Source organism: Caballeronia sp. LZ003 (assembly GCF_031451465.1).
Classification (GTDB): domain Bacteria; phylum Pseudomonadota; class Gammaproteobacteria; order Burkholderiales; family Burkholderiaceae; genus Caballeronia.
Genome location: NZ_JARUXJ010000001.1, coordinates 1,551,143 through 1,608,813, shown reverse-complemented (window position 1 = coordinate 1,608,813; position 57,671 = coordinate 1,551,143). Strand labels below are relative to the sequence as shown.

The 57,671-nt window shown below is 60.1% G+C and carries 51 protein-coding genes (1 of these 51 cut by a window edge); 33 read left to right on the top strand and 18 right to left on the bottom strand.

Features of this window, described 5'->3' with window-relative positions:
* Together QCE79_RS07090 and QCE79_RS07085 are read left to right on the top strand one after the other, a co-directional pair.
* Positions 1-1,158 carry the 3' portion of a porin gene (locus QCE79_RS07090; RefSeq protein WP_244827828.1) on the top strand. The gene continues 78 nt to the left of window position 1, outside the view, so 1,158 of the gene's 1,236 nt are visible here — the last part of the coding sequence; its start codon lies beyond the left edge, outside the window; the stop codon is at positions 1,156-1,158.
* A gap of 226 nt (positions 1,159-1,384) precedes the next feature.
* Positions 1,385-1,747 (top strand): hypothetical protein, encoded by a 363-nt coding sequence (locus tag QCE79_RS07085; RefSeq protein WP_250464590.1) that lies wholly within the window; start codon positions 1,385-1,387, stop codon positions 1,745-1,747.
* Between the two features lie 47 nt (positions 1,748-1,794).
* Here the strand turns inward: QCE79_RS07085 and QCE79_RS07080 are convergent, their stop codons facing one another.
* A complete protein-coding gene (locus QCE79_RS07080; protein WP_309843001.1) occupies positions 1,795-3,408 on the bottom strand; it encodes a hypothetical protein in 1,614 nt (537 codons plus the stop codon).
* Positions 3,409-3,497: 89 nt separating this feature from the next.
* Entirely contained in the window at positions 3,498-4,541 is a 1,044-nt protein-coding gene (locus QCE79_RS07075) for a DUF2235 domain-containing protein (protein ID WP_250525779.1), read from the bottom strand.
* A 274-nt stretch (positions 4,542-4,815) separates the two neighbouring features.
* On the opposite strand from QCE79_RS07075, the gene QCE79_RS07070 reads away from it, so the two are divergent.
* Entirely contained in the window at positions 4,816-5,037 is a 222-nt protein-coding gene (locus QCE79_RS07070) for a hypothetical protein (protein ID WP_250492432.1), read from the top strand.
* Positions 5,038-5,382: 345 nt separating this feature from the next.
* Complete coding sequence (locus QCE79_RS07065; protein WP_309842998.1) at positions 5,383-6,447, top strand: hypothetical protein; 1,065 nt, start codon at positions 5,383-5,385, stop codon at positions 6,445-6,447.
* Positions 6,448-6,679: 232 nt separating this feature from the next.
* On the opposite strand, the gene QCE79_RS07060 is transcribed toward QCE79_RS07065, so the two are convergent.
* A complete protein-coding gene (locus QCE79_RS07060) occupies positions 6,680-7,003 on the bottom strand; it encodes a DUF4148 domain-containing protein (RefSeq protein WP_309842995.1) in 324 nt (107 codons plus the stop codon).
* A 298-nt stretch (positions 7,004-7,301) separates the two neighbouring features.
* Here QCE79_RS07060 and paaA point away from each other — a divergent pair, with 298 nt between their 5' ends.
* The 8 genes from paaA (at position 7,302) to QCE79_RS07020 (ending at position 17,214) form a co-directional block, all read left to right on the top strand.
* Positions 7,302-8,312: a 1,2-phenylacetyl-CoA epoxidase subunit PaaA gene (gene paaA, locus QCE79_RS07055; protein WP_250508967.1), complete on the top strand. Its 1,011-nt coding sequence runs from the start codon at positions 7,302-7,304 to the stop codon at positions 8,310-8,312.
* Positions 8,313-8,323: 11 nt separating this feature from the next.
* The gene (paaB, locus tag QCE79_RS07050) at positions 8,324-8,608 is read left to right on the top strand and encodes a 1,2-phenylacetyl-CoA epoxidase subunit PaaB (protein ID WP_250508968.1); all 285 of its coding nucleotides are present in this window, start codon (positions 8,324-8,326) and stop codon (positions 8,606-8,608) included.
* A gap of 9 nt (positions 8,609-8,617) precedes the next feature.
* On the top strand, positions 8,618-9,430 hold the full coding sequence (gene paaC, locus QCE79_RS07045) for a 1,2-phenylacetyl-CoA epoxidase subunit PaaC (protein ID WP_309842989.1): 813 nt from the start codon (positions 8,618-8,620) through the stop codon (positions 9,428-9,430).
* A gap of 4 nt (positions 9,431-9,434) precedes the next feature.
* A complete protein-coding gene (gene paaD / locus QCE79_RS07040; protein WP_309842987.1) occupies positions 9,435-9,965 on the top strand; it encodes a 1,2-phenylacetyl-CoA epoxidase subunit PaaD in 531 nt (176 codons plus the stop codon).
* A 29-nt stretch (positions 9,966-9,994) separates the two neighbouring features.
* On the top strand, positions 9,995-11,083 hold the full coding sequence (paaE, locus tag QCE79_RS07035; RefSeq protein ID WP_309842984.1) for a 1,2-phenylacetyl-CoA epoxidase subunit PaaE: 1,089 nt from the start codon (positions 9,995-9,997) through the stop codon (positions 11,081-11,083).
* A 197-nt stretch (positions 11,084-11,280) separates the two neighbouring features.
* On the top strand, positions 11,281-14,475 hold the full coding sequence (locus QCE79_RS07030) for an efflux RND transporter permease subunit (protein WP_309842982.1): 3,195 nt from the start codon (positions 11,281-11,283) through the stop codon (positions 14,473-14,475).
* 22 nt (positions 14,476-14,497) lie between these two features.
* On the top strand, positions 14,498-15,697 hold the full coding sequence (locus tag QCE79_RS07025; RefSeq protein WP_250464612.1) for an efflux RND transporter periplasmic adaptor subunit: 1,200 nt from the start codon (positions 14,498-14,500) through the stop codon (positions 15,695-15,697).
* A gap of 23 nt (positions 15,698-15,720) precedes the next feature.
* Positions 15,721-17,214 (top strand): efflux transporter outer membrane subunit, encoded by a 1,494-nt coding sequence (locus QCE79_RS07020; RefSeq protein WP_309842979.1) that lies wholly within the window; start codon positions 15,721-15,723, stop codon positions 17,212-17,214.
* A 122-nt stretch (positions 17,215-17,336) separates the two neighbouring features.
* Here the strand turns inward: QCE79_RS07020 and QCE79_RS07015 are convergent, their stop codons facing one another.
* The 3 genes from QCE79_RS07015 to QCE79_RS07005 all read right to left on the bottom strand — a co-directional run bounded on the left by QCE79_RS07015 (position 17,337) and on the right by QCE79_RS07005 (position 20,245).
* Positions 17,337-18,026 (bottom strand): methyltransferase domain-containing protein, encoded by a 690-nt coding sequence (locus tag QCE79_RS07015; RefSeq protein ID WP_309842976.1) that lies wholly within the window; start codon positions 18,024-18,026, stop codon positions 17,337-17,339.
* A 207-nt stretch (positions 18,027-18,233) separates the two neighbouring features.
* The gene (locus QCE79_RS07010; RefSeq protein ID WP_250492424.1) at positions 18,234-18,854 is read right to left on the bottom strand and encodes a hypothetical protein; all 621 of its coding nucleotides are present in this window, start codon (positions 18,852-18,854) and stop codon (positions 18,234-18,236) included.
* Positions 18,851-20,245: a selenium-binding family protein gene (locus tag QCE79_RS07005; RefSeq protein ID WP_309842973.1), complete on the bottom strand. Its 1,395-nt coding sequence runs from the start codon at positions 20,243-20,245 to the stop codon at positions 18,851-18,853. Before QCE79_RS07005 ends, QCE79_RS07010 begins: the two co-directional genes overlap by 4 nt.
* Before the next feature lie 317 nt (positions 20,246-20,562).
* On the opposite strand from QCE79_RS07005, the gene QCE79_RS07000 reads away from it, so the two are divergent.
* A complete protein-coding gene (locus QCE79_RS07000; RefSeq protein WP_309842970.1) occupies positions 20,563-20,721 on the top strand; it encodes a hypothetical protein in 159 nt (52 codons plus the stop codon).
* 82 nt (positions 20,722-20,803) lie between these two features.
* On the opposite strand, the gene QCE79_RS06995 is transcribed toward QCE79_RS07000, so the two are convergent.
* The gene (locus QCE79_RS06995) at positions 20,804-21,124 is read right to left on the bottom strand and encodes a hypothetical protein (RefSeq protein ID WP_250508975.1); all 321 of its coding nucleotides are present in this window, start codon (positions 21,122-21,124) and stop codon (positions 20,804-20,806) included.
* 122 nt (positions 21,125-21,246) lie between these two features.
* Between QCE79_RS06995 and QCE79_RS06990 the strand changes: the two genes are divergently transcribed.
* Positions 21,247-22,158, top strand: a complete 912-nt coding sequence (locus tag QCE79_RS06990; RefSeq protein ID WP_309842967.1) for a recombination-associated protein RdgC — start codon at positions 21,247-21,249, stop codon at positions 22,156-22,158.
* Here QCE79_RS06990 and QCE79_RS06985 read toward each other — a convergent pair.
* The 5 genes from QCE79_RS06985 to QCE79_RS06965 all read right to left on the bottom strand — a co-directional run bounded on the left by QCE79_RS06985 (position 22,155) and on the right by QCE79_RS06965 (position 26,227).
* Complete coding sequence (locus QCE79_RS06985; protein WP_309842965.1) at positions 22,155-23,315, bottom strand: GGDEF domain-containing protein; 1,161 nt, start codon at positions 23,313-23,315, stop codon at positions 22,155-22,157. The two genes, QCE79_RS06990 and QCE79_RS06985, sit on opposite strands and share 4 nt — an antisense overlap.
* Positions 23,316-23,334: 19 nt before the next feature.
* Entirely contained in the window at positions 23,335-24,045 is a 711-nt protein-coding gene (locus QCE79_RS06980) for a hypothetical protein (protein ID WP_250508978.1), read from the bottom strand.
* A gap of 504 nt (positions 24,046-24,549) precedes the next feature.
* Positions 24,550-25,467, bottom strand: a complete 918-nt coding sequence (locus QCE79_RS06975; protein WP_309842962.1) for a YihY/virulence factor BrkB family protein — start codon at positions 25,465-25,467, stop codon at positions 24,550-24,552.
* Positions 25,468-25,546: 79 nt separating this feature from the next.
* Positions 25,547-25,717 (bottom strand): hypothetical protein, encoded by a 171-nt coding sequence (locus QCE79_RS06970; RefSeq protein ID WP_250464626.1) that lies wholly within the window; start codon positions 25,715-25,717, stop codon positions 25,547-25,549.
* A 171-nt stretch (positions 25,718-25,888) separates the two neighbouring features.
* Entirely contained in the window at positions 25,889-26,227 is a 339-nt protein-coding gene (locus QCE79_RS06965; RefSeq protein WP_309842959.1) for a hypothetical protein, read from the bottom strand.
* Positions 26,228-26,858: 631 nt separating this feature from the next.
* Here QCE79_RS06965 and tehA point away from each other — a divergent pair.
* On the top strand, positions 26,859-27,848 hold the full coding sequence (gene tehA / locus QCE79_RS06960; protein WP_309842957.1) for a dicarboxylate transporter/tellurite-resistance protein TehA: 990 nt from the start codon (positions 26,859-26,861) through the stop codon (positions 27,846-27,848).
* 75 nt (positions 27,849-27,923) lie between these two features.
* Here tehA and QCE79_RS06955 read toward each other — a convergent pair whose 3' ends face one another.
* On the bottom strand, positions 27,924-28,862 hold the full coding sequence (locus tag QCE79_RS06955; RefSeq protein ID WP_250508980.1) for a LysR family transcriptional regulator: 939 nt from the start codon (positions 28,860-28,862) through the stop codon (positions 27,924-27,926).
* Between the two features lie 197 nt (positions 28,863-29,059).
* Here QCE79_RS06955 and QCE79_RS06950 point away from each other — a divergent pair, with 197 nt between their 5' ends.
* The 3 genes from QCE79_RS06950 to QCE79_RS06940 all read left to right on the top strand — a co-directional run bounded on the left by QCE79_RS06950 (position 29,060) and on the right by QCE79_RS06940 (position 30,317).
* The gene (locus QCE79_RS06950; protein WP_250464706.1) at positions 29,060-29,419 is read left to right on the top strand and encodes a hypothetical protein; all 360 of its coding nucleotides are present in this window, start codon (positions 29,060-29,062) and stop codon (positions 29,417-29,419) included.
* Between the two features lie 29 nt (positions 29,420-29,448).
* Entirely contained in the window at positions 29,449-29,694 is a 246-nt protein-coding gene (locus tag QCE79_RS06945) for a hypothetical protein (RefSeq protein ID WP_309842955.1), read from the top strand.
* An 89-nt stretch (positions 29,695-29,783) separates the two neighbouring features.
* Complete coding sequence (locus tag QCE79_RS06940) at positions 29,784-30,317, top strand: cupin domain-containing protein (protein ID WP_309842952.1); 534 nt, start codon at positions 29,784-29,786, stop codon at positions 30,315-30,317.
* An 18-nt stretch (positions 30,318-30,335) separates the two neighbouring features.
* On the opposite strand, the gene QCE79_RS06935 is transcribed toward QCE79_RS06940, so the two are convergent.
* Positions 30,336-31,277, bottom strand: a complete 942-nt coding sequence (locus QCE79_RS06935) for a DMT family transporter (protein ID WP_309845229.1) — start codon at positions 31,275-31,277, stop codon at positions 30,336-30,338.
* Positions 31,278-31,618: 341 nt separating this feature from the next.
* Between QCE79_RS06935 and QCE79_RS06930 the strand changes: the two genes are divergently transcribed.
* Both QCE79_RS06930 and QCE79_RS06925 read left to right on the top strand, forming a co-directional pair.
* Positions 31,619-32,086, top strand: coding sequence for a glycine zipper domain-containing protein (locus QCE79_RS06930; RefSeq protein ID WP_309842950.1), 468 nt, complete (start codon positions 31,619-31,621; stop codon positions 32,084-32,086).
* A gap of 76 nt (positions 32,087-32,162) precedes the next feature.
* The gene (locus QCE79_RS06925; protein ID WP_309842949.1) at positions 32,163-32,627 is read left to right on the top strand and encodes a response regulator; all 465 of its coding nucleotides are present in this window, start codon (positions 32,163-32,165) and stop codon (positions 32,625-32,627) included.
* A gap of 70 nt (positions 32,628-32,697) precedes the next feature.
* Here the strand turns inward: QCE79_RS06925 and QCE79_RS06920 are convergent, their stop codons facing one another.
* Positions 32,698-32,973 carry a DUF1488 domain-containing protein gene (locus tag QCE79_RS06920; RefSeq protein ID WP_309842947.1) on the bottom strand — a complete coding sequence of 92 codons (276 nt, stop codon included), beginning with the start codon at positions 32,971-32,973 and terminating at the stop codon, positions 32,698-32,700.
* A gap of 203 nt (positions 32,974-33,176) precedes the next feature.
* The gene (locus tag QCE79_RS06915) at positions 33,177-33,404 is read right to left on the bottom strand and encodes a zinc ribbon domain-containing protein (protein ID WP_309845228.1); all 228 of its coding nucleotides are present in this window, start codon (positions 33,402-33,404) and stop codon (positions 33,177-33,179) included.
* A gap of 153 nt (positions 33,405-33,557) precedes the next feature.
* On the opposite strand from QCE79_RS06915, the gene QCE79_RS06910 reads away from it, so the two are divergent.
* Positions 33,558-34,094 (top strand): DUF4142 domain-containing protein, encoded by a 537-nt coding sequence (locus QCE79_RS06910; protein ID WP_309842945.1) that lies wholly within the window; start codon positions 33,558-33,560, stop codon positions 34,092-34,094.
* A 51-nt stretch (positions 34,095-34,145) separates the two neighbouring features.
* On the opposite strand, the gene QCE79_RS06905 is transcribed toward QCE79_RS06910, so the two are convergent.
* Complete coding sequence (locus QCE79_RS06905) at positions 34,146-34,844, bottom strand: carbonic anhydrase (protein ID WP_309842943.1); 699 nt, start codon at positions 34,842-34,844, stop codon at positions 34,146-34,148.
* A gap of 225 nt (positions 34,845-35,069) precedes the next feature.
* On the opposite strand from QCE79_RS06905, the gene QCE79_RS06895 reads away from it, so the two are divergent.
* The 3 genes from QCE79_RS06895 to QCE79_RS06885 all read left to right on the top strand — a co-directional run bounded on the left by QCE79_RS06895 (position 35,070) and on the right by QCE79_RS06885 (position 38,661).
* Positions 35,070-37,658: a tetratricopeptide repeat protein gene (locus QCE79_RS06895; protein ID WP_404989151.1), complete on the top strand. Its 2,589-nt coding sequence runs from the start codon at positions 35,070-35,072 to the stop codon at positions 37,656-37,658.
* A 112-nt stretch (positions 37,659-37,770) separates the two neighbouring features.
* Positions 37,771-38,079 (top strand): zf-TFIIB domain-containing protein, encoded by a 309-nt coding sequence (locus QCE79_RS06890; protein ID WP_309842939.1) that lies wholly within the window; start codon positions 37,771-37,773, stop codon positions 38,077-38,079.
* Between the two features lie 63 nt (positions 38,080-38,142).
* Positions 38,143-38,661, top strand: a complete 519-nt coding sequence (locus tag QCE79_RS06885; RefSeq protein WP_309842938.1) for a CBS domain-containing protein — start codon at positions 38,143-38,145, stop codon at positions 38,659-38,661.
* Between the two features lie 8 nt (positions 38,662-38,669).
* Here QCE79_RS06885 and QCE79_RS06880 read toward each other — a convergent pair whose 3' ends face one another.
* The gene (locus QCE79_RS06880; RefSeq protein ID WP_309842936.1) at positions 38,670-40,049 is read right to left on the bottom strand and encodes a hypothetical protein; all 1,380 of its coding nucleotides are present in this window, start codon (positions 40,047-40,049) and stop codon (positions 38,670-38,672) included.
* 292 nt (positions 40,050-40,341) lie between these two features.
* Here QCE79_RS06880 and QCE79_RS06875 point away from each other — a divergent pair, with 292 nt between their 5' ends.
* From QCE79_RS06875 to QCE79_RS06840, 9 genes are all read left to right on the top strand, one after another.
* Positions 40,342-40,638: a hypothetical protein gene (locus tag QCE79_RS06875; protein WP_309842934.1), complete on the top strand. Its 297-nt coding sequence runs from the start codon at positions 40,342-40,344 to the stop codon at positions 40,636-40,638.
* On the top strand, positions 40,569-40,727 hold the full coding sequence (locus QCE79_RS39325) for a bacteriophage T4 gp5 trimerisation domain-containing protein (RefSeq protein ID WP_404989361.1): 159 nt from the start codon (positions 40,569-40,571) through the stop codon (positions 40,725-40,727). Before QCE79_RS06875 ends, QCE79_RS39325 begins: the two co-directional genes overlap by 70 nt.
* Positions 40,724-41,026, top strand: coding sequence for a bacteriophage T4 gp5 trimerisation domain-containing protein (locus QCE79_RS06870; protein ID WP_309842932.1), 303 nt, complete (start codon positions 40,724-40,726; stop codon positions 41,024-41,026). Before QCE79_RS39325 ends, QCE79_RS06870 begins: the two co-directional genes overlap by 4 nt.
* A gap of 675 nt (positions 41,027-41,701) precedes the next feature.
* Positions 41,702-48,004, top strand: a complete 6,303-nt coding sequence (locus QCE79_RS06865; protein WP_309842929.1) for a polyketide synthase — start codon at positions 41,702-41,704, stop codon at positions 48,002-48,004.
* A complete protein-coding gene (locus QCE79_RS06860; RefSeq protein WP_309842926.1) occupies positions 48,001-52,023 on the top strand; it encodes an amino acid adenylation domain-containing protein in 4,023 nt (1,340 codons plus the stop codon). The genes QCE79_RS06865 and QCE79_RS06860 overlap by 4 nt, the downstream gene beginning before the upstream one ends.
* Complete coding sequence (locus tag QCE79_RS06855) at positions 52,020-53,282, top strand: NAD(P)/FAD-dependent oxidoreductase (RefSeq protein WP_309842924.1); 1,263 nt, start codon at positions 52,020-52,022, stop codon at positions 53,280-53,282. The genes QCE79_RS06860 and QCE79_RS06855 overlap by 4 nt, the downstream gene beginning before the upstream one ends.
* 46 nt (positions 53,283-53,328) lie before the next feature.
* Positions 53,329-54,495: an HlyD family secretion protein gene (locus QCE79_RS06850; protein ID WP_309842921.1), complete on the top strand. Its 1,167-nt coding sequence runs from the start codon at positions 53,329-53,331 to the stop codon at positions 54,493-54,495.
* Complete coding sequence (locus tag QCE79_RS06845; RefSeq protein ID WP_250525804.1) at positions 54,492-56,096, top strand: DHA2 family efflux MFS transporter permease subunit; 1,605 nt, start codon at positions 54,492-54,494, stop codon at positions 56,094-56,096. The genes QCE79_RS06850 and QCE79_RS06845 overlap by 4 nt, the downstream gene beginning before the upstream one ends.
* Positions 56,093-57,547, top strand: coding sequence for an efflux transporter outer membrane subunit (locus QCE79_RS06840; RefSeq protein WP_309842918.1), 1,455 nt, complete (start codon positions 56,093-56,095; stop codon positions 57,545-57,547). The genes QCE79_RS06845 and QCE79_RS06840 overlap by 4 nt, the downstream gene beginning before the upstream one ends.
* Positions 57,548-57,671 lie beyond the last annotated feature (124 nt).

Genomic DNA, 57,671 nt, shown 5'->3' with positions numbered 1-57,671 from the left:
AGCAGCGTGACGCTTTACGGTATCGTCGATGACTCGATCGTCTACCAGAGCAGCCAGGGCGCACTTGGCTCCAACAGCGGCGGACGTTCGAACGTCAAGCTGGCATCGGGCATCTGGGCGGGTAGCCGCTTCGGCCTGAAGGGCGCCGAAGATCTCGGCGGCGGCAACAAGGCAATCTTCCAGTTGGAATCGGGCTTCAACATCAACAATGGCGGACAGCAATACGCCAACGCGATGTTCGGTCGCCAGGCTTGGGTCGGTCTCACGAACCCCACCTACGGTACGTTGACTCTCGGTCGCCAATACACGTCGTATTACACGCTGATGGCGCCGTATAGCCCGACGAACTGGCTGACCGGATACTTCGGCGCGCACCCGGGCGATCTGGACGAACTGGATACGATCTACCGCGCGAACAACTCGATCGTCTACACGTCGCCGAAACTCTTCGGCTTCACGGCAAGCGGCTCTTACTCTCTGGCTGGCACGCCGGATAGCGCCTATCGCGGATCGACGTGGTCGGGCGCCTTGCAGTACGCGCAAGGCCCGATCGGCGCGACGGTCGCGTTCACGCGTATCAACAACTCGACGATTGGCGGCGGCGTGTACGGCGCGGATTCGACGACCAACACGGGCGGCCAGTCGGGCATCTCGGCAGTCACGAACGGTTATCAGGGCGCGCAAGCTCAGAACCGCTTCGCGGTTGGCGGCGGCTACACGTTCAACAGCCAGTGGGATATTTCGGCGACGTACACGAACGTTCAATACATCCCGGGTATCAACTCGAAGTTCACCGACACGGCGATCTTCAATACGGCTGGCACCGTGCTGCACTGGAAGGCAACGGCGGCATGGGACTTTGCTGCTGGCTACAGCTACACGTGGGCAAGCAAGGCGAACGGTATCGACGATGCAGCGTCCTACCATCAGTTCAACCTGAGCCAGTACTACTCGCTGTCCAAGCGCACGGGTCTGTATGCACTGGAAGCATTCCAGCGCGCCAACGGCCGCACGCTCGGCACGCCGACGTTCACCGCTGCGGGCGCGACGAATCGCCAGATCAACGCCACGGCTTCGATCGGCGACGGCTTCCAGAGCGCTCCGTCGACCTCGCGCAGCCAGTTCGCGGCAGGCGTGGGTATCATTCACCGCTTCTAAGCTTTCGGGCTGCGGAGCGGGTTGTACAAAGCTGCATGCAGAAAACCGGGCGCTTCGGCGTCCGGTTTTTTCGTTTACGTGGTCGATGCCGGGTTCACGTCGGGTTGCCGGGTTGCCATATTGCCGGGTTGCGGGCTTGCTGGCGCAGCCTTTGCTGCGAATGGTATTTCGCATGCAAACGTCGGCATTGAGTCTCGCTCAAGGGCCCGGTAACGGAGATACGGACATGACCACCAAAGACGAATCACTCGATGAACAGTTGTTTCGCCTCTTCGCCGTCGAACAGCGCGTACTGGCACAGAATGTCGACGGCAAGGTTATCGACATCGGTGCGATCGAATCCAAAGACGGCGAGTATTGCGCGAGTCTCGATGTAGGCGAGATTTCAGTGGAGCCCAAGCGCAGCCCGGAACTGGCGCTCAAGGCTTTGGTGGAAGAGCTGTCGTTCGATTATCTCGATGGACTGTTCACCAGCGAAGGCGAGACGGAAGTGAGCGGGCGGTTGCAGGATTATCCGAACGTGGAATTTGCGCTCGATGAACCGCTGCCGCGTGGTTTGACCGATGGAACGCCACCACAGGTGTTCTGATGAGCATTTGCATGCTGCATTCTTAATGCGGCATGCAGCATGCAAAATCACGCGTGCCCTCGCGGCGATTCACCACCTTCGACAGACCGGGCCGCGGCGCTGCCAGCCGAAATTCTGGTCTTACCGCCAGACAGCGTTCCAGAAGCATGCCCCCGGGCCGGCGGTGCGTCGCGCGGGGGAAACATCGCGCCGACGAGGCGATCGACGAAATAGAAAAACTTGTCCGACGCGTACCCCGCAATGAACGCCAACGCGAGCGGCGATACGTCCTTGCCGCCCTCCAATAGCTTGCTGAAGAGTCCAATGGAAATGCCGACGATGATCGCGCTCGTCACATGTGCGCGATTCGCCACTTTCGAATGCTCGGGATGAAACGTGCTGGCAGACGACTCCGCGCTCAACTGCCGCAAGATCGCGGCGCACGCACCGAGCCATGCATACAGCACGGGCAGCAAGAAGCCGGTCACAGCACCCACAATGGAAAGAATGATGTCGTTTGCATACAGCGCCATCGCGCGGATGTCCTGATAGACGGCGATCTTCTGAAACCCTTGCTCGACAGCGTCGAGATCGGTTGGCGGATGCTCGTCCCCGGTTTGCGCGCGCGGCTTGGCCAGTAGCGGCAGTGTGATTTCGAGCACCTTCCGAGCGACGTCCGGATTGCATTGCCAGTCGCTGTCTACATTGCCGCCGGTGTATCGACGCGAATGCGAAGTGCGGTACGCGCTCTGAAAATTAAGCACGCTCTCTTGATCGTCGCAAGGCCGCTTATAAGGGCTGCGGATGACACCGAGTCCAAGGCCGGTGGTCAACGCACTAATGCGGGACACGTCCGCGAAAAGCTGCCGGTTATTGGTCGCGAAGTTCTGCAGTTCCTCCTTGATCTGCAGAGCGGGCTGCGAGTTCTGCAGCGCGATGAGAGCGGCATCGTCCTTCTTTTTGACAGCCTCGCCGATAGCCACCGCATGCGCCTGCAACTGGTTGTGCAGTGTGAGCGCGGCCGCGTCGTTGCTCTTCACGACGTTGGCGATATCGCTCGAAATCTGATTGCCCACGAAGAGCAGGCACGACAACGACACCACCAGCACGGTGAGCGCAATCGCCGAGCGCGTATAGATGCGGATTGCACGACGCGCGCCTTCGCGTGCTTCGTTGCCGGCAGTCGCGGCGACGACAGGCGTCACCGCATGCGCGATACGGCTCATCGCGGCATAGAAGGCGCTCTCCGTTTCCGCGTTCCACGTGCGATTTTGCTGGGCGGCGCGTGCCCTCGACATGGCTTCGACATCGTGTTCATCGAGCGGTTTGCCGTTTTGTGCGCCATACGAGACCATGTCGCGGCAGTGATCGAGATCGGCGACGATGCTGCTGCCCGGATAATGCGACGCTGCCGCGATACGGCTCATCGCACCATAAAACGCACTGGCGGTAGCGCGGTTCCACACGCCGCGACCGAAGGCGCAGCGCGCGTTACGCACGGCGTCGACGTCGGCGTTGTCGAGGATCGTACCGGTTGCGGCAGCGCGCGAGATGAGTGCTTCGCATTTGGCGAGATCCTCGGCGGCGCGCGGCCCGGGATCGCCGTGCCCGGCTTCCGTATCGCTCGGCTCGATATGTTCGCGCTCGCCTGCGCGGAGTTGCGGTGTAGACGGTACGCTCATTACGGTCTCCCGTCGATCAAACCGAACAGGCGACAGCCCTGACGCTGGGATCGCCAATTGATCGGATTACTGATCGATCGACTGCTTACTCATTGACCAACTGGCAGCCTGCGAAGCTGTGCGCAGAGTTGCGGATAGATGTCCAGAAAGCCGGGCGTATCGAGCCGCTTGGAAAGGCTTGGATCGATCGTCTCGTTGAGCGCCGTACCTGCAACACGTGGTGCCTTTTCGCAAACATCCCTTAGCACGGCGCTTTTGCTAATGAACTCGGCGTATGAATCGATTGGCTCGCACGCGTAAGCGGCTAACGGAATATCGATTGGCTTGTCGAACACGAGGCCATGCGATGCCGCTTTCTCACGCAGCCATTCGGCGGGAATCAGCGGTAGCAGGTCTTCGGGGGTGCGTGGTGGACTCAGGTAGCCGCCGCCGACATTGGCATGCGCGCCCATGAACCAGCGCTGCTCGAGCGGCAAGTTGCCACGATCCTCGGAACCTTGCGTCCACAACGTCGGCGCATAGAGCGAGCGATATTCGTTGGCCGCGATCGCGTGATACGCGGCCTTCGTCGTGTTGGACAGCGTCGTATCGTGGAACTTGTAGTAGCTCGAAAATCCCGGCACCGGCAATGTGCCGACTGGAATGCCCAGCTCGCCGACCGTATCCCAGACGCCAACGAATGCGATATCCACATCGCGCGAGAACTGCTTGCGATACGCGACGACTGCGTCATCCGTGGCGCTCGCATTCTGATCACGATAGATGCCGTATGCCTGATCGATCGAATCTTGTCCCGTGTCGGTGGCGAGCCCGCATTTGCGGATCAGCCCGGCAAGACTGCGCGCCGAATAGGCGCCGCGACTGAAGCCGAGAATGAAGATCGATGCGCCCGGTTTGTAGCGTTCGCAAAGCCACGCATAACCGGCCTTGATGTTTTCCGATAACCCGTCGCCGAACGCGCCGCCGAGGAACTTGCTGGCCAGCGCGAACAACCCGTTACCTTGTGTCCCGACGCCTTGAACGTAGAGCGTTTCCTGCTCGTCCGTCTCGGGTGCGAGCTTGTAGAGCAGATATGCGTTGGTGCGATCGTTGGGTTCGTTCCAGGTGCCGTCGAAAAAGATGGCGAGATTCATGATGAAGGGTCTCCTTACCAAGTCTCGATACGCTCTCATACGTTGTCAGCGGTCTGACAAAAGCGCCTTGAGTAAGGGATAGGAAATCGCGGGGCAAGCTGCAAGCATCGGATACGCGAAAACGGCGCGCGGGCATGGAGCGGCTGTATTTTGGCGGATACGAGGGGGACCCATGCATCTTGCGCACGGACGGATCGACATGAATGTGCCATCCTTGATCCACGGCCGATGCGATAGGGCGTGATCGGGCCGTCGACTATTGCGGGGGTGAATCATGAAGAAAACGTTTCTTGCCATGATCGGTTTTGCATGCGCTGCAACACTCGGTGCACCGGCATTCGCACGCGACGATGGTCCACGCTTCGCGCAGGACCATCTCGATCGGTTGGTCGCGCAGCATGCGGACGCGAATCGGCATATCCGCGGTGGGACGCATGGCGCGGCGGCATCGGGAACGGTGTCATCGCAAAGTTTTGGCAACGACGCTTCCAAGTGATCGCTCGCGGCTTTCGCGACGGCTTGTGTGCCGGCCGGGTGCACTAGGCACCAACGTGTACGGCGCCGGAAAAGAGACGCTTTCGTGCAAGGCGAGAGCGGAGAGGCATTACGCATTGGGTCGACCGCATGCAAAATGCAAATCGTTAGGGCGCGCCTAACAGCAACATGCGACGCTCCGAAGGAAAGCCACGTTCGTGCGACGCGAAGATGGCGCAGGTTTTAGGCATCCGGTCCACCGCATTCGACATGCAATCGGTTGGCAAAGGTATGAAATTTGCGATAACCGCCCGAATGTTCCGCGGCGACATGCCGACGATCCTCCCCGTTAATTTCCCCGAGAGCCATGACACGGAAAGCCCTATCGATAGCTGTACTCTCTGCATCTTTTCTGGCGGCAGGCTGCGCGGGCATCGGCCCGAGCCGTCTAAAAGCCGATCAGGTCGCCTATTCACGCGCACTCGGCGATGCCAAGAAGCGCGAAATTCTTGCCGCGATCGTCGGTTTGCGCTTCGCGGATTCGCCTTCATTCCTCACGGTGAGCAGCATCATTGCCGCCTACACGTTCGATACCACCGCTGGCGCCACGCTCAATGCGGGTTCTGGCAGCGTGCCGAACTACGCGGCAGCCACCGGAAGCGTGTCGTATTCGAACCATCCGACTTTCACCTTCACCCCTACCACGGGCGACGCCTACGCGAGCGCATACATCCGCCCGCTCGCACCCGCGCTCGTGATGCCGCTTGCCGAAAGCGGCATTCCGGTCGATCTGCTCTTGCGCATCACGGCGCAATCCATCGGCGGGTTACAGAACGGCACGGCGCTCGGCGGCCCGAATGGATCAGGCGCGCCTGAATTTTTCATGTTGATTCAAGCGCTGCGCCGTCTGCAACTGGCCGGCGAATTGAATATTGAATCACGTAATGGAAAGGATGGCGGCGTGTTCATCACGCTCGGCGCAACGCGCAGCGGCACTAACAAGCAGACCGTCGGCGATCTCACGCTCGTGCGCAAGCTGCTCAAGTTGTCCCCGAAGATGAAGACGTATGAACTCGTCTACGGCCAGGCGGCGGATCATGATCGTATTCCGATGGTCACGCGTTCCGTGCTTGGGATCCTGACCGATATCGGCGCGCAGATCACCGTGCCGGACGAGCAGGTGGGAACGGGAGCAACCAAGCCGACCATCGGGTTGATCGGCGGAGAGACGCGTCCGACCATCATCGTGCAAGTGGGCGAGAAGCCGCCGCAGGATGCGTATGTCAGCGTGCCCTACGACAAAACGAACTATTGGATCGACAGAAGGGACTTCGATTCGAAGTACGCATTTACCGTCGTGCAGAACCTGATGGCGCTAGCCGAAGTGACGGACACATCGAAAGCGCCGGTCGTGACGATCCCTGCCAACTGAGTTGTCCGCGCGCTCGGCGTTTGCTCGTTACTGTTCTTGTAAGAGGCAGATCGAGTGGCGCCGCCGCTATGGATGTCCTCGTGTCGCAATGTCGCGAAGCGCGAGATGAGATTGCCCGCACGGCTCGGATAGGCCGCTTGAATTTGAATGCAAAGTACCTTGGCTTTGCATTCTGCATCCAATTACGCGCCAAGCAACACAAGCACACGCCAAGCGCAGACAACCCCAGCGCTTACTGCCCGAAAAACGTGCCGAACGCGCGAGGTTGAGTGCTCGCCGTGCGACCAGCTTGCGACGACCCAGCCGTGACCGAACCATAGTCATTCGACCGCGCTGACGCTTGCGCAACGGATTGCGTGCTCACACGCGCTTCGGCTGCCTGAAGATTCGACGGATAGGTAGGATCGGCTGCGACCGGGTTGTAGCCGGCGTTCTCTAGTTGCGCGAGTTCGGCGCGAACCTGCGCGCGAGTAAGCGGCGCATCTGTTTGCGCGTAAGAAAGGGCGGGGACGGCAAAAGCAGCGGCGATGGCGATCGCAGAGAAGAACGGTTTCATGGATGTCGGCTCCGTGGTGGATAGGTCGTGCTCTTCGAATAGCTTTCGGGACAGCGTTTGCACGGAGTGTAGAGAGGGTTGAGTCGCGGATCATCTATCGATCCGTTGAAGGATATTTCTAGGGATGGCAACAATCCATGGATGCGCTTGAATTAAAAATACCACTCACTGGCATACAAAATTAGGGTTTCACCTAACCTATCGGCGTTCAAGACGTTCATCTCAAAATTAATCAACCGGACGGTCGGTTAATCGATATACTCGCTGCATCGCTTCTCAAAATAGAGCGGAGTCTCGCATGTACACGCAATCCCTCGATCTTCCGGGTCAGCCCGCGGTTTCGGACGCTACAGCCGAGGCGTCGTCGCAACAGCAACATTTCGATGCGGTGATGCAGGCGGATGGCAAGATCGAACCGCAAGACTGGATGCCCGAGGCGTATCGCAAGACGTTGGTGCGGCAGATTTCTCAGCACGCGCACTCGGAGATCATCGGCATGCAGCCCGAGGGCAACTGGATCAGTCGTGCGCCTAGCCTGAAGCGCAAGGCGATCCTGCTCGCCAAGGTGCAGGACGAGGGCGGCCACGGCTTGTATCTCTACAGCGCGGCTGAAACGCTCGGCGTCTCGCGCGATCAACTGACCGACGCGCTGCATGCGGGCAAGGCCAAATATTCGAGCATCTTCAACTATCCGACGCCTACATGGGCCGACGTGGGCGTGATCGGCTGGCTCGTGGATGGCGCCGCGATCATGAATCAGATACCGCTGTGCCGCTGTACTTACGGCCCTTACGCGCGCGCGATGATCCGCATTTGCAAGGAAGAGTCGTTCCACCAACGGCAGGGCTTCGATGCCCTGCTCGCAATGATGAAAGGCACGCAAGCGCAGAAAGACCTCGTGCAGCAAGCCGTGAATCGCTGGTGGTGGCCCGTGCTGATGATGTTTGGACCGAGCGACAAGGATTCCATTCATAGCGGCCAGTCGTTCGCGTGGGGCATCAAGCGAATTTCGAACGACGACCTGCGGCAAAAGTTCGTCGATGCCACCGTCGAGCAAGCGAAGATTCTCGGCGTAACGTTGCCCGATCCCGATCTCAAATGGAACGAAGCGCGCGGTGCGCATGACTACGGCGAGATCGACTGGGACGAATTCTGGCGAGTGGTCAATGGTGACGGTCCGTGCAACAAGGAACGGCTTGCGACTCGCGTAAAGGCGAATGACGATGGCGCGTGGGTGCGCGAAGCGGCGCTCGCTTATGCCGACAAACAAGCGCGCAAAGCGCAGGATCAGCAGAAACAGGCCGCATGAAGGAGACGACGATGAGCAAGGAATGGCCGATCTGGGAAGTGTTCGTGCGTAGCAAGCAGGGTCTAGATCACAAGCATTGCGGCAGCCTGCATGCGCCCGACGCGGGCGCTGCGTTGAGAATGGCGCGCGATGTCTATACGCGGCGTCAGGAAGGCGTGAGCATCTGGGTGGTGCCATCATCGGCTATCACGGCATCGGCCCCGGCGGACAAGGGCGAATTGTTCGAACCCGCGATCGACAAGATATATCGGCATCCTACGTTCTTCGTGCTGCCGGACGAAATCAATCACATGTAAAGGCGGGACATGACGACGCTCATTCCGACGCGCGAACATCTCGCTTACGTCCTGCGCCTCGCCGACAACGCGTTGATCCTCGGTCAGCGAAACGCCGAATGGTGCAGCCACGGTCCCGCGCTCGAAGAAGACATCGCGCTCGCTAACATGAGTCTCGATCTCATCGGACAGGCGCGCTTGCTTTATTCGCATGCGGCAACGCTCGAAGCCGAGATGACCGGCACGCAGAAAACCGAAGACGACTACGCGTACTTTCGTGGCGAGCGTGAGTTCGCCAACTATACGATTGCCGAGCTGCCGCACTATGGACCGTTCGCGGGCACGGTGCGAACCGAGCGCGATTATGCAGTGACCATCGTGCGCAACTTCCTCTATTCGGCGTTGATGGCTGAACTATGGACGGCCTTGCAGGCATCGGCCGATGCGCAGCTTGCCGCCATTGCCGCAAAGTCGATCAAGGAAGTCCGTTACCACTTGCATCATGCACGCGACTGGCTCGTGCGCTTCGGCGACGGCACGGAGGAATCGCATCGACGCGCACAGGCAGCACTCGACTATTTGATGCCTTACACACGCGAGTTTTTTGTGATCGATGCAATCGAGCGTGCCGTTGCACAAGCAGGCATCGCGCCGCTTGCGAGCGATTCCGAAGCGGCATGGCGCGCACAGCTCGACGACGCTTTAAACGAAGCTACACTCACCGCGCCCGCCGATGTAAAGCATGTCAGCACAGGCAAACTCGGCGAACACTCCGAGCATATGGGTTATCTGCTCGCGGAGATGCAAAGCCTCGCACGTCAGCACCCGGGCGCAAGCTGGTGAACACGTGCACGCCGATACTGTCTTGCAATACGTATGGTCCGTGCTCGAAGCCGTGCCGGACCCGGAGATCCCCGTCGTATCCATACGCGAACTGGGCATCTTGCGCGACGTGCGTCATGGCGCGGACGGCGTGCTCGAGGTCGTAATTACGCCGACTTACTCGGGATGTCCCGCCATGTCGCAGATCGCCGAGGACATCGCGTATGCAATCCATAACGCGAAGCTCGGGGCGCATCGCATTGAGACGGTGCTCGCGCCGGCATGGACCACCGACTGGATCACCGATGAAGCGCGCGACAAGCTACGACGTTATGGCATCGCGCCGCCGACGGGGCAATGTGGAACTGCTGCGCCGAATCAGGAGCAACCGCTGCGTTTCGTGCCATATAAGTCTATGAAGCAGGAGCCGGTCGCGTGTCCTCGTTGCGGTTCGACGCATACGGAAAAGCTCGCGCAATTCGGCTCGACGGCGTGCAAGGCGCTGTACCGATGCGTCGATTGCCGCGAGCCGTTCGATTACTTCAAGCCGTACTGATCCGTTTCTTTTTTATCGATTCGACGCTCATGGCCACTCCGCAATTCCATCCGCTGCGCATTCGCGAGGTTCGTCCTGAAACGGCCGACGCGGTCACCGTCTCGTTCGATGTACCGCCACTGCTGCGCGACGCGTTCCGCTTCACGCAAGGGCAGTTCGTGACCTTGAAGGCGCATATCGACGGCGAAGAGACGCGCCGGTCCTATTCCATCTGCGTGGGTGTCACGGACTACGATCGCGATGGAGAATTGCGTATCGGCATCAAGCGCGTGCGCGGCGGGCGTTTTTCGAACTTCGCATTCGACACGCTGAAGCCCGGCCACGAGATCGAAGTCATGACGCCCGATGGCCGTTTTTTTACGCATTTGAACGCGGACCACGCCAAGCATTACGTGGCGTTTTCAGGTGGCTCGGGCATCACGCCAGTGCTCGCCATCGTCAAGACCACGCTCGATATGGAACCCACGAGCCGCTTCACGCTTGTGTACGGCAATCGCAGCGTGGATGCGATCATGTTTGCCGAAGAGCTCGAAGATCTCAAGAACCGTTATATGAGCCGCTTTTCGCTCTATCACGTGCTCTCGGACGACTTGCAGGATGTCGAACTCTTCAACGGCGTGCTGGACGAAGCAAAGTGCCGTGCGTTCCTGCAAACGCTGGTGCCTCCGCAAGAAATCGATGAAGCCTTCATTTGCGGTCCTGGGCCGATGATGGATGCGGCTGAAGCCGCGCTCAAGAGTTCGGGCGTCGCACAGAAACAGATCCATGTGGAGCGTTTCGGTACACCCTTGCCGCAAGCGGGCGTTCCGACCGTCGAAATTACCGAGAACACGCCTGCGGCCGACCTTGAACTCGTCATCGACGGAAAAAGGCGCAAACTGCGTTTGCCCTATGAAGGTGTGAGTGTGCTCGACATCGGACTCAAAGCGGGTTTGGCGCTGCCTTATGCGTGCAAAGGCGGCGTGTGCTGCACGTGCCGCGCAAAAGTGCTTGAGGGAGAGGTAAAGATGGACCGGAATTTCACGCTCGAACAACACGAGATCGATGACGGTTTCGTGCTGACGTGCCAGTGTCATCCGGTTAGCGAACGCATAGTCGTGAGCTTCGACGAACGCTAGACACAGCTTAGCGTGGCTTTAGAAAAACAATTCAGAAAATATCGGAAGAATTCTTTACGCATAAACCCTCGCAAGCGTTTGCACAAATTGTTTTGTAAGCTTTGTTTGTGTCATCGTACGGATGCTTTCAGCGCTTAGTTGGCGCTTAGCGAAAAGTGTTCGAATAGCGAACATCAAACGGGGCAAGCGAAACTTCGATGTGGATCGTCAGACTCGCGCTTAAGCGCCCGTACACGTTCATTGTCCTGTCGCTGCTGCTGCTTATCATCGGCCCGCTCGTGATCATGCGCACGCCGACAGATATCTTTCCGAACATCGACATTCCGGTCGTTAGCGTAATCTGGTCGTACACGGGCTTGCCTCCCGATCAAATGGAGCGCCGCATCACGCTCAATTACGAGCGTGGGCTTTCGGTGGCGGTCAACGATATCGAACATATCGAATCGGAATCGCTCCCAGGCATTGCGGTCATCCGCATATTTTTTCAGCCGAACGCAAACGTGGATGAAGCGATCGCGGAAATTACCGCGCTTTCGCAGACGCAGCTTCGTCAGTTGCCACAGGGCATCACGCCGCCGAACATCTTGCGCTTCAATGCGTCGACCGTGCCGATCTTGCGGCTTGCGTTGTCATCGTCGGAACTCACCGAGCAGCAGCTCTACGACTTCGGCAATAGCTTTCTCAAGACGCAGCTTGCGACAGTGCAGGGTGCATCCGTGCCGTTGCCCTATGGCGGCAAGCAGCGGCAGATCATGGTCGACATCGACTCGCGCAGGCTGCAGGCAAAGAATCTTGCCCCCACCGATGTCGTGAATGCCATCAGCGCGCAAAACCTGATCTTGCCGACGGGCACGACCAAGATCGGACCGACCGAATATCAAGTGGGACTCAATGCGAGCCCGGATACGATCGAAGGTCTCAACGACATTCCGATCCGAACAGGGCCTGGCGGCACCATCTATATTCGCGACGTGGCGCACGTGCGCGATGGCTTTCAGCCGCAAACGAATATCGTGCGACTCGATGGCACGCGTGCGGCGCTTCTGACGATCAACAAGAGCGGCAATGCATCGACGCTCGATATCGTGTCGCGCGTGAAGAACCTGTTGCCGACGCTGCGTGGCATGGTGCCCGAATCTTTGAAGATAGAGCCGGTCGCCGACCAATCGCTGTTCGTGCGCGCATCGGTAGAGGGTGTGTTGCGCGAGGCCGTGATCGCGGCGGGTCTGACCGCGCTCATGGTGCTGCTGTTTTTAGGTAGCTGGCGCGCGACGCTTATCATCGCCATCTCCATTCCGTTGTCGATGCTCACGTCGATCGTCGCACTCTCGGCGATCGGGCAGACCATCAACATCATGACGCTCGGCGGACTGGCGCTCGCAGTCGGTATTCTCGTGGACGATGCGACCGTCGCTATCGAAAACATCAGCCAGAATCTCGAAGAAGGCAAGGAACTGGAGCAAGCGATTCTCGATGGCGCGCAACAAATTGCCGTGCCAACGCTCGTTTCCACGCTTTCCATCTGCATCGTTTTCATTCCGATGTTCCTGCTTACCGGCGTTGCGCACTACCTCTTCGTGCCGCTGGCCGAAGCAGTCGTTTTCGCCATGATTGCGTCGTACTTCTTCTCGCGCACGCTCGTTCCGACGCTTGCGAAGTATCTGCTGCGCAACCACGAACACATGGGTGGCGATGTCGAATCGATGAAGGGTTCGCGCAACCCCTTCGTGCGTATTCATCTCGGTTTCGAGAGGCGCTTCGAAGCGGTGCGCGGACGCTACCGCGCCTTTCTCGAAGCTCGGCTCGCGCATCCCGCGCGCTTCGCTTCGTTGTTCCTCGTCTGCTGTCTGCTCTCGCTCGCCCTCGCACCGTTTCTTGGCCGTGACTTCTTTCCTTCCGTCGATTCGGGCGTGATCGCACTGCACTTGCGCACGAAAACCGGCACACGTATCGAGGAAACAGCGGCATTGACCGATCGTGTCGACAAGCGCATTCGCCAACTCATCCCGTCGCGCGAGGTGCATTCGATCATCGACAACATGGGCTTGCCGGTATCGGGCATCAATCTTTCGTATAGCAACACCGGCACCATCAGTTCCGCCGATGCCGACGTGCTTATCACGCTCAACGAAGATCACGCGCCGACCGACGACTATATCCGCCAACTCCGCAAGCGCTTGCCGCAGGAGTTCCCCGGCGTGGCGTTCTCGTTCCTACCTGCGGATATCGTGAGTCAGATTCTCAACTTCGGTGTCCCGGCGCCGCTCGATATCGCCATCACGGGCCGCGATGTGCGTGGCAATCGCGCCTTCGCCAATCACTTGCTCGAGAAGATTCGTCGCGTGCCGGGTCTCGTCGATGCGCGCATTCAGCAGCCCTCCGATCTTCCATTCGTCAACGTCGAAGTAGATCGTACGAAGGCGCTTCAGGCAGGCTTTACGCAACGCGATGTCGCAAGCAATCTGCTCATCACGCTGTCGGGAAGTCAGCAGACGACGCCTACGTTCTGGCTCAATCCCGCGAATGGCGTGAGCTACAACGTCATTACGTCCGCGCCGCAATACGATATGAACTCGTTGCAATCAGTCGCGAATATTCCAGTGACATCGGCTAGCGGCAAGACGAATATTCTTGGCGCGCTTGCTTCATTGTCTCGCGGGTCGCGCGATGCCGTCGTGTATCACTACAACGCGCAGACCACCATCAATCTTTATGCAAGCACCGAGCGGCGCGATCTGGGCGCGGTGTCGGATGACGTTCAACGCATCATCGACGAAGCGCGCGGCCAATTGCCCAAAGGCTCGTCAATCGACATGCGTGGACAAGTCGAAACGATGAACGGTTCTTTCTCGGGCCTGGCGTTTGGATTGATTCTCGCCGTCGTGCTGGTGTATCTGCTTATCGTGGTGAATTTTCAGTCGTGGCTCGATCCGTTCATCATCATCACCGCGCTGCCGGGTGCGTTAGCGGGCATTGTCTGGATGCTCTTCCTCACGCGTACGACGCTGTCCATTCCCGCATTGACCGGCGCGATCATGTGTATCGGTATCGCGACGGCCAACAGCATTCTCGTCGTGAGCTTTGCGCGTTCTGCATTGCAGGAACACGGCGATGCCATGCGCTCGGCGCTCGAAGCCGGCTACTCGCGTTTCAGGCCCGTGCTGATGACCGCACTCGCGATGATGATCGGCATGGTGCCCATGGCCATCGGTCTCGGCGAGGGCGGCGAACAGAATGCGCCGCTCGGCCGCGCGGTGATCGGCGGCCTGATGGTCGGCACCATCGCCACGCTCTTCTTCGTGCCCGTGGTGTTCTCGATGATCTATAAGCGTATCGAAGCGAAGCGCGGCGGCGCAAAGCACCTGGATGGCGAGCCGCAAGGCCAGTCGTGATGCCGATATATACGGAGTTCGAATGAACGAGCAGTCAAACGAACGATCGACACGCAAGCGCGGGCGCATGTGGCTCGTGATCGCGCTTGTGGTCGTCGTGTTGCTGGTGGCGCAGGGTATCTGGTCACGCCATTCCGCGCACGCGGAACTGGAACGCGATGCTGGCGAGCACAGCGTCCAGACCGTCGAAATCATCAAGCCGACGCGCATGAAGCCGACACAGGACCTCGTCCTCGCGGGCGATATCCGTGCCTTCTCCGATGCCCCGATTTTTGCGCGCACCAATGGCTATCTGAAACGCTGGACCGCGGATATCGGCACCAAGGTGCGCAAAGGACAGCTGCTTGCGGAGATCGATGCACCCGAGATCAATGATCAGCTGCGCCAGGCTCGCGCCGATGCGCAGACGGCGCGCGCCAATTATTTGTTGGCGAAGACCACCGCCGATCGTTGGGTGCAGATGGCGAAGAACAACTCGGTCTCGCGGCAGGAGACAGATGAAAAGACCGGCGACATGCTCGCCAAGGAAGCTGCGTTCAACGCCTCGCAGGCGAACGTGTCGCGACTGGAGCAGATGGTTTCGTTCCAGAAGATATATGCACCGTTCGATGGCGTCGTGACGGCCCGCAACACCGATGTCGGCCAGTTGATCGATGCGGGCAGCGCGGGGATCGGCCGCGAGCTCTTCCATATACAAGATGCCACTACGCTGCGCGTGTTCGTCGATGTGCCGCAAGCCTATGCGCGGCTCGTGACCCCCGGCTTGCCAGCGGAACTGATCCTCAACGAAGAGCGCAATCGCAAGTTCGAGGGCGTCACGGTGCGAACGGCGGGAGCGGTCGATCCGGTTGCACGCACCATGCGTGTCGAAGTCGGCGTGAAGAATCCAAGCGGGGAATTGCTGGCAGGCGCCTATGCGCAAGTGCGCTTTCACCTCACCAACGCGAGCGCGTCGTACACGCTACCCGGCAATGCGCTGCTGTTTCGTCCGGATGGCGTGCATGCGGCGAGCGTCGATGCGAACAATCGCGTGAAGCTGCTGCCGATCACGCTTGGAACCGATTACGGCACGCGCGTTTCGATCGCAGCCGGATTGTCCGGCGATGAGCGTGTGATCGTGAATCCCCCGGATTCGATCATTGATGGAGCGGCGGTGCGCATCGGACGAGCGAACGCCACGCCTGGTGCGAGTCAACCGAAGCAGGGCGGCGAAGCATCATGAGCATGCTGCATGCAAAATGCCGAATGCCAAGTTTGGCGGCGGTGCTGGCGCTAATGTTAAGCGGATGCGCGGTCGGGCCGGATTACAGCAAGCCCGACGTGGCGATGCCCGTTGCATACAAAACGGCAGAACCCGCCGATGCGCCCGTTCATGCGGACACACTGCCGCAAAACTGGAAAGCCGCGCAGCCCGCCGATGCCAGGCAACGCGCTCCCTGGTGGGAAATCTACGGCGACCCGCAATTGAACGCTCTGGAGGAACGCGTCGCGAGCGCGAACCAAACGGTGGCGGCGGCATCCGCGCGTTTTCGCGGCGCGCGAGCGGCCGTCGCGCAGGCGCGTTCGGCATACTTTCCGACTGTCACGGCGAATGCTGCATTCAATCAGTCGCGGGCGTCGTCGAACATACTGTACAAGTCGAGCGCGGGCGTGACAGTGCCGGACTATCTGGTCGATGCGCAAATCTCGTGGGAGCCCGACTTGTGGGGCCGCATTTCCCGCGCGGTCGAAGGCGGACGTGCGGGAGCGCAGGCAAGCGCAGCCGACTTGCAAAGTGCGATCCTGTCGATGCAGGCCGAGCTTGCAAGTAACTACTTCGAGTTGCGCGGCACGGTGGAGGAAGAGCGGCTTTTAAAGGAGACGCTGCAAGCCTACGACAAGGCGCTCGCGTTGACGCGTGACCGGTTTGCAGGCGGCATCGCGGCCGAGTCCGATGTTGCGCAGGCGGAGGAGCAGTTGCGCTCGACGCAGGCGCAGTTGATCGATCTCGAAACCGCGCGCGCGAGCCTCGTGAATGCAATCGCGATTCTCGTTGGCGAGCCGCCGTCGAGTTTCACGCTCGATGTCGAGCCGCTCGATGAAGGGCATGCGCCGCGCCCATCGGCGGCACTCGCTGCGCTGCCGCTTTCCGTGCCTTCCGCGTTGCTGGAGCGACGGCCCGATATCGCGGCGGCCGAGCGCCGCGTCGCTGAGGCCAACGCACGCGTCGGCGTGGCGACGGCCGCGTTCTTTCCGAATCTGCTGCTTGCCGCGACGGGTGGCCTCGAAGCCACCAATTTCAGCTCCTGGTTGATGGCGCCAAGCCGCTTCTGGTCGCTCGGGCCGCAACTCGCTTTCACCGCACTGGACTTCGGTGGCCGTGCCGCGGCACGCGATGCGGCGCGCGCGACTTACGACGAGAGCGTCGCTGATTATCGTCAAACGGTGCTCACGGCTTTCGGGCAAGTGGAGGACAACCTCAACGCGCTGGAGGTTTTGCGCCGTGAGAGCGAAGCGCAACGCGACGCGGTCGATGCGGCGAAGCGCGCGTTATCGAAGGTTGGCAATCGCTACGAGAACGGCGCGATCACGTATCTGAACGTAGTGGTGACGCAGGCTATCGTGTTATCGGATCAACGCACTGAGGTGCGTATCGAGCGGCGGCGCATGGCGGCCAGCGTCGCGCTGATCAAGGCGCTCGGCGGCGGATGGACGACCGCCGCGTTACCAGATGCGGAAGAAGTATCGCGGCAAGAGTGAGAGCGCATTTTGCATTCAGTCTTTTGCATGCCGAATGCAATTGCCTGGCAGAAGCGCTCGCCATGTGAAACGCCGGGCCGCATTCGTCGCGTTCCCGGCGTATCGCCCAGCAGTCAAATACCTCAACCTTGCGCTTTCGGCCTGCAGATCATGAAGTATTGCGAACTCAACCACCAAGGCATATGCGGCACCGGGCTCATATGCACGGCATCGATATCGAAGCCCACGCTTACGAGATCGCGCAACTCACGGAAGTCGAAACCCTTATGCGTGATGCGCGGATTGATCGGCCGGCTTACGGACATGCCGACCATCGACTTGAGCACTTCGGAAGGCGTGTATTCCGACTTGAAGGAACGACTGCGGAGCATCCAGTTCGATACCTTCGGCGCGATCGCGAGGCCGTACATGATCGGCACCGAGATCACGAGCGCGCCGCTCGGCTTGAGGATGCGCGCGGCGTCATCGAGCAGCATGGCCAGTTCGTTGTCGTAGAGATGCTCGCAGACTTCGAAGGCGGTCAGCACGTCGACGCTTTGCGGCGTTACGTTGTTCAGCGACTCCGCGTATTTGACTTCGGGAAAGGTGGGCGCCATGTATGGATCGTGACCGACGAGCGTCACGTCCGGGCGCGCTTCGCCGAGCGTGTGCAAAAAGAGTCCAGGGCCCGCACCGAAATCGACCACCGTGCCGCGTTTCGCACATAGTCCGGTCACCAAATCGACCGCCATGTTCATGCGCGTTCGATGTGCATAACGCGCTAGCGGATTGCCGGATTTGACGGTTTGTTCTTCGTATGAAATTTCGCGCATCGGTGTGCTCCCCCTCGTTCGACTAGGCCATTTGTTCCTGGAATTTTCTGCGCCGCGTTCTTTTATTTTTATCGTTATGTCGGTTGATATTGCCGGGACTGACTGAGTCACGCAATCGACGACAGTAGGCCTTTAGCGCCTAACTTCTGCCGGCGTCCGCCACGTGCATCGGCCCTTGAGGCCTGTCTTGCAGCAGCGGAATCCAGACTACACGAAGAGCCACGCGCCGCATGCGATGAGGGCCACACTCCAGAGCCAATCGACGTTGACCCACCCCGTGCGTAGAAACCCGAGCCCCACACGCTCATGCACCGTCACGGCCAGCATGGAGATGACGGCAATGACGGCAAGCATCGACGCCGTGTGGATGGCGAGCGCGAGGGCGCCCGCTTCGAGCGCGCCGCCGGCAAGCTTGCCCGAGCACAGGGGCAAGAGCGCCGGCACGAGCATGAGGCCCGCGCCGTGTGCGCTCGACATCACGAACGACCACAACGCGAGGCCCGCGAGGCCCGTGCGCATGCCAACCGAAGGCCGTCCACGATGACCGCGCCACAGCCGCCATATGCCCCAGCCGATCAGCACCAGGCCTGCACCACGCGCGAGCATCTCATGTCCAAGCATGGTCCCGAGCGTAAGCGCGCCAACCAGCACGAGCCCTACCGATAACGCATGACCGAGCGCAATCGGCACGAGCGAGATCAGAACGACGCGCCTGCTATGCGCATAGAGTCCGAGCGCGACGGCAAAGAGCCAGCCCATTGCGGGATTGAGTCCATGAAAGGCGCCCAATCCCGCAGCCGTGAGCCATAACGCCGACGAGGAGGTCACGGGTAGCAGAACGAATCCGACGAGCAATCGCCGCCTTGCAGCCTGATCTGATGCGGCCTGTGCCCCTTCGGCCAGTCGATGAAGAAGTTCTTGTCGGTGCTAAGGCCGCCGTTCGGATCGGCGTCGAGCTTCACCATCCAGCCGTCGATGCCTTCGGGATAAAACTGCGCGTCCACCGCGCCATAAAGCGAGTTGGTGAAGTAGACGCGCCGACCATCGCGACTGACTTCGACCATTTGCGGTCCGCCATTCAGTGCACCGTTTTTAGCGCCGGGATGAGTGGCGCGCGACACGATCCCACCGATGCGGACCTTACCCGTGAGCTTGGGCGAGAAGGGATCGGAGACGTCATACTGAAGCATGTCGCCTGTGCCCCAGCAGGACACGTAGAGGAAGCGATCATCCATCGAGAGATCGATGTCGGAGACGAGCGGCGGCACCGCGCCGAAGCCTTGAAGAAGCGGCGGCAGAACCGAGGCATCGGCAGGTTCCGCGGGAATGTCGATGATCTTCTTGACGGCCCACTTGTCCTTGTCGCGATACCAAGTCCATATCGACGAGGACAGATCCTTCAAGCTGATGACGCAATTCACGAAGCCGTATGCCTTAGTCGGATCGTGCGCGGGGCGCAGTTCGAACACGAGTTGATACTCGTCGCCAAAGTCGATTTCCTGAATATGCTTGCGCTTGGTGAAGTCCCAGAAATGCAGTTTTCTGCCGTATTTCGCGCCTAAAAGAAGTTCGGGTACGAGGCCGCTCTCGAAGGTATCGGGCGTGCCCCATTCGCTCGTCACCATCGTGTCGTAACCGAGATGCCACCAGCCATCGTAGGCAAGCTGTTGCGGGCCGCGGTCCACTTCCCATCGGCCTAGTGGATCGAAGCTCTGTTGATCGAGCATCAGCACGCCACCAGGCGCTTTGCCTTCTGCATTGCCCAATGCCGTGATGTAGATGCCTCCCGGTCCGCAATGCACGGTATGCGGACGCGTATAGCCCGTTTTCTCGGCGAGTTCATCGGGCTCGATCGTACGCACGATCTTGAGTTGCTTTGGATCGGGCTTCGTATCGACGATATGAATGCGCGACGAGCGCAGCCCCGGCACCACGAGATAACGCCTTTCCATATGCGGGTGCGGCGCATTGGGGCAAAGACACGAAGAGCAGGCGTTCCAGCCGAAGTGATGCAGTTCGTCGCCGGTATCGGGCATGGCGAGTTCGCTGACGATCTTCGTATAGTTCGGCGAATCGGGATCGACATCGACGACCGCCAGCTTGTCGGGCGTCTTGCGCTCGGGGTCGAATGTCGCGACATAGGCGAGTGTTTCTCGCGGAGCCTTGGCTGCAAGGCGAGGCGAAGGATAGAAGCTCGGGTCGGGTTTCCATGTTGCCATGTTGCACGTCTCCGGTTAGCGGTCCTTGAGCGGCTCTTCTAAAGCGTTCTTGCGACTCTCTTACGTCTCTTCAAGTCTCTTCATCATAGGACAAGCGTGCGCGACTCGTTCTGTCAAGCTTCGAAGTATTTGCGCAATACAAAGCAACGTGCGCTTAAGGATCGCTCGGTCGCTCCAAGCTTTGCCTCAGGCTGGCTTGAAAAATTCCATCGGCATGCACTGCGCCGTGAAGTTCGTTTAAGCGCATGATGCCTGGAAGCGCCGCACGCTCTCAAGCAGTGCAAGCGTCGCCCCTTGTTCCGCTAAGGAGGTTGCTTATGACCGAACCGATGATCAGCCTGATGGTGGGCATTGTCGTGCTGCTATGCGCCGCGGTGATTCTCGTGATACATCATCGTCATCCGCATATCAACGTCCCCAAGGCACGATGGCTCGATACACATCCGCCGCGCGACTGGATGCGTCACAGACATTAAAGCTCACAGTGTTTTAAGCACATGCGGCGCCGGCTGATTACCGGCGCTTTTTATTGCCTTGGCCTGGCCGCTATGAATCGCTTTAGCGTCTTGGCCCTTTCATCACTTCGGCTTCCATGGCGGCGTGCCATTCCTCGTTGTGCTCTATCGGGTCCATGTCTTCGTCGATGAACGCCGATGCACGCTCGGCCACGGAGCGCGTTTCCTCTTCATCGTCGATGTCGGCGGTATTGTCGTCATCGCCAGGAGGGTCGAGCATGTCCTTGATCATTGCGTTGAGTTCGGGCGTATCCCACGGCTCGTTCCGCTGCTTTTTCTTCTTGATGTAATGCCGCACTTCGGCGTCCTGCTCGGTGGTCAACGGCAGCCCGCGGAAGGTGCCTTGCGCGTCCAGGTCATCCATGATCGGTGCTCCTATTGCTGAGGCATTCAAGCGTTTTTGAGCCGTTCTAGTGTAACGCGCTTCGACCTCGTGCCACGTCGTATAAAATGGCGCGCTTTTCCCGAACGCATCGATACCTCGCCATGTGGTTCAAAAACCTCCAGCTTCACCGTCTGCCCGCACCGTGGAACATCTCCCCTGAAAAGCTGCAGCAGTGGCTCGCGCCACTTGGCTTCAGTGCTGCATCGAGCGTCGAGAACGAACGGCGCGGCTGGGTTTCGCCGCGCGGCGACGACTCGCTCGTCTATGCCGTCAACCGACAGATGCTCATTACGTATCGCGCCGAGAAGAAGCTCTTGCCTGCTTCGGTCGTGACGCAGTTCACGAAGGAACGCGCGCTCGAAGTGGAAGAACAGCAGGGCTTCAAACCCGGCCGCAAGCAGATGCGCGAGCTCAAGGAGCAGATCACCGACGAACTCTTGCCGCGCGCGTTCAGCATCCGGCGCGATACGCGCGTGTGGATCGACCCTGTAAATGGCTGGCTTGCGATCGACGCTGCGTCGGCGACGCTATGCGACGACATCATCGGTCTGCTCGTCAAGTCGGTGACCGATCTTCCGTTGATGAGCGTGCGCGTGGCACGGTCGCCCGTTTCCGCGATGACCGAGTGGCTCCTCACAGGCGAAGCGCCCGCGGGCTTTACGCTTGATCGCGATACGGAGCTGCGTTCTGCTGGCGAGGGCAATGCAACGGTCCGCTACGTGGGTCAGGCGCTGGAAGCGGAAGACATGCGCCGTCATATCGAAGCGGGCAAGCAGTGCATGCGGCTTGCCATGACGTGGAACGACCGCGTTTCTTACGTCTTGACGCCATCGCTTACGTTGAAGCGGGTCAGCGCGCTCGACGTCATCAAGGAAGCCGCCGATCCCACCGCGACCAACGACGATGAACGCTTCGAATCCGACTTCACGCTGATGACAGGCGAACTCGCGCGCATGCTCGCCGACCTGACCGATGCGCTCGGTGGCGAGGAAGACCTTCGTGCAGCGGCCTAGATAGAAGCGGAAGCAGATGCAGCGGGTGCGAGAGAGGCGAAGGCATAGTTGTTCTTGCCGTTACGCTTGACTGTGTACATGGTGTCGTCGGCGACCGCGACGAGGCGCCAATAGTCGCTCACCCGGTCCGGGTAGCTCGCGATGCCGATACTTGCTCGCACCAGCGAAAGACGCATCTGCATGTCGGTTTCGGTCACGCAATCGATAATCCGTTGCGCGATCGCGGCCAGCTCCTTGTCCCCGGAAAACTCGCGCACGAGCACGGCGAACTCGTCGCCGCCGATACGCGCGACGACGTCGCCACTACGCACGGTCTGGCGAAAGCGTCGCGATACCGCAATCAGGAACTCGTCGCCGATACGGTGACCGTGCGTATCGTTGACGCGCTTGAAGCCGTCGAGGTCGATATACAACACGGCGATGCGTGCCGGTTCGGCGCCGTTCGCAAGGCGCGCGGCCGACTCCTCCAGCGACGCGAACAGCTTGCGTCGATTGGGCAGGCCCGTCATCGCGTCGTGCAGTGAAGCGTGTTCGAACTCATGCGACATGCCGACCAATTGTCGATTGCGTTTTGCATACATTCCGATCGCCGTGATCAACACGCCGAACACGATCGCCGATAACGCGATGAGCGTATGCGACACGCTCACGATGCGCTCGCGCAGATCGGCGCTGGCGCGGTCGCGCTCGGTGCGCCAGTAGGCATAGACGGAATCGAGCGCGCTGCTGGCCGCGCGAAAATCGGCAGCAGGCGAGAGGACGTCAGCGGGCATTGGCGGCGCGGGCACCGGGCTCGAACCGATGAGCGCGTGCAGGCTTCCGAGCCGCGCGGCAAACTCGATGCGCGCCTGGCGGTACGCAATGTGGTGCTGTGCATCGCTCGCCGGCGTGCCCAGCAGCACCACCGAGGCGCTACGCGCGGCATCGGCACGCTCGACTGCTTCGAGCACGAGCCCGATGTATTCCTGATGCAATTGCACCGAAAAGATGGTGCGAACCTGAACCGCAAGAAAAAGCAGGCCGATGAGCAGCAGCGACAATGCCACGGCTGCAAGCGGAGCTGGCCCGCGAATGCCCGCACGCCGGGCGAGCGCCTGAACGGTATTCAAAATGCGATGCGGCAGCGGCCGATCCACGGCGTCTTCATCCGCGGGCATCGGTGGCGCTGCCGATGCTTCACGGACGGGAATATTCCTCTCGCTGACCGGCTGTTGCATTGCGTCGATAACTCACTCGATGGAAGAACGCGCCCACGCGCGCGAAGAGGCCGGTGTCCGTTCTGGCGCGCGCCGCGCGACGGCGTGCAGCCTGAGTCTGCCCGGCGCTCGCTTGGGCCGAAGCCGCACGGTTTCCGCGCGCCGAGGCAGTTTGCGACTGAGGTCGCGTTGCGGCCACCGCGCTCGGACGTTGCACGGTCGGCGCCGCTTGCGTTGGAGCGGCGGCGATAGCGGCGGCATCCACTGTGTCCGCGCCATAGACGGCGGGTGCAGTCGTGCTCACGGACGCATCGCGAACGGAGACGGGCGCCGCTTCCACTGTGCCAACGGCTTGCGTCTGCGTTTGCACCTGTGCAGGCACCTGAGCCGCGACAAAAGTCGGTTGATCGACACCTAACGTCTGGCGTGCGCTGGACATCGCTTCAGCATAGACGCGTTGATCGTGCGAGAACCACATGCTGTAGGCGATGGTTCCCAGCACGCCGACGGCCAACGCGCCCGCCGACGCGCTCCACAAGGCGAGACGCCCAAAGCGCAATGGTGTGCGCTGCGCCACGGGCTCATCCTCCAAATCGAGCGGCGGTGTTTCCATGGCAATGACAGTGGGATCATTCGCGGGTCGTGCGTGACCCGCGATGCTCTCCTGGGGTAGTTCAGCGTGGTGAGGCATGACAGCGCTCTCCGGAACGTGATCGTCGGGCGGTGTCCAACTAGCGTTACACAACACGCTCGACACCGCCGTATAACAGTGGAATGGCGCGCGTGCGATATGAAGGCCCGCGTGGCGCACCCATTCAAACGAATGGCCCACTGGATGATGAGTACAGCCTTGAAGATCGATGGCTATGCAGCGACAGCCGACTGATCCTTCTCGCCGCAACAAAGCATGCCGAACGCCTCCGTTACCCGGCGCTCAACAATGGATGCAATTCAGTTTGCTTTGCACGATGCCCGCGTAAGGAGGGCTGGCGCCGCATTTTATAGGCGAAGTGCTTGGAGCGGCACCATGCCATCGACATTTACAGGACGTGTCGCTCGCATTTTGAATACTACCGTAGCAGAGTTCACGCCCGCGCATCGAAATGGGGAATCTAGCGCTATTTGTCGGACGAGAAAGTCAAACTTATGTGCGATAGCGCACATAAAATGCAATCGGACAATCAGGCGGATAGGTTCAGCCCGTGCCAGTGTGGAACCGTTGCGGCTCGGTGGCCTGAGGCAGGCCGAAACGCTCGAACTCGGAGATTACTTGCGCACCGAAGAGCAACAACGTGGCGAGTGCCTCCAGACTAAACAGCACGACAATCGACGTCGTCAGCGATCCGTACACCACGCTTACCTGCGAAAGCGTCGCGAAGTACCAGACAAGCACGTGGCGCGTGATTTCCCAAAGAATGGCAGCGGTCACGCTGCCTATCAACGCGAGCCGCAGTGACGGACGTCCCACCGGCATCACGAGATAGATCGATGTCAGCACGAAAACCTCGCCCGCGAAGCCGAGCAAATACAGCAAAAGGCGCGACACGCCCTTGAGCGATATTTCGATGCCGAGGAAATAGAGGCTGTTCGTGCCCATCGCCTGAAGCCCGTTCGAGACGAAAGTCACGATCAGCATGCCGACGCCCAAGAACAGGATGTAGCAGTACGGCAGCAAGGCGGACAGGAGAAAGTGCCGACGGCGGATCGCCACGCGATGCACGAAGATCACCGACATCGCGTTCTCGAGCACGGTGAAGGCGAGCGAACTGAAGAAGATCATCGTGATGAGAAGAAGCCAACCGATGACCGCCCGATGCGTCAAAAAATTCGCGAGTTCACGCACGACTGCGCGTGCCTGTCCCGGCACGAGCCATTCGAGTAAATGGGAGAGCGTGTCGAGTAGTTCCTTCTGTCCGATGAATTTCGACAGCACGATCACGATGAGGATCAGAAGCGGCACGATCGACAAAAGCGCGTAATAGGCCACCGCGCCCGCGAGCAGCATGCCCTGGTTGGCGCGAAATGCCTTGATCGTGCGCATGACGAAGCCGAACGGATGACGTGCGACGTTCGCTACGTGCGGGCCCAGTATCGGACCGAGTATCTTCGACATGGAGCCTCCGCGGCGCGTGGCCCACGGCGCCATGTCGTTCTGAAAAGCAAGTAATGCTCCCGTCCGTGAATACTCTTGCTCAGCCGGGACGGCGCGCCTCGCTACGGGCGGCCGCTTGCTGCGCGGCTTCTTCGAAGGCGAGGTCGAGCAGTGTATCCACGTCCTGGGCGGGCAAGTCGGCGGCATCCACGTTGCGCAGACGGCAAAAAAGGGCAAGCGCCTCGGCGGCTGCGGCGAAGGCGTTGTTCATATCGCGGGAGTGTAGGCGTTTCTTTCTCATGCACCGCATAACGGCATGCGGATCACCCGACTTTAGCGTGTGGTAAGCGTGTCGTTGCTTGTCGGTGCAATGATGCGCGCGGCGTTAGGCGACACGGGCGTGGTGGACATCGACCTCGCGCCGCCGATGAATCTACTCGGCTCAACGCAGCCACTTGCGCACGTCCTGCTCCCAGTCGGGCTGTCCGCAGTTCGGCGGGTTTTCCGGGCCTAGAACGGTGATGTAGCCTTTGCTCTTCATACAGGATTCGTAAGCGCGCACCTGTGTGCAGCGGTCCGCGCCTGCCTGTCGCGACTGCGTCTTGCAGGCGTTCATCGAGTTGTCCATGCCGCTGAAGTCGGCGGGACCGTCCTTGTCGGAAGCGGGTGGGTTGGCGCTCGCGGAGAATTCGACCGGGCCGGTCTGTGCGCAAGCCGAAAGGAATAGGGCGGTCGCGATTGAAAGCGCTCGGAACGGCAGACCCAGCGGGAAAGTTCTCATCTTCTCGATTCTCCAGGCGTTATCGATGTTTTGCGTGGTTGTTGTCGTGCACGTTCGAGGTGACATGGCCCGGTGCGCTGGCGTGCTTGATGGCTGTGGCGCAAAACGGGCAAAGTTGCCGGCGACGCTGGGCATTTTGTGTTTTGCATGCGGTGCACCTAATGCCAAGGGTGCTATTCGCAGTGCCGTTTGGGATGATGCCGTCGTGTCTATTATCCGCGCGGAGGTTACTGCGTGTCCCGGATCGTGACGTGATGGCTTTCTGCGTTTGACACGCGGCGGACTTGGCGCCCGCGCCTGTTTTGCCGCAGTCCCTCCCTGGTGGGATGACGTCGGATGCATTGTTCCTGTGTGTAGAGCGAATCGTGCTTTGCGCTTGGCATTTTGCATGTGGTGCTTTGCATGCCATCCGCATCATTCACCATTCGCCATCCCTGCGCCAGGCACTGTATGCAAATCCCCGGTCCAGAGAAAGCCCATTTTCGCCGATACCTCTCGTCTTTGAGACGATCGAGTAGTCAATCGAGACGCTACGACATTCGCGTAACGGCCTGACGGACCTAAGCTTTCTCCATCGACGGACACAAGAGCGCAGCACGCGTTCTTACCCGCGCATTCACGGAGAAGGGCAATGGACACCAATGATCGTATGAACAAGCGTCAACCGATGCCGGTCGCTTTTTTCGGCATCGCGGTGGGCCTTCTGGCCTTGGCGGGCGCATGGCGAGCGGCGGCGCATGTCTGGGCGATTCCGGCCGTCGTGCCGCCGCTCTTGACCGCGAGCGCGCTGTCGGTTTGGCTCGCTTTGATGATCGCGTATGCACGCAAGTGGCTTGTCGAGCGCGACGCGGCCATCGCCGAGATGGCGCATCCCGTGCAGTCGTCGTTCGCCGCGCTCGCGCCTGTATCGACGTTGCTCGCGGCGCAAGCGGTGCAGAACTATTCGCGGGAGTTGGCGATCGCGTTGTTCGTCGCGGGTGTGGTGAGTCAGCTCGGCCTAGGCGCTTATCTTCACGGACGCTTCTGGCAAGGCGGCCGGAAGCCCGAACTGACGACGCCGGCCATCTATCTGCCGACCGTCGCGCCGAGTTTCGTCGCGGGAACGGCGGCAGCGAGTCTGGGTTGGACGCAGATCGGCGCGTTGTTCTTCGGGGCGGGTGTGTTCTCGTGGCTCGCGATCGAATCGATCGTGATGCATCGCGCGGCTGTACACGATCCGCTGCCCGACGCGCTGCGTCCCACGCTCGGCATCCAGCTCGCGCCGCCGGTGGTGGGAGGCGTGTCGTATCTTGCGATTACGCATGGCGTGCCGGATCTCTTCGCTTACATGCTGCTCGGCTACGGTCTGTATCAGGCAATGATGCTCACGCGGCTCCTGCCGTGGATTCGTCAGCAATCGTTTACGCCTTCGTACTGGGCGTTCAGCTTCGGCGTGGCAGCGTTGCCGACGATGGCAATCCGCATGCTGGAACGCGGCGCAGCAGGCCCGCTGCTTTGGCTGGCTCCGGCATCTTTCATCGTGGCGAACGTGGTATTTGCGAGTCTCGTCGTCGGGACCGTGCTGGCCCTGTTCAAGGGTAAGCTTTTTCCGATAGTGGCGACGCACGTCAAGACAGTTTGAGACGACGAGCCTGCGAGGTGCAGGCTCGTTCAGCACCAACATGCAACTAATGGTCGGCTTTTTGAACATCCACATTCAACTGTCGACGTCGTACCGTTCTCCAAAGCTAGCTTCAAGTTTGGTCTCGACGTAATCACGCAGAAACGCTACCCAAGTCTTGATCTTCGCATCGAGGTATTGGCGCGAAGCGTACATTGCATACACCGTCATCTTTTGCAGTTCCCAGTCCGGCAGCACGCGCACCAGCGCGCCATTCGAAAGCGAGGGCAGGGCAGACAACATCGGCAAAGGCGCGATACCCAGACCATTGGCCACCGCGACGGCGAGTGCATCGGCGGAATTCACGCGAAGGCGGCCAGGCGGAAGTTCGACATCGACTTTTCCTTGCGCGCCTTCGAACGTCCATCGATCCACCGGAAAGAATGTCGTGACGAGTTGAAGGCACGCGTGCTTCGAAAGATCTTCCACGGTCATCGGCATGCCGGCCCGCCGCAAATAGTTCGGCGATGCGCACAGCACGCTCGGCATCGTGCAAATACGCGTGGAGACGAGCGCGGAGTCGGGCAGCGTCGAACTCGTGACCTGCAGGAAGACGTCGTAGCCTTCGTCGAGCATGTCCGGAACCTGCTGCGACAAGGTCAACTCGACGCGCACGAGCGGATGCTCTTCCAAATACTGAGAAAGCGCCGGCACGACATAGTGATGACCGAAGGTGATCGGCGCGTGCATGCGCAACACGCCGCTTGGCGACACTTGCGCGTCGCTGGCTTCCGCTTCAGAGAGGTCGACCAGCGAGATCACTTCCTTGCAGCGCGCCAGATAGCGATTCCCAGCATCGGTCAATGCGACGCGGCGCGTCGTGCGATTCAAAAGACGCGTGCGCAGATGCGACTCGAGTTCGGTGATCGCGCGCGACGCTTGCGCGGTCGTAATGTCCATGTGCTGCGCGGCGACGGTAAAGCTTGCCGCCTCGGCTACCCGGACAAAGATTCGCATGCTGCGCAAGAGGTCCATTGGCCGGCATCCTTTTTATCGAGCCGGAAATATCCCATGCACGATACGAGCGCGCAACCCGCTGACGGGTTCAACAGGGCACTGCAAGCTTCATTTCAGTGTTCACATCTGTTACAGCGCTTGTAACTCAAGCCTGCGAAGGCGTCGCTAACATGGATTCATGGCTGCGATGCGCGGTCGCTTCGGACGAGGAAAACATGAACGTGAAGAGTCTCATCGGACTGGGTATCGCGTCTTGTGCGGGGCTTGCTTGTGGATCGGCGCTGGCGGGTGTGAGCGTCGGCGTCAATCTGGGTGTACCGGTGCCGGTCTATGCGCCGCCTCCGCCCGTATATGTGGCGCCCGCCGCGCCGGTTTATGCCGCGCCGCCTCCGCCGCCTCCGGTCGTGTATCAATCGCCGCCCGTGGTCGCTTATCAACCGGCGCCCGTCGTGGTCGCGCCTGGCCCTGCTGTCATCGTCGGATGGCATGGCGACCGGTATTGGGACGGCTATCGGTACTGGAACCGGCGTGACTGGTACGCGCATCACGGTGGATATGGATATCGCCGCTGGTAGGCGGGGACGAACGGGGAGTCGCATCGATCATGAAAAACATTAATCGACAACAGGGTAAGCGAGGTGCGGTTCGAACGCTCGCGACTGCAACTGCGATAGTCATCGCGGCGGGGCTTGGCGGCTGCATCTATGCGCCGCCTTACGGCTATGCGCCTGCGCCCGCTTACGGCTATGCACCGGCGTATGGCTATGCCTACGGCCCCGGTTATTACGCGGCGCCGGCGGTTTCAGTGGGGATCGGCGTGGGCGGTTATGGGCATTGGCACGGGCATTGATGCGTGATGGTTGTGAGGGCGGCAGGAGACGCCGTGACTTCGTTGGAACACACGTTGCTCCTCCGTCGTCAGACCCGGAGGATCACGTCATGTCCCATGAAACCAAAACCTCACTTTCCGCCAACGCGCGCTGCGAATCTTTCATGCTGGCGCCAAACGGCTGGGTACCGAATAACACGCGCTTGCCGGTTCTCGTCTGGCGTAATGCAATCGACTCGCGCGAGTTCGACATCGCCGGCCGTTTCGAATCTCTGTTTCAGCAAAACGGCTGGCCGCCGCAATGGCGCGACGGGGTCTTCGACTATCACCACTTTCACTCGACCGCGCACGAAGCGCTCGGCGTGATCTCGGGCGAGGCGGAATTGATCATCGGCGGGCCGAAAGGCCGAGTCATCGCGATCCGCGCGGGCGATGCCATCGTTCTTCCCGCCGGCACCGGGCACTGTCTTTTGACGAGTGGTCGGCGCTTTCAAGTGGTGGGCGCCTATCCGCCGGGACAGCAGTGGGACATCCGCCGCGAAGGCATCAGCGAGGCGGAACGACAAGCGATGGAAGCGTTGCCGTTTCCCCATGACGATCCCGTGGCCGGCGAAGATGGCCCGCTCGTCCATCTCTGGCGGTAAAGCCACGCGCTCCTGGCGTCACTGCTTCGCCGCGGCTGCGCGTCGTGCGCGCGGCCACGCAACGCGCTTGACCACGCCCGTTGCAAGCCCTGTCCCGATCAGCACGATTCCGCACGCCACCGCCATCCCGACCGATACACGTTCGGCGAGAAATAGCGCGCCCCACAGAATTCCGAAGATTGGAATGACGAAGGTCACGGTAATCGCGCGAGCGGGCCCAGCCACGGCGATCAAATGGAAGAACAGCATGTAAGCGACGCCTGTGCATGCCACGCCCAATCCGAGCACCGCGCCCCACGCGTGCGTCGACACGCTCGCTGTCGGCCACCAGAACAGCGCAAACGGCAGCAGGACGAGCGTCGCGGCGCTCATGGTGCCTGTCGCGACGATCAACGAATCGACACCCATGAGATGCCGCTTGGTGTAACTGGCGGCGATCCCATAGAACAATGTCGCGCCCAGTGCGGCCAGGGCGGCGAGCGCAGTGGCGAGCGGTGCAACGGGCGCGGCGCCGGCATCGTGGACGAACATCTGATCCCAAACCAGCGCGAGCACGCCCGCAAAGCCGATGGCGAGTCCCGCGATGCGTAGCTTGCTCAGGCGATCGTCGAGCCAGATGTAGGCGACGAGCGCGCCCCACAGCGGCGTGGTCGCGTTGATGACGGAAGTGACGCCAGCCGACAGCGTCAACTCCGCATAGGCGAAAAGGCAAAACGGCGCGGCCGAGTTGAGAATGCCGACCATCAGAAGCGGCCATGCGCGCTCGCGCATCGTGGTGAGTGCCTGACGCATGCGGCCGCGAAGCATGAGCACCGCAAACAAAAACACTGCGCCGATGCCGACGCGCAAGGCCATCAACGGCGCCACGCCGAAATCCGTTACGCCGATACGAATGAAAAGGAACGAACCGCCCCACAGCGCGGCAAGGATGAACAACTGGACCAGATTGACGGGATTCATGGCGGGCTTCGCAAGAGGAGGGAAGAGCGAAGCCATGGTATCGGCGCTTGTTGGGCGGATGCTTCCGCGCGGCGTGAAACGAATCATGCAGCATCAAGCCCGCATTACCGATAAACGCTTCGTTCTTGTTCGCCGAATCGTAGGCTGGCCGTGTGGGCGTCGCAAACGAGCAATTCTCACGGATATGTGAGCCAGATTGCGATTGATTCGATATCGCGTGGCGCCATATCGTCAGGAGCGAGTTGCCGCGGCGCCCATTCGGTGCGACTCTTGCGTAAGGGTGACATGGGCGTCATGACAGGCTTGATGACTTGGTGGGACGACGTAAAAAGGAGAGCGCCATGGACAATGCAAACGGCAACAAGAAGGGAGTTGCGGCATCGGGCGAATCGCTGCCGCTTCGGCAAAGGCGCGTGCAGGGCGCACTCGGGTCCGCGCTCACGCCCGGTCTCGAACAGCATCAGGGCGTGATTCCACTCTCGCCCGGCGCGCCGCACAAACCGGCGCACGCGGCGCATCCGTCGCATCCGTCGCGGCACGTGCATGGCAGCGTGCTGGAAGGCGGCGACAGTCCGGCCGTGCTCGCGCAGCCCGCAGCAGTCACGGCGCAGCATCTAGGTAGCCGGTTTCATCCGCAGGCGGCCAAGAACAAGTTCATCGAGCATGGGCGGCGCGCCAAGGACGTCGTTGCGATGCGCTATCGCGATGTCACCGAAGGCGCCGACGATTACGTGCACTACAACCCGTGGAAGTCGATAGCACTTGCGGCAATTGGTGGACTGATCGTCGGCTTGCTGGCCGCCCGCTGAACTTTTGTCGAAGTGCGGGCCTCGTCCTTGCTAAATCACGCAAATGGCGCGGTGCTTATCATTGCGTCATTCCCACATGAACCGACGACCCTTCAACACGCGCCCCGGGCGCAGCGAAATATGGAATCAGCGTACCGCCGTGGAAAGCGATCCACGACGCGTAATGTTCGTGCATTCCGAGTCCGATGTCGGCGAATCTTTCGCGATGATGCTCGCCATGCGTGGCTTCGATGCCGTGCAGATCGCGGATGCGCAAAGCGCGCTTCATTTCGCTCACATGTGGCGGCCGCAGGTATTGTTCATCGATACACGCGTGAACGAGGCGCACGAGGTGCTGGCAAAGCACGACCATGCACTTGTACGCGCGTTGCGCGAATGTGGCAGGGAGGCATCGCTGGATCAGATGTTGATTGCGTTCGCGGCCGAGGAGAGCAGCGACCCACGCGACGTTTTGTTGAGCGCCGGCTATGACGGATTCTTCAGAATGCCGTGCCCCGTGTGGCGTCTTTTCGATGCAGTGACGCGTTTTTACGTGCACTGATAAGTGCATCGAGCGTCGATTCGTTCACCGAGGCGGCGGCGCCGCCCCGATGCAACGCGTACGCGTTTTGCTATTGCTTCGTGCTGTTCCTGAAGTCGCCGGTTTCGAGTTCCACGGACTGGCCGTGATTGCGTTCGAGCGCTCGCCGCGCTGAATCTTCGATTTCAACGCGTCCGCCTTCGAACGCGCTGAGGATGGCATGGGAAGAGGTGCCGGTATCGCCGAAGTGATCGTTGAGCGCATCGAGAGAGACGCTGCACCAGACTTCACGTCCATCTACATTGGCTTCGAACGCAACTCGCGCTGCCGCCACGACGTGACGCCGCCCACTGAACTCTATCGTCATCCTTATTACCTCCGGTTGTTCGTTTGAGGCACGTGGACCGCAATGCTCGTGATCCACGCTTCAGGTCGCGCAACGGCAATGACGCTGGTACTCGACTCAAGCTGCACAACTACGCGCCTGTCCCGTGCATCATACGCCGCCCGCCACGGGTTCGTGCTTTTGCAATGGCCGTGCCCGAACGCATGTGGACACGCGTGCATCGATCAGCCACAACACGCACAACCGCCGCGATGGCGCATGCCGTAGCTCCCCGAATCTTCGCTCACGTTGGCGCCGCCGTTACCGCCGCGTCCAAGCGATGGCGCGCCGATGGTGACGCGCGCGCTGGTTTCACCGCAGCGTGGACAGGCTGCGGGTTCATCGCGTTCGGCGATACGGCGATTTGCTTCGAAAGTGCCGCAGTCGGCGCATTCGTAATCGTAGACAGGCATGGCTTCTATCGGGCAGAAGATGGAATGAACGACCAGTTTATCAAGTTCGAGCAAGCGACATTCCGCTTCGCGCATTCTCGAATCTGCCAGAAAAACATTGAGTGGCACCTGCATTGCTGACAACAGGTAGCACCAATCGCCACAGGAGGCCACATGAAACGCAATATCGTTATGATCGTCACCGCGCTTGCAGCAGCCGCGCCAATCGCGAGCTTTGCACAGACCGAAGCTGCCAGCACCACGCTTGCCAACGACCTTACGCAACCGGACAAGGATTTCGTGCAGGGCGCGTCGTCTTCGGGATCGACGGAAATCGATGCCGCCAAGCTTGCTCAGACGCGCTCGCAGGACAAAGACGTGAAGAGCTTCGCGCGTCATATGATCGTCGACCATACCAAGCTGACCGTGCAGCTAAAAATGGCGGCGCCCAAAGGCGTGACCGTGCCCAAGGACAATTCGGATACTTCCGCGATCGATTCGCTCAAGGCATTGCACGGCAAGGCATTCGATACCGCATATATCCAGAAGGTTGGCGTGCAGGGCCACCAGGAGGCAGTGGCGCTATTCCAGAAGGAAGCAGACGGCGGCCAGAACGCGAAGCTGAAGGAAGCGGCGCAAAAGGCGTTGCCGACGATCCAGGATCACTTGAAGATGGCTCAGGATCTCGCGTCGAAGAAGGGCGTGCAGTAATCGTTCGTTGCGGCGTCAGCCCTATATTGACGCCGCCATTCTCATGTATTTTCAACGCGCCTGTTCGCGTAACAGGCGCAAGCGCGCTTCGGCAATCGACTGGAAGCCGCCCCCGTGTTCGTCGAAGATCGATACCTTTCCCTGCCCGATGTCGTATACCCAACCCTGCACTTGAAGCTGGCCAAGCGCGAGCCGTCCCGCGACTGCCGGATGCGTACGCAAATGCGTAAGTTGAAGGCGGATGTTTTCTTCGACCATCGCCTGAACCATGCGCTCGTGTTCCAGCTTTCGCGCCCGTACCACACTGCGCGCCGCTTCTGCGTTGCGTAACCACGCGTGCACCGTAGCCATTTCATCGGCGATGGTTGCGCCCGAGGCGAGGCCCTTCATCGCGCCGCAGTCGGAATGGCCGCAGATCACGATCTGCCGCACGTTCAATGCGAGCACCGCGTATTCGACTACCGCCGACACGCCGCCGAGCATCTCCCCATAAGCCGGCACGATATTGCCGATGTTGCGGCACACGAAGAGCTCGCCGGGCCGCGTCTGCGTGATCATCTCGGGCGACACACGCGAGTCCGCGCACGTGATGAAAAGCGTGTGCGGTGCTTGCCGTCGCGCAAGACTCTTGAAAAGCGCTTCGCTATCGGGGAAGACGAAGTGGCTGAAATCGTCCGCGCCTTGAAGCAGATAGAGGAGGTCGGGCGTGTCGGAGCCGTTGCGTTCTTCACTCATCGATTTATCGGACATGGGCGCCTCGGGTTCTGGACAATGCGCGGCGTTGGTTCGCGCTCAGGCGAGAGCTTGCGGGGTTTTGAGATGGATCGCAAGTCGAAGGAGCGAGGGGCGGCGCACCAGGAGGGGGCGTGAGTAGGGGAATCGCTTTGCAGGCGAGGACGTTTCTTTATAGTTATTGACGAATTCGGACCGGTGGTTTGTTATCTTTGGGTCCATTTTCTTTTGCGTGCCCGAATCATGTCCGCCAAATCCGATTCATACGGCGCAGCAGCGGCGTTTTACTCCAGCGAGCGGTTCGTTGAAGCGCTTGAAGCGCTGGAATATCAAATAAATCAGCCGTACGCGGATATCGAAGCGCTGAATCTCGCCGCGGTGTGTTGCTATCGGCTGAATCGACTCGACGAGGCCGAGTCGCATTGGCGTCGTGCGGTAGCGCAAGACCCTCAATACGCCGGCGGATATGCCAACCTCGGTAATTTGCTGATGCTGCGAGGAAGATTGGAAGATGCGGAAACTGTCTATCGCGAGGCGATTGCCATTCGTCCTGATTTCGCGGAGGCTCATTACAATCTCGGTAATCTGCTTGTCAAAAAGGGACGTCTTGTGGAGGCAGAGGCCGCGCTTCGTCAGGCGTGCGCCGCGCGCGCCGATTTTGCGGACGCACATTTCAATCTCGCGAATCTTTTGAAGATTCAAAGTCGATTGGCTGAGGCTGAAATTGCCTTTCAACGCGCAATTGCTGCTAGAGGAAATTACGCGGACGCATTCAACAATCTGGGTAATTTATTGCGTGAATCAGGACGCCTCGTGGAAGCGGAGGCGGCTTTGCGGCAAGCCGTGGCGTGTCGCCCTGATTTTGCTGAAGCAAATTTTAATCTCGCTCAGGTTTTGAACGATCTGAAAGACTTTGCGCAAGCTGAGGCGTTTTACCGGCGCGCCGTCGAACTCCGACGAGACTACTCGGAGGCACACGTCGGTCTCGGCGCGGTTTTACATAAGCTGCAACGCGTGCAAGAAGCGCAAGCGGTATTTCTCGCGGCATTGTCGATTTGTCCAGACGACGCGAATGCGCTTATGGGGCTGGCCAATGCCTACCACACACTCGATTCGTTGGAGGATGCGGAACGCATATATCGTCGAGTTCTCATTCTGGAGCCGGATAACATACAGGCAAGAACCACACTCGGTTATACGCTTCAAAAGCTGGAGCGCCTTTGCGATGCCGAGACTGAATATCGCAAGGCGTTGATTCTGGCGCCCGATGCTGCCGATATCCACTACAACCTCGGCATACTTTACGGTCATCAAGATCGCCTAATCGACGCTGAACGGACATATCGCCGGGCAATAGAATGCTGTTCGGATCACGTCGAAGCGCATAACAACCTTGGCCGCATTTTGCAAAGCCTCGGTCGCCTTGAAGAGGCTGAATCAATCCTGCGCCGGTCGATTGCAATCCGAGACGATATTCCCGAGGCTCATAATAACCTCGCCGGCGTACTCAAGGATATGGGCGCAATGGAAGAGGCAATCCAAAGCTTCCGTCGCGCCGTCTATTGCGGACCGAACGATGAATGTGTGCATCGAAATCTCAACTACGCGCTGACCTATCACGCGGAAACGCCACGCGAAATTTTCGAAGAATGTTTGCGCTTCGCCGCGCGACACGAAGCGCCGCTGCTTCGCCATGACATCGTCCATACCAACAATCGCGATTCTGAGCGACGGCTCAAAATTGGCTACGTCGCGCCAGACTTCGACGGACACTGCCAGGCCATGTTCACCGCGCCGGTCTTCGCGCAACACGATCACGCGGCGTACCACATCTTTTGTTATTCCAGCGTTAAAACGCCCGACGCGATAACACACCTGATCCGTCCGATGGCCGATACCTGGCGAGACGTTCACGCGCTCGACGACGAGCAATTGGCGCAACTCGTTCGCGACGATGGCATCGACGTATTGGTCGATCTGACGATGCACATGTCGCGCGGCCGGCCATTATTGTTCGCACGCCGACCGGCGCCTGCGCAAGTGCAATGGCTCGCGTATCCGGGCACGACGGGCAGCAGCGCCATCCGCTATCGCCTGACCGACCCGTGGATCGATCCGCGCGACACGGCCGATCTCGCGGATCGTTATAGCGAAGAGACCGTGTGGTTGCCCGAGACGTTCTGGTGTTTCGATCCGCGCGTCACGTCGCCGAATGCACCGGACGTGAATGCATTGCCAGCGTGGCGCAACGGTCACGTTACATTCGGATGCCTGAATAATCCGTGCAAGGCGTCCGAGCGCACGTTGCGCATGTGGGCGGCAATACTCGCCGCCGTGCCCAATGCGCGCTTCATTCTGCTAGCCGGTCCGGGCCCGCGCGAACGTTTCAGTGAGCGTCTCGGCGCGTTGGGCGTCGATCTGTCGCGCGTTCTGTACGTGGGATATCAGTCGCGCGTCGATTATCTGCGGACCTATCAATCAATCGATATCGGCCTCGACACCTATCCGTACAACGGCCACACGACTAGCCTCGACGCCCTGTGGATGGGCGTGCCCGTGCCATCGCGCGCGGGCGACACGTCGGTCAGCCGCGCGGGTCTGAGCCTGCTGATGAATCTCGGCATCGGCGAGCTCGTGGTTCATGACGACGCGGCGTACGTCGATGTCGTGACTCGCCTCGCCAACGATCTGCCGCGTTTGACCGAGTTGCGCTCGACGCTGCGCGCAAGGCTCGAACGCTCACCGATGATGGATGCACCGCGCTTCACGCGTAATCTGGAAGCGGCGTATCGGCAGATGTGGCGCGCGTGGTGCGCTTCGCCAGGCGCTTGAAAAAGAGCGTCACTTCGGTTTTTACGAACCGACACCTCTGGAAAGTTACGTTTTTCAATGTCGAATGCTGCGATAGGCTTGGGTCATCGTAAGCAAAAAGAAAGGATTCGACATGAAATGCCCCGTGTGTCCCGCGGCGGATCTCCTGATGACCTCGCGCGAGAGCATTGAAATCGATTATTGCCCGTCCTGTCGGGGCGTGTGGCTCGATCGCGGCGAGCTCGACCGGCTCATTCAGCGCGACGAACAGGTCTCGCCGCAGCAAACGGCAGGGCGCAAAGCGTGGCGCGACAAGGACGACGATCGCGACCATCGCGTGCGACCGCGCTATGACGACCATCGCTATGGCGACTCGCACTCGAACTATGGACATTCACGCAAGAAGAAGTCGTTTCTTGGCGATCTGTTCGACTTCGGCTGAACCCGTCGTTCCAACTTTTCAGGCAATCCGACCCAACCGCGCGCTGCGCGAAGGAGATCAAGCATGGCAACGGTAAAGCAAGTACTCAAGGCCAAGAGCGATGACATGGTGCATACCATCGACGTCGAAGCGAGCGTGTTCGATGCGGTCGTGCTGATGTCGAAGGCCGGCGTTGGTGCCGTCGTGGTCACGGTGGGAGGGCGCGCGGACGGCACGGTGTGCGGGATCGTCACCGAGCGCGACTACGCGCGCAAAGTCATCTTGCAGGACAAGGCATCACGCAATACGACCGTGTGCGAAATCATGAGCGCGCCCGTGTTGTCGGTGAGCCTGCGCACGAGCACCGACGAATGCATGGCGCTCATGACCACGCGCCATGTCCGTCATTTGCCGGTGATCGAATGCGGCCGGCTGATGGGGATTGTTTCCATCGGCGACATGGTGCGGCAGTTGATCGATGAACAGCAGTTCGCGATCGAGCAGCTGGAAACGTACGTTCGCGGAACCAGCGAAGAAATGCCCGCTTGCGCGCTTACCCGGCGCAGTCCCGTGCCGCAGACGTTGGCGCTGCGCTTCGCTTGATGCGCAAATCAGCGCGCATCCGCATTCAACAGACGTCCCAGGTTATCCGCCAAGCCACGCCATCCCCCCAACTCGTTGGCGCGTACGAGCCGCGTGGCCGGATACCACTTCGTTACCGCCGGATCGCTCTCGTACCGCCATTCAGCGACCTGATTGAGCAGCAAGTAATTGCGTTTGCCGAGCGCGCCCGCAATGTGCGCCAGGCTGCCATCGTTGCCGGCGAACGCATCGAGCCGGTCGAGCAGGGCGATGGATTGCGCGAAAGCCGTGTTGGAATCGAGCGTCGTGAAACGGTTGAGATTGCGTGAACGCGGGTCCTCCAGCCAACGCTTGCGCTCGAAGCCGCGCTGCATGATCACCCAGTAGATGTCGCCGGAGTGGTCGAACAGCGCGTCGAGATCGGGCAAACATAGGCTCCGATGACCAAAATTGTCCGGCGATTCGGACGACGACCAGAAGATGCCGACGCAGCGCCTGCCGCGCGCGCGATGCCAGATCGTGTCGAGAATGGCGTCGGCCGCATCCGGCTCTGCGGGCTCGATATAGCGCCCGAACGGCATATGGCCGAGCGCCGGGAAGAGGGACGTGAAGAGCGCGAAGGGATCGGTCCACATGTCGCCTTCCGTCGATGCGCGTGTGAAGCCGGCCGCGCGCATCGCGGCAGCAAGCGCCTCGTGTTCGGATTCGGGTATGACGAGCCTGAACCGGCTGTCTTCATACTCGACTTTCACTCCCATGACTTCCAGCGCGCCTAGATAGCGCACCCATTGAATGAGATCCCCGTAACCGGATGCAATCGACTTGACGGTAATACGCGCGGGCAATTCACGCTGGCCGCTCCAGTATCCGTCGAGATTCACATGTGGAAAGAGCGCGCGCCGCGCTTCTGGCGACGACCACCATCGATGCATCGCCGCAACGCCGTGCTCAATGCCTTGCAGCCGCATCTGGCTGCGTGCCTGGTGATGACCGAGCACGTAGACTGAATGCTCGTCGACGCCATCCGCGCTCAAATCGAGCACGCGTTGATCCTCGCCGAGATAGTGCCAGCCGTAGACGCGCCACAAAAACGCGCCGATGGCCGGCGTCGTCGGCTTTTTCCCGAAATAGTCGATTGCGGTGAGCGCCGTTTCCTTGAGCCCCAAATGGGAGCAGGCATCGGCGAGACAGTGAATCTGGTAGCCGAAGACATCCGACTCGCGCGTCAGGTAAAAGCAAATGTCGAGCGCCTTGTCGAATTGCTGCGCGCGCAAGTACGTTACCGCGCGCCAATGCCAATAATCGGCGCTATTGCTGTCGGCGGCGCGGCGTGCATCGAGAAACTCGAAGCATTCGTCGATGTCGCCGGCATAGAGTTTCGGCGGAAGGTCCTGGTAGTTCTCGATCATGCGATGACTCTGTCGTTTGACGCGGACGCGCTCAATTGGCGTAACCGGGTAGTCTGACACTTCGATGTCACTGTGTTTCGAAATTTCGATTAATCTTTGAGAAAGATGACAATTTTTGAATTAATCGGTGACGAACGGCTATTAAGTATAGGTGGATGTTGCATGCAAAAACACGGCATCTCCTTATAGTTTTGCCGTTGAATGGTGCTACTTCTAAGTCTTGCAAAGTAATTGGCAACGGATTCGGTGTTGGCGCATTGCGTGATCATGGCCGCGAAGGGAGACTCGATGGATGGCCAGGAAGGACGACGCTGCCCGCCAGCGGGTGCGAGCCGCCCCGTATGTTGTCGGGCTTGACGCCATCCGCGTAGCGCCTAAAAAACACGCAGAATCTCATCGCGCTACGAAATCGACTTGTCAGACTGCGACCTTCAACAGCGCACAACAGAATGGCTGCGAATGCGGATTCTGCGTCATCAACGCCAAGCAGCCCTTCACTCCGGGCCGCGTGGCGCGTAAATCTTTTGTGCAAGGTCCGAAAATCAACTCCGCTTCGACGACACGAAAGGCGGCGAGCATGTACTTCTAAATGCGGAGCGCAATCGGGATATTGCAGTCGAGACTCACTGGGACGGGCACGACACGAAGTTCATCGGAACAATGAAACCACCGTCGTGAAGCACGACCGGACCGAGTCGGTTGGCCATGACGAAACGATCACCATCGGTATTGATCGTAGCGAGCGGGGGAACAACAACGAGAAGATTCCCATCGGCGCGAACCGGACCGATACCGTAGGCGAGAAGAAGCCATCACCGTTGACGCCAAGCGCACAATCCTCGCCAAGCCCTGGAGACCGCGACCGTGCTCTTGCAACGCACGCGGTGGGCATCGATGAAACCGTTTCGGTGGCGCGATGCGGAGAGGTGACCATCGGCGCGTTTCAGGCGGTGCCGATGGTGCTTACGAAAGCGTGAAAGTCGGCGCGAAACAGACGATCGAACTGCAAGGAGATATTAACTGCGACCAAGTTATTTTCATTTCTAGCAGTAATCTATCTTTTGAAAATGCCCTATGGCAATTACGTAATTCAGCTTTTCCCGTATTTTGATCGAGTGCAAAGGACGTGAAATTACAGCTTCAATACTTCACCTCACGTGATAGGCTGCCAATCATTGATCTTTCCGCTTGTAACGGAGCAGGTAAAGTTTAGCGCGATTGGTTTTCCAACGACGAAAGAGATCATTTCCGAGATATCCATGTCCGGCGCCTTTAGGCCGCACCGCCAAGTACGCGACACGCGCCAGCAATCGACACCGTTGCTTTAGCAGTCTTAGCTTACTTTTTCTTCGGATAATCAGACATATTCGGCAGTGCTCGAAAATCACAACTAGAAATGTCCTAATCAACATCTATCGCTTCCCCCTATTAAAACCCTGTCCGTGCCGAATAAGAATTAAGCCGTCGAATTCAAATAAACGTGATTCGAGAGCAGGCGCGACTCGCCGACAACAGTGTAAGAACTGTAGTCCTCGCAAGTGACGCGATGGATTCCAGACGCTAAACAAAACGCGCATGGAAGGTCAATTTTTCTGAGCGCGCACGAGTCCATTTATCCGAACAGATCGCCGCTTAGCACGCGAGCATCCCAAATGAATCGACGTGCGCAACTAGAATCAGTCAAAGAGGAACAAGAAGAGATGAATTCCGGCTCGTTATTCGAAGTCTTCGTCCGCAATACAAACCGTGGAGTAGCAGCCTCTTACACCAGTCTACGGGACGGAGAAACCGTCGAACGCACATTGACTCACGTCGAACTACTCCAGCGTGCCAGAGCGTTGGCAGGGTGGATGAAGCAGAAGGGCTTCTCGGGTAAGCGCGCCATCATGGTGTTCCCAGTTGGCTTGGAGTTCGTGGAAGCGTTTCTGGCGTGTCTCATGGCGAATGTTATAGCGGTGCCGGTTGCACCGGTGCCGCTCACGGGCGACTCCAACAAGGTTCGGCGAATGCTCGCGATCATGGAGGATTGCCAGCCATCGCTAGTGCTGGGTGTCAGCAAGAGTATCGGCAATTCGGCGCTCTTCGTGGGACGGTATCCCCAATATGGAAACCTGACGTGGCTGGAAGTCGATCGATTCGACGAATGGGATTCGTTGTCCGACTTAAGCTTCGACATGCCGTCTCCCGAAGCAATTGCATTGCTGCAATACACGTCTGGCTCCACGGGCATGCCCAAGGGAGTCATGCTGTCGCACCGAAACATCCTCAGTAATTTGCAGCAATGGGATCAGGGACTGGGGCATGACGACGACAGCAAGCTCGTCTGCTGGGTGCCGCATTACCATGATCTCGGCTTGCTGTACGGCATTCTGTTCCCGATGTATCGATGCATCTCGGCCTATCTGTTGCCGGGCGTTGCGGTCGCGCAGAAGCCATCGCGCTGGCTGCGCGCGATTTCGGATTTCAAAGGCACGCACAGCATGGGGCCCAACTTCATCTACGGGCATTGCTGTGAGCGCATGACAGAGCAGGAATGCGAAGGTCTCGATCTGTCTTCCTGGCGCATGGCGCTCAACGCCGCAGAGCCGATCCGCGCGGAAACCGTGGAGCGATTCACCCGAAAGTTCCGGCCGTTCGGCTTCGATCCTCTCGCCATGACGGCGGCCTACGGTCTGGCCGAAGCGACATGCATCGTCACAGGCCAGAACTGGGATTCGCCATGTCGCATTCTGCGCTTGTCCGACAAGGAACTGCAGCGCAACAAGGTCCGGTTGGCGGGACCGGACGAGACGGTTGCGTCCCTGGTGGCCTGCGGTCAGCCGCTATCGGACACCATCGTGAAGATCGTCGATCCCGCAGGCTTGACCGAATGCGCGCCGGACGAGGCCGGGGAAATCTGGGTATCCGGCGACAACGTGGCGAGCGGCTACTGGATGCGGCCCGACGAATCGGCGGCGACGTTCGGCGCCACCCTGCCCAGCGTTCCCGGCAAGGTTTTTCTGCGCACGGGTGACCTCGGTTTCATTCACGAGGGCGAAGTCTTTACGACCGGGCGCATCAAGGATCTCATCATCGTGCGGGGGGCAAACTATTATCCGCAGGATGCTGAAAGCCTCCTCGAGCGCGCCCATCCTGGTTTCGTGCATGGCTCCTGCGCTGTTTTTTCGGTGCTAAAAGAGGGCGAGGAGCGCGTGGTCGTGGTCCAGGAACTCACGCGCGGACATCGCAACGGCCCTTATGAGGAGATGTTCGATGCGATCCGGCGCGCGGTGGGGGCGGCGTTCGATCTCCCGGTGGAATCCATCGCCCTGATACAGCCAGGCACCACGGCCAAGACCTCGAGCGGCAAGATTCAGCGCCGCCAGTCCAGGCAGGCTTTTCTCGACGGTAGTCTGCGGCTCGTCGCAACGTGGAGTCGCGAACGTAACGCGGATGTGCCTGCCGTCGGGACCGCCGCGCCAGCCCAGGCCAACTCGGAGAAAATGGAACACTTTCTGATCCGGCGTATCGCGGATATTTCGCGGCTTTCGCCAGAAAGCATCCGTGTGGATCGCCCGTTCTCGGAGTACGGACTAGGGTCGCTTGATTCGACGCGCATCGCGGAAGAACTGGCGGTCCACTTCAAGATCGCCGTCTCTCCCGCAATGTTTTATGACCATCCGGATGTCCAGCGGCTGGCGGCGCATCTGGGCAGCCTGGTGCGGACGCCCGCGCCCGCGTCCGGGCAGCCGCGCGTGGCCACGGCATCGCCCGATGCCGACACTCTCGTCGTGGTCGGCATGGCATGCCGGTTTCCGGGTGCGAGTCATCTGGCGGCCTACTGGGAATTGCTGTCGGAAGGACGAAGCGGGGTCGGCACGCGCCGCGAAGCGGATGGCGCGACGCGTCATGGCGGTTTCGTGGACGACGTGGGGCAATTCGACAACGCATTCTTCATGATCACCAATCGCGAAGCGGCGTGTATCGACCCTCAGCAGCGCATGGCGATGCAAGTGGCCTGGAATGCGCTCGAAGATGCCGGCATCATTCCGTCCACGCTAGCCGGAACGGAAACCGGTGTGTTTTTTGGCGCTTCCGCATTCGACTACGGATCGCTTCAGTTGGCGCACAGTGAACTGGACGCTTACAGCAATCAGGGATCGGTGCTGGCGGTCATTGCGAACCGGATTGCCTATCATCTGGATCTGCGCGGCCCGTCGTTCGTCGTCGATACGGCTTGTTCGTCGGCACTGACGGCGGTGCATCTCGCTTGCCGCAGCTTGCGCGAGCGCGAATGCCGTACGGCTCTTGTTGGTGCGGTGAACGTTCTGCTTGCCAAGGACTGGGATATTGGACTGACCAAGGCCGGTATGCTCGCGCCCGACGGTCAGTGCAAGACCTTCGACGCAGCGGCCGACGGCTACGTGCGCAGCGAAGGCTGCGGCGTGCCGGTCGTCAAACGATACGAGGACGCGCTGGCCGACGGTGACCGAATCTATGGCGCCATCCTTGGTACGGCGATCAATCAGGACGGACGCAGCAACGGCCTGACCGCACCCAACGGCAGTGCGCAGGAAGCGCTCGTGTTGCGCGCGCTTGCGGATGCGAAAGTCGACCCGTCCGATCTTCAGTATGTCGAAGCGCACGGCACTGGCACGGCGCTAGGCGATTCCATCGAATGCCGGGCCTTGTCACGCGTTCTGGCGCAGGGCGCCCACGCGGAAGGAAAGCCATGCTATCTGGGGTCGGCCAAGGCAAACGTCGGTCATCTCGAAGCCGCTGCCGGCATGGCCGGAATCATCAAGACCTTGCTGATGCTGCATCACGGGTCCATTCCGATGCAGCGCAATCTGTCGCGGCTCAACCCGCTGCTCGATCTTGGCGCGCGCCTGCGGATTTCCCGCACTCGCGTCGATTGGCCTTCGTCGACCGAGGCTAGGCGCTACGCATCGGTGAGCGCCTTCGGCTTTTCCGGTGCAAACGCCTGCGTGGTGGTTGGGGACGCGAGCGATGCAGCTGGGGCGCAGCCCGCGCCGGTACCCTCTTCAGACGTTCTGCCCTTCGTCATGAGCGCTCGCGACAGGGCGGCGCTAGATCGCCTGGCCGTCAGTTATGTCGAGATGCTTTCGACCTTGCCCGCGCAGGATTGGCCCGACTTCACCTACACCAGCAGTTGCCGCCGAACGCCGCAAGATGTCCGTTTCGCAGTTACGGCCGACGGTCCGGCGGCGCTCGCGGCGAAATTGCAGGCTCTGGTCCAGGGTAGCGATGAATACGTATCCAGGCGGGCCGCGCCGAAGATCGCTTTCGTCTACACAGGACAAGGCATGCCGCTGAAGAACGCTGCGCGTGAGTTTCGTCGGATGCCCGTCTTTCAGGATACCTTGAAGCGTTGCAACGAGGTATTGCAGCCGGTGCTCGGCATGACGCTCGACGCGTGGCTCTACGAGGACGCTACCGGCCCGCTCACGAGACGGCCCGCCTTGGCGCAACCGGTCCATTTCGCCCTGCAATACGCCATCAGCCAGGTCGTGCTGTCGTTCGGCATCCGTGCCGATCTCGCGTTGGGTCACAGCCTCGGCGAGTATGCGGCGCTAGTAACCTGCGGGGCCATGACCCTGGAAGACGCGCTCCGGTTGGTCCTCGTACGCGGCGACCTGTGCGAGAACCGGGTCGCTTCGGGCAGCATGGCAACGGTCTTTTCCGATGAAGATACAGTCCGGCGCGCAATACTGCTCGCAAATGGTCAGGTTGAACTGGCCGCGGTCAATGGCCCGCAACATTGCGTGGTGTCCGGGACCACCGATGCCGTGTCGCAGTTCTGCGCTCGCCTCAAGGAGCAGCGCGGAATAGACTCGCGCAAGTTGCAGGTCGAGCGTCCTTACCATTCGGCTCTTTTGGAGCCGGCTCTACCCGCGCTGATGAACGCCGCCGAGGCGCTGGAACTGCACGCGCCCGAGATTGGCTTCGTTTCCACCGTGACGGGTAGCCTTTGGAGTCCGGGAAAGAAGCTTAACGGCCACTACTTTGCGCGTCAGTTGCGTGAACCCGTGCGCTTTGCTGATTCGCTGCAAACGCTGGCACGCGCTGGTATCGACCTGGCAATCGAAATCGGCTCCCGGCCGGTTCTGTGCGCCCTTGGCAAGGCGTGCCTGGGAGATGCTGGCCCTCGCTGGCTGCCGCTGCTGAGGCAAGACGACCGCGACCACGAGAATGTGATCGAAAGCCTGCTGGACGCGATGGGCGCGGGCGCGGACATCGATTGGCGGCCGTTCTTCGACGCATCGTCACGCAAGATTCTGTCCTTGCCGGTGTACGAGTTCGAGAAAGTACAGCACTGGTTCCAGTCGCGTTCTCCGGAGCTGCCTTCGCCCGATGTTCCCGCCGCAACGACGCAATTGCCTACACGATCAGATCCATCGATTCCATTCGTCGGACTGCCGGCTTGGGATGCCGTTGTCCGCCGCGGCGAACAGGCCCTTGACGGCTTCCGCGCTGCCGAGCGCCCGGCGTTGGCGCGCTTTGAGGACATTTGGCAACGTCTAGAAGAGGCCTGCCCGCTGGTCATGGCTGCCTCACTGGCCGAACTGGGGCAGTTCCGCCAGCCTGGAGAAACGGCGTCCGCGCAATCTATCTGCAAACGGTTCGGACTCAAAGCCAATCGGCTTGCGCCGCTCGGACAATGGCTAATGACGCTCGAGCAGACCGGCTTCGTCAAGGCGGCCGGAAGTGACGGCCTCTTTCGCAACCTCGTTGCGTTCGATGCGGTGAAGCTGCGCAGCCAGGTCGCCACGCTGTTCGCCACGATCCAGGCGGACGACGACGTTCGACCGTTCGTGGACTATGTAAGGGCGTGCGCCTTCAGTCAGGTCGGGCTGCTCAAGGGCCTGACGAATCCGCTCGACTTGTTGTTCCCTGACGGCCAAACCAGTGTCGCCGACTCGCTTTATCAACTCAATCCTGTATCCAGAATGCAGAACCGTATCGCGGCGGAAGTGCTAGGGGCGCTCGTGGCCCGGCACACCGCTTCGCGCCGGACTCCCATGCGCATCCTGGAACTGGGCGCGGGGACCGGCGGCACGACGGCGGCGCTGCTGAAGGCGCTGCCGCAGTCAGGCGTCGTCTATCGCTTCACGGATGTCTCGCACTTCTTCACAGACCGCGCCCGGGCGCACTTCGCCGCTGTGCCGTTCATTGAGTATGGCCTCTTCGATCTCGACAAGGGCTTCGCCGAACAAGGCTATCAAGCGGCTTCTTTCGACCTGATTCTGGCCGCGAATGCTGTGCACGCCGCGAAATACATCGACCGGACGTTGCTGGACCTGCGCCGGCTTCTCGCGCCGGGCGGCGTAACCATGCTGATAGAGGGCACGGTTAATACGCCAATTCAGATGCTGACGCTCGCGCACATCGAGAGCTTTGGCCACTATCAGGACCACCGCAAGGTCAGCAACCTGCCGTTCATGGCGATCGATCAATGGCGCGAGTGTGTGCTGAAGGCTGGTTTCGAGCACTTCAGCGCCATTCCGGGCACGGGCGTTTCGTCCACGGCGTGGCCGCAGAACGTGCTGCTGGCCTTCGCTTCGGAAACCAACGCTGCGTTGCCTCCGGCGGCCGCGTATGGCGCGCCCGCGATTCATCCGCCGGCCGCGGTGGCTAAGAAAGCGCCTAGTTCGGACGCACGGACCGAACCAGGCGTAAACACCATGGACTCGCTGAAGAGTCTGCTAGCAAAGCTCATCCACGTCGATGCGGCGAGCATCGATCCTCACGCCACCTACATGGAGCTTGGCGTCGATTCCATCGTGCTGATGGAATTCACGCGCGTCGTCAGTCGGCAGCGTGGCATGAAGCTGACGGTGCCCCAGCTCTTCGAGCACTACCCGAGCCTGGATGCGCTGTCGCGCTTCCTCGATGCGAGGGAGACCAGTCAGGCGCGCTTGCAGGATATCGACGCCGCACAGGAGATCTCATGAGCGGAAGAATTGCGACCTTGCCTGTCCCGAACGACAGCGTCCGCGGGGCCTACCCGTTGACTCCGATGCAGCAGGCTTACTGGATCGGCGAAAAAAACGGCTATCGACTGAACACCGCGGCCAGCCTGTATCGCGGCTTCCGGACGACGGAACTCGATGTGCAGCGGCTGGAGCAGGCACTGCTCGTCCTCATGGTCAACCACCCGGCGCTGCGAACCCGCGTTCATGCGGACAGCACGCAGTCCATCGCCGCTATGCCCGAACGCTACGAGGTGCGCATTCGTGACTTGCGGCATCACGAAGTGGCATTCCAGGAAAGCGTCGCGGGTGGCCGGAAGGACGCGGCGAGCGAGCATCTGCCCGGCATCGACAGCGGCTGCCAGTTCGCCTGCTTCGTCGATCGTGTTCACGACGGCTATCGTGTTCATTTCCTGTTTCGTCTGCTGATCCTGGATGGTTACTCGCTCGCGTTGTTTTTCAACGACCTGACGCACGCGTATAGCGGAAGGGCGATAAACGCGCCGACGGCCGCGTTTCGCGAGTATGCCGAACGGCTGTCTGTGGAAAGGTCCGAGCCGGAGTATCAGCTGTCCCTCGATTACTGGAACGACAAGCTCAAGACACTGCCTTCCGCACCGGATCTGCCCATTCGGGATCTGGATGAAATTCCTGGGAAGTCGGTCTTCCGTCGCCTCCAGATCTGCCTTGAACCGGCCGATGTTCAGCAACTCGGCTCGCAGGCAAGAAAGCTCGGCGTCACGCTCAACGCTCTGCTATGCACGCTGTTCGCGGATGTCCTGCGCATGTGGTCGCGTCATCCGGCCTTCACGTTGAATCTGCTGATTTCCAATCGTCCCGCAGACGATGCGCGCTTCGATCGCACCATTGGCAATTTCAGCAACACCCTGCTGTTGGAAGTGCCCGTAGTCGAAGGCGATTTTCAAGGGCGCGCGCGCGCCTTGCAAAGGCAACTCTTTCGCGAGATCGAATACCGCAAGGTGTCCGGCGTGGACGTGATCCGGATGATGAGCCGTCCGGCGCCCGTGCTGCCGGCCATGCCGGTGGTGTTTGCCAGCACCTTGGGACTCGAGAATGGCTCGATGACCGCACCGGCCGAACTGGGCTGGCGCACCGACGGCGGCGGCATGAACACGCCTCAGGTATGGCTCGACCATCAGGTCTACATGGATGAAGGCCGTCTAATTCTGAACTGGGATTACGTCGACGGCGTGTTCATGGTCGGCGTGATCGAGGAAATGTTCGAGACGTACGGCAACGCCCTGCGTCAACTTCTGGCGCTGGAGGACTCTTCTTCGCTCGTTCCGAGTCTGCCCGAGACCGCGCTTGCCGCCCGCCGCCTCGCGAATCAGACCGCACGGGTGCTGCCTCAGGGACTGTTGCATGACTTCTTCCACGCGGCGTGTGGCGCTTATCCCGAGCAAACCGCGCTGATCGCGTCCCGCGTCGAGATCAGCTACCGCGAGTTGTTTCACAGAACCACGCATTTGGCGGCGACATTGCGGCGCCTGGGCGTATGCGCCAATGACCTCGTTGCCATCGTGGCACGGCGGAGCTGGCGTCAGGTGGCCGCGGTCATTGCCACGGTGCAGTCTGGCGGCGCGTACCTTCCTGTCGCCCATGACCTTCCCCAGGCACGAAAGCAGTGGTTGATCCAGCAGCCGGGCGTCAAGGTCGTTTTAGGCGAGCGGGAGTGCGTTGCTAGTCTGAGCGTCCCGGCAGACGTGATAGTGCTGGCGCTCGAGGACGTGCTGCCGGACGAAGCGCCCACCGAGGCCGTCGCACTGGCCAACGTTCAGCATCCGCACGATCTGGCCTATGTGATATTCACCTCCGGATCGACGGGCCAGCCAAAGGGCGTTGCCATTGATCATCGCGGGGCTGTCAACACGCTCCAGGACGTCATCGCGCGGTTTGGCCTAGACACGCACGATCGCGTCATAGGTCTCTCGGCCTTCAATTTCGATCTCTCTGTCTACGATATCTTCGCCACTCTGGGCCGGGGCGCAACGCTGGTGCTGCCGCCTTACGGCGACGGCCCGTCTCCCGCCGATTGGGCCAAATGTCTTCAGGAGCATGGCGTCACCGTCTGGAACAGCGTGCCCGCGCTATTGGAAATGCTGCTCGAAGTATCGGCAGGTCAGGCGGCCGCGGTTTTTGTGAGTTTGCGGCTGATCATGCTGAGCGGCGATTGGATTCCGGTATCCCTGCCGGGGCGCATGGCCGCCGTCGCGCCGAACGCGACGTTTGTCAGCATGGGCGGAGCCACCGAAGCCTCGATCTGGTCGAACTATTTCATCATCGATACGGTGAACCCGGCGTGGCGGAGTATTCCATACGGATGGCCGCTTTCGAACCAAAGTTTCCACGTGCTCGACGACGCCTTGCAGGCCCGGCCCGCGTGCGCTGTCGGCGAGCTGTATATCGGCGGCATCGGTTTGGCGCAGGGCTACTACCGGGACCCAGAACGGACTAGTCAGAGCTTCATCACGCAGCCTCAGACCGGTGAACGTCTCTACAAGACGTCGGACCTCGGCCGCTACCGTTCGGACGGCTGCCTGGAGTTTCTTGGGCGCAACGACACCCAAGTCAAGATTCATGGGCATCGCATGGAATTGGGCGAGATCGACGCTGTGCTCGAACGATGCCCCGGCGTGCGTAGCGCCGCGTCGCTAGTCAAGACTGTCGGTGAACAGCACGGGCTGCAACTGCTGGCATTCTACGTTCGCGATCGCGCTGTTTCAGAGCGCGCTGTAGCAATCGAGACATCGATACGACAGCACTTGAGCGATTTGCTGCCCCAGTACATGGTGCCCAGTTTGCTCGTTGAAATCGATCATATGCCCGTGACGGCCAACGGAAAGATCGACCGCGCCGCATTGGGTCAAAAAGCAGCCGTGCTACAGATAACAAGTACGGAAAGAATCTTGCCTCGCAACGACACCGAGTGTGCCTTGTCGAGCCTTTGGGAAGGCTTGCTGGGTATCGAAAGTCCCGGCGTTCACGACGACTTCTTCGCGCTGGGCGGCAGTTCGCTGCTAGCGGTGCGCCTGCTCAACGCTATCGCGGTCGAGTTCGGGCAAAGCTTGTCGCTGGCCTCGCTGCTGCGTCACGGCACGATCGCGGCTCAAGCCGGATTGATCCGCGAAAGCGCCCCGCAAGATCATGCCCGGAGAGCCGGTTCAAATCTTCCACGAAAAGCGGTGGTGTGCATTCGGGACGCGGCTCCCGAGTCTGATTCGCGGGATGTGCTGGTCGCTGTTCATCCAGTAGGCGGCAACATCTTGTGCTACCGGGAACTGCTGGACTACGTTCCCGCGGACATGACTGTCATCGGCATCCAGTCGCGCGGCGACGGCGTTGCAAGGACGGTGACGGGTATGGCCGCCAGTTATTCCGAGGAATTGGCTAGCCACATTTCTTCCAATGCCCGGATCTCGCTGTGGGGATGGTCCATGGGCGGCGCCATAGCGCAAGAAATGGCACGTTTGCTGGAGAACGCCGGCGCGACGGTCGCGAACCTGATCATGATCGACAGTTGGGTCGGGAATCCAGCTCTCGATCGTACGGTGCTGGAAGGGCATCGACTCTTGGAGAATTTCGCTCGCGATCTGCTACAGACGCAGGACAGTCCGAAAGACCTGGAATTGCTGCTGTCGTTGCCTGAGGCCCGGAGGTTGCAGGCAGTCAGGTCGATGCTCGACGAGGCGGGCGGTGTGCGCTTGTCGGCGGCCGATTTCGACAGCCTTCTGGCCGAGCATCGGGCGAACTTCAACGCGCTGATTGGTCACCGGCCGCAAGCAACCCGTATCGCACCAGTGCAGTTTCGCGCGACGCGACTCTCCGACTTCCCCTTCCTCGTGCCTTTCCCGGCGTCAGTTGGCAATGCGGCCGCGCCAGGAGAGACGATCGATCTCGACGAAACCCATTTTTCGATTGTCCGCGGCGAGTGTCTTCGCCGAATCACGGATATGACTCTTGGTAGCAAAAACCTCGCATGAACCATCGATCATCTTTCATCAATACCGTGGACACGCTCGTCATCGGCGCCGGACAAGCTGGTCTGGTCACGAGCTATCACCTTTGTTCGCACGGCATCGAGCATCTTGTCATCGAGAGCGAAGGCCGCCCGGCCCACAAATGGACGGACCGTCTTTGGGACTCCTTTACCCTCGTAACACCCAACTGGACTTTCCGGATTCCTGGCGCGGAGTACGACGGGACCGATCCCCACGGGTTCATGACCAAGGCCGAAGTGGCGGCTCGTTTCAAGGCTTACGTCGCGAAGTATCAATTGCCCGTGCTTTACAACACCCGGGTGCTGTCAGTGACCGCGGGCGTGGACGACGACTTCGAGGTGGAGACCAATGCCGGCAAAATGCGGGCGAAGCAGGTGGTCATGGCCACGGGCCTGTTTCAGACACCTCGCATTCCTTCGTTTGAACGGGGCTTTTCCAGCCACGTCCGTCAACTGCATTCCAGCGACTACAAGAACCCTGAGCAGCTGGGACGAGGGGCCGTGCTCGTGGTCGGAAGTTCCCAATCTGGCGCCCAAATTGCCGACGAAATCAATCGCAGCAACCGGAAGGTATTCCTGTGCGTCGGCGAGTCGGGCCGGGCGCCGCAGCGGTATCGCGGCAAGGATAGTTCGGAGTGGCTGGAACTGCTTGGCCTTGCGGATAAAACAGTGGACCAGTTGATGTCGCCAGGAATCAAGTTCGCGGCCAACCGCTTTGTCGGCCGATCGGATGGCCGCGATATCAATCTGCACCGCTTCCACCGCGACGGCATCACGCTACTGGGCCGGCTGATGGACGTGCGCAATAGCACAATTTATCTTGCGCCGGACCTGCACCGGAATCTGAAACTGGCCGACGAGTTCGAGAAATCGCTTCTCGAGCAAATCGATCAGTACATCGCAGAGCATCGACTCGACTGCGAATCGCAACGCGTGACGCAGTGGAAGGACGGTTTCGAGTGCGAGCAACTTTCTTCGCTCGACGCCACGCGAGAGGGCATCGAAACCGTCATTTGGGCAACAGGTTACCGGTTCGACTTCAGTTTGGTGGACTTCCCAGTGTTTGACGAGGACGGATATCCCGTCCAGAAGCGCGGCGTCACCGCACAGCCAGGCCTCTACTTCGTCGGACTGCCGTGGTTGTACAAGCAGAAGTCCGGCCTTCTGGGCGGCGTGGGCGACGACGCGGCGCACGTGGTGTCCGAGATCGTGCGGCGCATGTCTGCCGTAAGACACGGTTGATGCTTCATCACCGTCCTAATTCATACAGATCACACAAAAGGTGGAGATGCCTGAGTATCAAGATACGGCGGCACGGTTATCCGTGCCCGATCCGAACGACGCTGCTGCTTCCGCAGTTTCGGCCCAGCGGCGCGATGGCCGCCGGAAGAACCGGTTGATCATCGGCGCGGTCGTCGTTGCGGCTTTGATGGTTGCGGCACGCATGGCATGGCGAAGTCACTATTTCGAGGAAACGGACAACGCTTTTCTCGACGGCAACATCACCTTCGTTTCACCGCGTATCGCCGGCACGGTGAGCAGGGTTCTCATTAAAGAAAATCAACGAGTGAGCGCCGGGGACCTGATGATCCAACTCGACAAATCCGATCAGGAAATCAAGGTCCGCGAGGTCCAGGCCCAGTTCGTGGAAATCGATGCGCAAAGCAAGCAGGTGGAAGCGCAGATCCGGAAATCGACCGCCGAGGTCGAATCGGCCAGGGCAGAGGTCGAGCGCGCCGAGGCACAAGCACGCCGGGCGCGCACCGACGCAGCGCGCTACAAGACCGTGTTCACCGAGGAAATGCGGGCGGTGTCAAGGCAAGAGCTGGATAATGCGGTGGCCGCCGCCGACGTGGCTGCCGCCGAGTTGCTCGAAAAGAAGGAACGGCAATCCGCGGCGCAGGCCAACATGGCTTCGGCCGTCGCGTCAAGAGACATCCTGCTCGCCAAGAGAAGTGGGCTGCTCGTTCAACTTCAGGACGCGCAACTTCAACTGAGCTACAACGACATCCATGCGCCAGTCAGCGGCGTCGTAGGCAGGAAGAACGTGGAGGTCGGATCCCGGATCGCGCTAGGTCAGCAGGTGCTTGCCATCGTGCAGGACCATGTGTGGGTCAATGCAAATTTCAAGGAAACCCAGCTTGGCCAACTGGTGCCGGGGCAGACTGCGACCGTTCACGTGGATGCCTTTCCGGCGCACGATTTCGTTGGGCATATCGAGAGCTTCTCGCCCGCGTCCGGCAATCAGTTCGCGCTGCTGCCGCCGGACAACGCAACCGGTAACTTCACCAAGATCGTTCAGCGCGTTCCCGTGCGAATTTCGCTGGAGCCGTCCTCCGTCGATGCCTACAAGTCGCGTCTTGCGCCGGGCATGTCCGCAGTCGTGGAGATTGATCTTCGGCAGGGTCGCCCCGCGCATCCTGCCGCGGCAGCCAGTCATCAAGGGCGCTCATGAAGACCGTCGGCACCGATATGTTCCAAAGCGGCCCCGGCAAGCCGTCATCACCAGACCCGCTTACCGACGATGCGGCGTTGCGTCGGACGTGGGTGGCGGTCTCCGCCGCGATTCTCGGCGTATTCATGTCCATTCTGGACATCCAGATCACCAATGCATCGCTCAAGGACATCTTCGGCTCGCTGTCCGCCACACAGGACGAAGGCTCGTGGATGTCCACCGCCTATCTGGCGGCCGAGGTGACGGTCATTCCGGTGACGGCCTTTTTCATGACCGTTCTTGGTCTCCGTATGTACATGCTGGCCAGCGGATTTTTTTTCCTCGTGTTTTCCACCTTGTGTGGCTATGCGTGGAATCTGGAAAGCATGATCGTCTTTCGCATGCTGCAGGGCCTGGCGGGCGGCGCGCTGATTCCGATGGCCATGACGCTGCTGTTGACGCGCCTTCCGCCGGCCAGCCGCCCGGCAGGACTTGCGTGGCTGATGCTTTCCACCACCTTGGCGCCGGCCTTCGGTCCGACCATCGGCGGCGTGCTCACGAGTATGTATGGCTGGCCGTCGATCTTTTTCATCAACTGGGGGCCGGGCATCCTGTTGCTGATTGGCCTTGCCCACGGGCTCGACCACGATGCGGGCAAGGCCGGTGCGCTCCGGCAAGCCGACTGGCTGTCCATCGCGACAATGACGGTGGGGCTAGTCTCGCTGATCGTCTTCCTCGAAGAAGGCAACACGCGCGACTGGTTCGACTCGCGCTTCGTTCAGGTCTTCTTCGGGCTGGCGCTGGTGAACCTGAGCATCTGGATATACAGGATGTTCTCGCGCACGAGCCCTTACGTGAACCTGCGACTCTACGCGCGCCGGAATTTCGGCGTGTCGTCCATCGTCGGCGCCACGAGCGGCATGGCGCTGTACGGGTCGACATTTCTGCTGCCGTTGTTTCTCTCGCAGATCGCGGGCTACAACTCCTTCCAGATAGGCCTGGTCATCATGTGGATGGGGCTGCCACAAATATTTCTGATGCCTGTCGTGGCCAGGTTCGCAAAAGTCTACGACAACCGTCTAATTTGCGCGCTGGGTCTGATTCTGTTCGCCGTATCGTCGTTTATGAATACCAACATGACGGCGGGCACCATGCACGACCAGCTAGTGGCCTCGCAACTGTTCAGAGGTCTGGGTCAGCCGATGATCGTGTTGACCTTGTCCAATTTCGCCACGGCCCGGATGGAACTGACCAACATGTCCTCGGCGTCCAGCCTGTTCAATATGTCGCGAATACTGGGTGGCGCCGTCGGGACCGCCATTCTCGCGACATTACTCACTACGCGGGAGAAATACCATTCGATGCGCCTTGGTGAATCGGTTTCTTTTTTTTCAAACAGTGTGCTTGAGCGAATCGGGCGTTTGTCGTCCGGCTTTCTGCAAAGCGATGCGGACTCGTCCAGTGCGACCAATCAGGCTTTCGCGGCGATTTCGCATGTTGTGCGCCGGGAGGCGTACGTCATGGCCTATAACGACTGTTTTTTCGTCCTGGGTGTCGTGTTGAGTGCGTCGGCCGTGGTCATCTGGCTGGCAGATAGAGTGGTTTCTGGAACGGGAAAATGAGCATCCGCAAGAACAAGTACCAGCTTCTTTTGTTGACGCTCGCGTTGTCGCAGGCGGGTTGTTCCACGGGTCCGCTGACTCCCATGGAAGGACCTGTCAACGCGCCGCAGCAGTTCAAGGGTGACTTCAACGGCGAGCGTATTCAGGGCAAGTGGTGGGAAAACTATCACGACCCAGTCCTCAACCAGCTCGTGAAAACGAGCTTGCGGGACAATCCCAATCTGGGTGTCGTTTATGCCCGATTGCGTGCTGCCCGCGAACAGGTCAATGCCGTCTCGTCCACATCACTACCGCGTCTTGATGCCGACGCCGGCATTGGCTACTCTCGCACTTCGCCTAATACCCCGTTCGGCCTAGCGCTTGGGCAGCAATCGATCAAAGGCAGCCAGTATTCGATCGAAACCAGAGCCTCCTGGGAACCGGACCTGTGGGGACGCGTGGCCAATGCTGTGAAGACAGCCAATACCCGGGTCGAGTTGGCGAAGATCGACATCGATTCGTACATGTTGATTCTCTGTTCCGAAGTGGTTCAGTTTTATTGGCAGATGCGCTCGGCGGAAGCGGATCTGGCATTCCTGCAAGCTGTTCAGCGCTCACATGCCGAAACTGTTGGCCTGCTGACAACGCGCTATCGCGGTGGATTGGAGGGAGAACTCGACTTGGCCCGGGCCCGCGCCGAACTGGCGAACTCCACGGCCGACATGGAAGAAGCGCGCAAGCGGCGCGAGTTGAACGAGCACAGCCTCGCTACTCTGACCGCGCGGCCGGTGGCGGAGTTTTCCGTGCCGGCGATTCATCACGACGAGGCCACCGCCGACTGGCTTCCGCCACCGCCGCCGCGTATGGCTCCTGGCGCGCCCGCGACGATCCTTTCGCGACGTCCTGATCTGGCAGCGAGTGCGCAGGACATCCGGGCGGCGATTGCCGATCGAAACATCGCTGAAACGGCGTTTTACCCGACGATCAAACTGACGGGAGATTTTGGATTCGCGTCCAGGGATCTTGGTTCGCTGCTCAGCGGTCAACAGTTGTCGTTCGGCCCCCTGGCCATCTCCTTGCCGATTTTTGACGGCGGCAGGAACAAGGCAAACCTCGCGGCGGCGGATGCGCGCTACCAAGAGGCCGTGGCATCGCACAAGAGCAAGCTGTTGCTGGCGCTGAAAGAAGTCGACGATGCGCTGACTGAAATCGCGACGAATGAAACCGCTGTGACGGGACGACAGCAAGCGCTCGATGCTGCCAGACGAGCAATTGCAGTCGCCAAGGCCCGTCAGAAGAGTGGCTTGACCAACTACCTGGATGTGCTGGAGTCGGAGCGCACGATGCTGACCATCGAACGAGCCAGCCTGCAAAACCGCATGCGGGCACTCGTCGCTAGCGTCGAACTAGTGCGTGCGGTAGGCGGGGGATGGGACGCAGGGAGTGCGGTAACTCCCGGCCAGTTGGAGTGATGGCGTCGCCAGGATGCGCGTTGAGGCGCCTCCTGGCGACGCGACGCTTCTACGACGATTCCAACCGCGTCGCCCTCTGGGCGGCGGTCTGGTACACAACAACAGCCAGGCCGCACAAAGGCCC

Coding starts and splice junctions, on each gene's coding strand:
- QCE79_RS06970 (WP_250464626.1), bottom strand. CDS start 25,717: ATGAACAACGCCTTCGCCGCAGCCGCCGAGGCGCTTGCCCTTTTTTGC.
- QCE79_RS06885 (WP_309842938.1), top strand. CDS start 38,143: ATGGCAACGGTAAAGCAAGTACTCAAGGCCAAGAGCGATGACATGGTG.
- QCE79_RS06930 (WP_309842950.1), top strand. CDS start 31,619: ATGGACAATGCAAACGGCAACAAGAAGGGAGTTGCGGCATCGGGCGAA.
- QCE79_RS07020 (WP_309842979.1), top strand. CDS start 15,721: ATGCCAAGTTTGGCGGCGGTGCTGGCGCTAATGTTAAGCGGATGCGCG.
- QCE79_RS06950 (WP_250464706.1), top strand. CDS start 29,060: ATGAACGTGAAGAGTCTCATCGGACTGGGTATCGCGTCTTGTGCGGGG.
- QCE79_RS07075 (WP_250525779.1), bottom strand. CDS start 4,541: ATGAATCTCGCCATCTTTTTCGACGGCACCTGGAACGAACCCAACGAT.
- QCE79_RS06955 (WP_250508980.1), bottom strand. CDS start 28,862: ATGGACCTCTTGCGCAGCATGCGAATCTTTGTCCGGGTAGCCGAGGCG.
- QCE79_RS06850 (WP_309842921.1), top strand. CDS start 53,329: ATGCCTGAGTATCAAGATACGGCGGCACGGTTATCCGTGCCCGATCCG.
- QCE79_RS06935 (WP_309845229.1), bottom strand. CDS start 31,277: ATGAATCCCGTCAATCTGGTCCAGTTGTTCATCCTTGCCGCGCTGTGG.
- QCE79_RS07070 (WP_250492432.1), top strand. CDS start 4,816: ATGAAGAAAACGTTTCTTGCCATGATCGGTTTTGCATGCGCTGCAACA.
- QCE79_RS06895 (WP_404989151.1), top strand. CDS start 35,070: ATGTCCGCCAAATCCGATTCATACGGCGCAGCAGCGGCGTTTTACTCC.
- QCE79_RS06910 (WP_309842945.1), top strand. CDS start 33,558: ATGAAACGCAATATCGTTATGATCGTCACCGCGCTTGCAGCAGCCGCG.
- QCE79_RS06945 (WP_309842955.1), top strand. CDS start 29,449: ATGAAAAACATTAATCGACAACAGGGTAAGCGAGGTGCGGTTCGAACG.
- QCE79_RS06880 (WP_309842936.1), bottom strand. CDS start 40,049: ATGATCGAGAACTACCAGGACCTTCCGCCGAAACTCTATGCCGGCGAC.
- QCE79_RS06855 (WP_309842924.1), top strand. CDS start 52,020: ATGAACCATCGATCATCTTTCATCAATACCGTGGACACGCTCGTCATC.
- QCE79_RS06840 (WP_309842918.1), top strand. CDS start 56,093: ATGAGCATCCGCAAGAACAAGTACCAGCTTCTTTTGTTGACGCTCGCG.
- QCE79_RS06890 (WP_309842939.1), top strand. CDS start 37,771: ATGAAATGCCCCGTGTGTCCCGCGGCGGATCTCCTGATGACCTCGCGC.
- tehA (WP_309842957.1), top strand. CDS start 26,859: ATGGACACCAATGATCGTATGAACAAGCGTCAACCGATGCCGGTCGCT.
- paaE (WP_309842984.1), top strand. CDS start 9,995: ATGGCCACTCCGCAATTCCATCCGCTGCGCATTCGCGAGGTTCGTCCT.
- QCE79_RS07080 (WP_309843001.1), bottom strand. CDS start 3,408: ATGAGCGTACCGTCTACACCGCAACTCCGCGCAGGCGAGCGCGAACAT.
- QCE79_RS06990 (WP_309842967.1), top strand. CDS start 21,247: ATGTGGTTCAAAAACCTCCAGCTTCACCGTCTGCCCGCACCGTGGAAC.
- QCE79_RS06925 (WP_309842949.1), top strand. CDS start 32,163: ATGAACCGACGACCCTTCAACACGCGCCCCGGGCGCAGCGAAATATGG.
- QCE79_RS06915 (WP_309845228.1), bottom strand. CDS start 33,404: ATGCCTGTCTACGATTACGAATGCGCCGACTGCGGCACTTTCGAAGCA.
- QCE79_RS06845 (WP_250525804.1), top strand. CDS start 54,492: ATGAAGACCGTCGGCACCGATATGTTCCAAAGCGGCCCCGGCAAGCCG.
- QCE79_RS07065 (WP_309842998.1), top strand. CDS start 5,383: ATGACACGGAAAGCCCTATCGATAGCTGTACTCTCTGCATCTTTTCTG.
- QCE79_RS06965 (WP_309842959.1), bottom strand. CDS start 26,227: ATGAGAACTTTCCCGCTGGGTCTGCCGTTCCGAGCGCTTTCAATCGCG.
- QCE79_RS06995 (WP_250508975.1), bottom strand. CDS start 21,124: ATGGATGACCTGGACGCGCAAGGCACCTTCCGCGGGCTGCCGTTGACC.
- QCE79_RS07005 (WP_309842973.1), bottom strand. CDS start 20,245: ATGGCAACATGGAAACCCGACCCGAGCTTCTATCCTTCGCCTCGCCTT.
- QCE79_RS07060 (WP_309842995.1), bottom strand. CDS start 7,003: ATGAAACCGTTCTTCTCTGCGATCGCCATCGCCGCTGCTTTTGCCGTC.
- QCE79_RS06905 (WP_309842943.1), bottom strand. CDS start 34,844: ATGTCCGATAAATCGATGAGTGAAGAACGCAACGGCTCCGACACGCCC.
- paaB (WP_250508968.1), top strand. CDS start 8,324: ATGAGCAAGGAATGGCCGATCTGGGAAGTGTTCGTGCGTAGCAAGCAG.
- paaA (WP_250508967.1), top strand. CDS start 7,302: ATGTACACGCAATCCCTCGATCTTCCGGGTCAGCCCGCGGTTTCGGAC.
- QCE79_RS06940 (WP_309842952.1), top strand. CDS start 29,784: ATGTCCCATGAAACCAAAACCTCACTTTCCGCCAACGCGCGCTGCGAA.
- QCE79_RS06865 (WP_309842929.1), top strand. CDS start 41,702: ATGAATCGACGTGCGCAACTAGAATCAGTCAAAGAGGAACAAGAAGAG.
- QCE79_RS07085 (WP_250464590.1), top strand. CDS start 1,385: ATGACCACCAAAGACGAATCACTCGATGAACAGTTGTTTCGCCTCTTC.
- paaC (WP_309842989.1), top strand. CDS start 8,618: ATGACGACGCTCATTCCGACGCGCGAACATCTCGCTTACGTCCTGCGC.
- QCE79_RS07015 (WP_309842976.1), bottom strand. CDS start 18,026: ATGCGCGAAATTTCATACGAAGAACAAACCGTCAAATCCGGCAATCCG.
- QCE79_RS06985 (WP_309842965.1), bottom strand. CDS start 23,315: ATGCCCGCGGATGAAGACGCCGTGGATCGGCCGCTGCCGCATCGCATT.
- QCE79_RS06975 (WP_309842962.1), bottom strand. CDS start 25,467: ATGTCGAAGATACTCGGTCCGATACTGGGCCCGCACGTAGCGAACGTC.
- QCE79_RS06980 (WP_250508978.1), bottom strand. CDS start 24,045: ATGCCTCACCACGCTGAACTACCCCAGGAGAGCATCGCGGGTCACGCA.
- QCE79_RS06875 (WP_309842934.1), top strand. CDS start 40,342: ATGGCCAGGAAGGACGACGCTGCCCGCCAGCGGGTGCGAGCCGCCCCG.
- QCE79_RS06860 (WP_309842926.1), top strand. CDS start 48,001: ATGAGCGGAAGAATTGCGACCTTGCCTGTCCCGAACGACAGCGTCCGC.
- QCE79_RS07030 (WP_309842982.1), top strand. CDS start 11,281: ATGTGGATCGTCAGACTCGCGCTTAAGCGCCCGTACACGTTCATTGTC.
- QCE79_RS07025 (WP_250464612.1), top strand. CDS start 14,498: ATGAACGAGCAGTCAAACGAACGATCGACACGCAAGCGCGGGCGCATG.
- QCE79_RS06920 (WP_309842947.1), bottom strand. CDS start 32,973: ATGACGATAGAGTTCAGTGGGCGGCGTCACGTCGTGGCGGCAGCGCGA.
- QCE79_RS07000 (WP_309842970.1), top strand. CDS start 20,563: ATGACCGAACCGATGATCAGCCTGATGGTGGGCATTGTCGTGCTGCTA.